We start from the raw sequence: 42,634 nt of genomic DNA, 5'->3' as shown, positions 1-42,634 counted from the left end.
CGTCTGCTCAATAAAAATTATATTTTAGGGGGTTGCCATATCTGATCGTACACCAAATATGCAAAGTCATTCTTTTTGAAAAGAATTTTTTTAGAATAGTATTCTTTTATCTGTTTACGATATTCTAAAACAGGTTTTATTTTAATGGAAGTAACGCTGATTCTGCAGCAGTTACAATAACAGAAAGGAGAACAAGAATCTGTTTTTGAATGAGCATCGTTTTGCTCAGATTTTAGATAGGAATATGATACATTTTCAGTTTTTGATTGTGCTTTTGCAACATCCATGCATGGCATTAATGATAATGCCATGAAATAGACTGTAAAAAGCAATCTCAGAAAATTCATGCGACAAAGGTAAATCTTTTACTTTAACAAATATATTAATAAAGAATAATATTAACACTCTTTTAATTAAAGAATTGTTAAAAACAAGAAAATAATATTGAATTCTCATCTCTAATAAACCAAGATATACAATAAATAGTGCCTTAGATATTAAGGTAATCTAAGTGCAACACTATTTCAAACTATGTTTTTAAAGGCTGTAGAAACTCACTTTATAATTCAAATGATGCGACACATTTTTATCTGTTATAATACTGAGATTTGAAAAATCCTCTTTAAATCTTCAATCAAATGTTTCGACATTTCTTCAGTAATGAGTATAAGCCAGAAAGAGTTGATAAATGATTTTCTTCTGGCAACAAAAATGACTGGAAATACAAAGGGATCATCTGGAAGATGCAAGAGTAACTTTTAGAGAGCTTTATTCGCAGGAACACGAAATTGGTTTGACTAGAAATAAGTTTTTGTTAAAAAGTCACTTTACATAATTCCATATTCTAAGTGATTTTCAAATTATTGCTAAATCAAGAATCCTTCAGACGACCTAAATAACCTAACAGCTTATTACAATTTTCTTTTTATCACTAAATTTCTGTTTCAATTCCATCATATCCTCACTAACTTTTTTATCAAGTATTTTAGCATAATGCTGTGTTGTCTTAATACTCTTGTGACCTAGCATTTTACTTACACTTTCAATGGATACCCCGTTAGATAAAGTGATAGTTGTTGCAAAAGTATGGCGTGCAATATGATAGGTCAATTCTTTGTTAATTCCGCAAAGGTCAGCAATCTCTTTAAGATATGCATTCATTTTTTGATTACTAAGAATAGGCAGTAATTTCCCACTGTTAAGACATACTGGATGATTTTTGTATTTTTCAATAATTTTCTCCGTTTGAGAAAGAATGGGAATATTAGATGTAGTTTTAGTTTTCTGACGTTTAGTGTAGATCCATTGAGAGCCATCAAGTCCTAAATTAATATTTTGATATGTTAGTTTTTGCGTATCAATGTATGCTAATCCAGTAAAACAACTGAACAGAAAAATATCTCTTACCAAAGACAATCTCTCATTTTTAAAATCTTTAGCAAAGAGCAATTCTATTTCCTTTTCGTTAAGGAACATTCTTGTCACTTCATTAAACTTCGAATGATAGTTCATAAAGGGATCTCTTTCCATCCATCCATTTGCAAGACAGATACGAATGATTTTACCAAAATTCTTGATGTATTTTACTGCTGAATTATTGTTACAGGATCTTTCGGTCCTTAAAAAAAATTCAAAATCGTTTAGAAAAGCGTAATCGATCTTTTTTATTTCAATGTCGGTAACACTGTATTTCCATTTCAAAAAATCTTTGGTATGTTTCAGACAGGTCTTATAACGAGTTAATGTTCCTTGTGCAAATTCTTTTTCTATCAGTTTCTCCATTCGATCATTGTGATCCTGAAAAACCGGAATTAGTGTTCGTGTCAATCTACCTTTTCCAACTAACTTATTTTTAAGAGCCTCACAAGTTACTGTTACCATATCTCTGATTAATTCGTGATAGGTATCGTAAACTTTCTGCTCAAATGTTTTCAAATAAAAATTAAGTGATCTGCATTCTTCTGAAGTGCCACTAACCTTCTGCATTGCAGAGTTCCATTTTGAAGGCTTAACTGTCCGCTTTGTACTGATCTCAGATATTTTGCCATCAATTGTAATTCGTAAATAAATAGGACACTCTCCTACAGAATTGATTTTAGCCTTTTTTACATAGAAAAGTAAATTGAATGTCTTGTTCATTTTGTTTAGCTTTTGAGATTTAAAATTAACCTTAGCAAAAACTTATCACAAGATATTCAGTTGCTGAACTAGCTACTGAACAGGGTTTCTCTGAATTTTCAGTGACCTCCTTAAACCTGTTTCAACAGGTCACTGAATAGGTCACTTTCAGATTGTGCTTTTTTAGTTCTCTTTGAACAGACATAAAACAAAAAATGCTTTAAAACATACGTTTTAAAGCATTTTGCACTATTTTAATTTAATAGTTGCGATCCGGACGGGACTCGAACCCGCGACCTCCGCCGTGACAGGGCGGCATTCTAACCAGCTGAACTACCGGATCTCTTGCCCAACAAACTTAGAAAAAACTATCGTCGTTTATTGTGGTTGCAAAAATACAACAATAATTAACATCCACAAATTAAATATAAAAAAAAACGCTTCTCACAAAGAAAAGCGTTCATTTTCAATTATATTAATTTTCTATAAGTATGCATTCAGCTTCTCAGCGATCACCTCTTTTGGAGAAACACCTACGATTTTATCTACAACTTCTCCATTTTTGAAAATCAAAACGGTCGGGATATTTCTGATGCCGTAATCTACAGAGATCTGCTGATTATTATCAACATCCACTTTTCCCACAACTGCTCTACCTTGAAAGTCTTCTGCGATCTCCTCGATGATTGGTCCAAGCATTCTACAAGGCCCGCACCAAGCTGCCCAAAAGTCAACTAAAACCGGTTTATCTGAATTTAATACTGCTTCCTGAAAGGATTGATCTGTAATTTCTACTGCCATGATTTCTTGTTCTTAATTAATTTTGTTATACAAATTTACAAAATTTATATTCTAATTATTCTGTTGATTATCTATGTAAACTATCGGCTTTTTCTATAACAAATTGCGTTCCTATCTCTTCCAAAGCCCGAACTAATGCATCGATATCCGATTTCTTTGTATAATGACTGAATGATACTCTTAAAGGCGTTTTGTTGTCCAGATCATCTTCAGACAAAACGGACATCAAAACCATTGATGGCTTTGAAGCGCCTGAACTGCAGGCACTGCCCTGTGAAATAGCAATGCCTTTCATATCAAGCTGCAATCCAATTAAAGGATTTTTATAAGGAAGCAAAACATTCAGAACCGTGTAAAGACTTTCATCGTCAGCACTTCGTCCATTGAATTTAATTCCTGATATTTTATCTTTCAATTGCTGGATTGCGTAATGTTTGATGTCCAAAATATGGTTTTTATATTCTTCCATTTTTTCCTGAGAGATTTCCCAAGCCTTTCCTAACCCTGCTATACCAGTCACGTTTTCTGTTCCAGCTCTCAGGCTTCGTTCTTGCGGTCCGCCTGTGATAATGCCTTTCAAACCGGAAGATTTTCTTACAAAAGCAAAACCTGAACCTTTTGGTCCGTGGAATTTGTGCGCGCTGCAAGAAGCAAAATCAACCGGGATTTTAGAAAAATCCAAATCCAGATGAGCCATTGTCTGAACGGTATCAGAATGGAAAAGTGTATTATTTTCTTTGCAAAGATGAGCCACTTTTTCGATGTCGAGAAGATTCCCGATTTCGTTATTGGCGTGCATTAATGTGACTAAAGTTTTTTTGTCCGATGATTGAAGCGCTTCTTCTAATTTGTTCAAATCGAAATCGCCCTTGGAATCTGGTCTTAAATAAACCAATTCCACGCCTTTCAATTTTTTCATTTCAAGGCAGGTTTCTGCGACACACTTGTGTTCGAGAGCTGAAGTGATGATTCTTTCTACGCCGAGATAATTGACGGCGGATTTGATGATCATATTATTGGATTCGGTTCCACAAGATGTGAAAACGATCTCTCCTGGAGTCACTCTCAATGATTCTGCAATCTTTCGCCTTACTTCTTCCAAAACGGTTTTGGCTTCCTGTCCAAGGCTGTGCGTGGACGACGGATTGCCGTAATTGAATCTTAAAACATTGACCATACAGTCTATCACCTCATCGTCGAGAGGCGTAGTTGCAGCATTATCCAGATAAATTCTTTCCATTTTAAATTTAGATTTTGAAGCCGAAAAAGTTCGAAAAATTAAGGTACTAAATTAGTGAAAAAATCGGTAATGCGATTCATTGGCAAACTTAAACATTGCTTTGTCTCCGGAAGTGTCTCCGAAAGCTATGATCTTATCGTATTTCTTATTGCCAAGTTCTGCTTCTATTCTGCAGACTTTTTCGTCTTTATTACAATTTTTACCGATGAACTTTCCTGTAAAAATATCATCTTTGAACTCTGCTTTTGTAGCAAGCAATGTCATATTGAATTTGTCAGCAAAAGGCTTCACCCAAATATCCAAAGACGCAGATACAATGTAAGAATCTGTATTTTCTGTATCGATATTATTGATGAAATCCAAAGCATTTTGTCTGAATAAATCTGGATAATTTTCTTCAAAAAATTGTTTTGCTTTTTTCTCGATTTGATATCTGGATTCACCTTTTAAGATGGATGAAATAAAACTTTTCTTTACCGCTTCTGCGTTGGCTAATTTTAGCTTTAGCAAAACAAAAAGCGGAACGTGCTTCAAAAATTGAAATGCATATTTGGTTGGATTATAAAACTTTAAAAACAAAAACATCGTGTCTTTGTAAGTGAGTGTTCCGTCGAAGTCGAATAAATATAGTTTTTTCATAATATTGTGGGAAGTCAGAAGATGGAAGCTGGAGGTCTAGCTTCTGACATCCAAACGTCCATCTTCCAACAATTTTACAATTTCAATTTCTTAAAAATAAACTCAGGAATATTTCTTATTATCATCATGATAATAGCCCAAATTGGTAAAACGTAGGCGACATTCTTTTTATTCTTGAAAGCCTTGTAAATTCCTTCGGCTGCTTTTTTCGGAGAAGCTGTAAGAGCTGGATTTAGTGGTAAGCCTTCTGTCATTTTGGTATCCATAAAACCAGGTTTCACGGTTAACACGTGGACTTTTTTATCAAAAAGATAATTTCTTAGTCCACTCAAATAAGCTGTTAAAGCCGCTTTTGCACTTCCGTAAATGAAATTACTTTGTCTTCCTCTTTCGCCAGCTACAGAAGAAAGAACGATCATTGTTCCGGTTCTTTTAGACTCCATTTTTTTGGCAAAGAAATTGAGGACAGGAACTAATTTCGCATAGTTGACATTAATAATTCTCTCTGTATTTTCATCATCATAAAGTCCCTCTTCCGTACTCAAACCAAGATAGCCTGATGCGCAGAATAGAACATCAGAATTGATATGCTCCAAAGTTTTATAATCGATATCATTCATCAAATCCAGTGGAATGATTTCGGAATGCTGAAAAAACTTCACCTGAATATGTCCTGCGAATTTTTCCGTGGTTTCCGGATTGGAGCTCAACAAATAAATGGTTTGGAATTTTTCACCATTCGCAAGACATTCTTCTACAAATGCCTGTGAAACTTCGGAATTGGAACCTAATATTATCATAGTTTTTAGTATTTTGTGTTTGGTGTTTGGTTTTTAGTTTTTGATGTCTTCTAATTTTATATAGTATAAACACTAAAAACTATTGACTATAAGCCAGATAATATTCTTTTATGTTGTAATGAAACGAATTTGTGTGAGTCTACGTTTTGAAGATAATTCGTAAGTGATGACCGGCTCATACTGTCTTTTGTCAAGTAAATTCTGCCTCCGAAATTTTCAACAATTGTATCCAACTGGTCAACCAATTTTCTCAAACCTTTGTTCACTTTAAAGTCTAAAGCCAACGTATAACCTTCGACTGGAAAAGAGTTATAAGCTTGTGGATTATTTTTTCCGAAAAGTTTAAGAACCGCCAGGAAAGAACCGTTTCCACTTTTTGCAATAGTGTCCAGGATTTGTCTCATTCCTTCTTTTCCGTTTTCTTTTGGGATGACCATTTGATATTGGATAAACCCGCTTTTTCCGTAGATTTTATTCCAATCGTTAATGACATCCAGCGGATAGAAAAACGTCTCATAATCAATAAAATTATTGAGCTGTTTCTTGGTTTGTTTGTTATAATAAAGGAAATTAAAAATTTTAATACTCAAAGAATTAAGAACAAATCCGGGGAAATAAAACGGAATTGTCGGTTTTGGTTTTTCCTTCAGCTTCAAAGTTTTCTTTTGCAGGTTGGTTGGTAATTCGGCCTTCAAAGCGTGCTCGCCTCTCATTAAAATAGAACGTCCAAGGTTTTTTCCTTTCTGGAAACAATCAATCCAGGCTACGTTGTAGGTCCAATCTTCGCTTTCATCAAATAATTGAAAAACTTCATCAAGATTTTCTGCTTTGATGCTTTCCTGTCTGATGTAAGAAGATTCTATATTTTTCAGTTTGAATTTTGCTGAGAGAATAATTCCCGTCAAACCCATTCCGCCAATCGTCGCCCAGAATTTGTCTGAATTTTGATCTCTGGAGCAAGTGATGACTTCAGCATTTTCATTCATTAAGTTGAACTCGATGACATACTCCGAGAAACAACCTTCTGCGTGGTGATTTTTACCATGAACGTCGGAAGCAATTGCGCCTCCAACAGAAATATATTTGGTTCCAGGTGTTACGTAAAGAAAATAACCTTGCGGAACAGAAACTTCAAGAACTTCTGACAGAAGAACACCTGATTCACATTCGATAACACCATCCAGCCTATCAAAAGAGATAAATTTGTTAAGTCTTTTTGTAGAAAAAATATGTTCGCCGAGAGAAGCATCGCCATAGCAGCGTCCGTTTCCTCTTGCAATCACTTCATTATTTTCCCTAACGTATTTTTTAATCTTCGAAACAGAATCATCTGACCTCATTTCTTTTTCTACCACAGGGAAATTTCCCCAATTGGTAACTTTCTTTACAAAATTCGGTTTCATTTGTTAGTGTTTTATTTTTTTAAGGTTTGATATAATTGTTATGTCAAACCATCATTATTTTCTAGAGATAATTTTACTTTTTAAAATAGATCTGCAAAAGAAAAACGATGACCCAAAGTACGATTGTAATCTGAATATATCGATCCTTATAAACTATTTTAGTTGGCGATTCAGTTTTGTTGTAAACCAATGTTTGCTGCAAATATCTTAAGAATGCGAAAACCACAAAAATCACGGTGTAAAAAACCCTAGGGTGAAATCTTGCCTGAACTTCCGGTGACAAAGTAAACATCAGATAACAAATAATGGCCAATGTACAACTGATGGAAAGTGCAATATCCGCAAACTGCACATTATAACCATCCAGTGCTTTTCTGGTTTTCCCGGAAACCTGAGCATTGATCAACTCTCCTCTTCTTTTTCCAATTGCTAAAACTAAAGCTAAAACGAATGTTAATAATATTGCCCAGTTGGTCACTATAACACCTGTCACATAACCTCCTGCCAGCACTCTAAGAACGAATCCTATGGCAATAATGCAAATATCAACAATTGCTACGTGTTTCAGTTTGAAAGTATAAAAAAGGTTCATCACAAAGTAAAAACCAATAATAAATCCGAATTTCCAAAAATTGGTCTGAAAAATATAATTTCCGATAAAAACTGATGATACTGACAGTAGAATCAGAAAAGCAAGTAATACTTTTGCGCTAGTCTTGGAAACAGCTCCACTGGCTAATGGACGACTTTTCTTTTCGGGATGTTTTTTATCTGACTCTATATCAAAATAATCATTGATGATATAAATAGAACTGGCCGTGAAAGAGAAAACTAAGAAAGCAAAAATACTCTCATAAAACAAATAAGTATTTGTAATCTTACCCGAAAAAAATAACGGAGCAAAAACAAATAAATTCTTAACCCATTGTTCTACTCTTATTAATTTTAAATAGTTTTTCATCAATTATTTTAATAATTCTACAAAAGTAGCATTAAAATAAAAAAACCGCAAATTGCGGTTTATTATTTATCTTAAAATGAGTGATTATTAATTTGACCCAGATTGTGAAGCTGCATCATTTATCATTTTTTCGTTTGCAGTAATTGCAAATTCTACTCTTCTGTTTTGCGCTCTACCAGCATCTGTATCGTTAGAAGCAATTGGGCTTGATTTCCCAAGACCTTCCGTGAATAATCTAGAAGATAAAATACCTTGAGCCGTAAAATAGTTTTTCACAGCAGCCGCTCTCTGTCCGGATATTCTCAAATTCACCGCATCTGTACCAACACTGTCGGTATGTCCATAAATGTTGATGTTTGTATCAGGATTATTTCGAAGAACAGTTACCAATTTATCCAAGTTGGTTTTTGCAATTGAAGTCAGGTTTGAAGAGTTGAAGTCGAAGTTAACTGTATTCTCATGTAGAGTTACTTTGATTCCTTCTCCTACTCTTTCTACTTCAGCTCCAGGCAAAACATCTTTTATTTCTTTTGCCTGTTTGTCCATTTTGTTACCGATGACACCACCGGCAACGCCACCGACAACGCCGCCTAAAACAGCACCTAGCGGCGCATTACCACCTTTACCCAGATTATTCCCTAAGATTCCTCCAAGAACTGCACCTGCTGCTGTTCCAATGGCAGCACCTTTCTGAGTATTGTTAGCATTCTGCACAGCTTCACAACTTGTGAATAACAATGATCCTGAGATCACAAATGCAGCAATATTTAATTTATTTAGTTTCATTTTAATTTATTTGAGGTTATTTAGTTCTGATAAAATTATATCTTATATCCATTGGCTTTCCATCCGCATTCACAGACTGAACTAAAGTAAAAGTGGTCGCTGTAGGATTCTCCAACATTAATTTATAACCTGACCCTACTTTTTTAGCTTTTTCGCCTTCACCTACTTTTTTGATAGAAACAACACCGGTTTTATCTACACTAAAAGTAATATTTTGTGTTCTCTCAGGACAAGTTGCACCTGCGTGTATAGTATAAGTTCCTGTATAATTATTCGGAATGAAAGTCCAAGAACTTCCTACAAAACAGCTAATGCTAACACCCTCGTCAAAAGGCTTAACACTGAACTCTTTGTTATAATCTACGTTTGAGATATCCCATTGACCTTTAAGTTTCATAACTTCGGAACGTAATGTTTGAGCTTCACCAGCACTTACGCCGGTTTTACTTGCACAAGAAGTTACCAGCAAACCTGCTGATATCATTCCTAAAAAAAATAATTGTTTCATAGTTTTAAAATTAATACTAAGTTATCATAAAAAATTATGCCAAAGGGTAAAAAACAAAAAATCTGAGAAGTTCTCAGATTTTTTGTTTTTATGGAAAAGACTACTAATTAAAGCTTAGACTTATCTATTGCTTTATGTGTTTTTTCTTTTTTAACAGATTTTTTCACTGCCTTCGCAGATGAATTGGCTTTGTAAAAATTGTTATAGGCATACTCTGCAGCTTTTGCAACATCTATCACTCCGGCAGATCTTGACAATTTATCAAAGCCGTTGGTTGTGTTGGCATTTGATGTTTTCACCAATGATTCTATGATTTGTTCTGGTTTTAAGTTTGGCATATAAGCCAACAAAACTGCAGCGGAACCAGCAACTACAGGCGAAGCCATAGAAGTTCCTTGCAGATATTCGTATTTACCCTCCGGAACTGTAGAATAGATTTTGTCTCCAGGTGCAAAAACGTCCACCATTTTTGTATCATAATTAGAGAAACTTGCTTTCAGCGCATCTGCGTCATTTGTATTGGCACCTACAACGATCATATTATTGATGAAAGGTTTTTCGTCTGACTGGGATTTGAAATTGGTTGGGAAATATTGATGTTCTGCAATATCTTCATTTTCATTTCCTGCTGCTTTTACAAGAAGAACGCCTTTGCTTTCTGCATATTTGAATGCATCCCAAACGACATTTTTCCCTGGAGAAACCGGTTTCCCAAAACTCATATTAAGGATTTTTGCTCCGTTGTCTACAGCATAACGAACAGCATTTGCTACATCTTTGTCCCTTTCGTCTCCGTCCGGAACAGCTCTTACAGTCATAATTTTTGCAACTCTGGAAGCCACACCATATTGATTTTCAGATCCGTTAACCAATCCAGCGATGATTCCCGCAACGTGTGTTCCATGTTTTGCATCCGGACCTTCGTAATGGTTATTTCCATATTTTTTCTCGGAATAATCATCGTAATTATCTCCAACGATAGCTGCTCTCGTATCAAAATCCAGATTAAAACCTTTCTCAGCCTGTGGTGTGAAATAATCCAAAGCTTCCTTCATTTGATCTTTAAGATATTTTTCAACTTCTGCAGAAGATTTTCCGGCTACCTGAGGATCATTGGAAACCTGAGAAAGAACCTGCATCGCCATTGCTTCCTGCTGATTTGCCGGTTTGATACCTGCAAGAGTTTCCTTCGTAAGGTTTTTTCCATTCAATAATTTTACCATATCAGGAATAGAATTATTGATCATTGTATAAAGCTGAAGGCTCTGTTTTGCTTCTTCACTTTTTTTGGTGAAGATATCTTTAGACTTCATATACATTGCAAATTCTTCCGGCATTTTTGTTTGATTCTCTTTGTTTTTTGCAGAATCATCACCTTCGAAAAGAGGTTTGTATTTTTTCACCACGCGGGTTACTTCCATATTATCGACATCTACATCGCCATTTTTGCCACCTAAGAAATTCCAACCGTAAACATCATCTATGTAGCCGTTTCCGTCATCATCTTTACCATTGTTTGGAACTTCATTTGGATTTTTCCACATATTCTTTACCAATCCCGGATGATCTACTTCTACGCCGCTATCCAAAACTGCAACGACAACAGACTTTGGCTTAAGACCTTTTGACTCCAGGAATTTATAAGCATTATCCGTATTCACACCGTAAACTTTTGTAGTTGCGTAATCTTTATGATACCAGGTTTTCAGGTCTTTATCATTTTCCGGAGCAACTACTGCCTGTGCAGCTATCATTGCAAAACCACTGTAAAAAGCGGCTGCTATCAATATTTTTTTCATAAATACTAAAATATTATTATTAATTGATTTTGATATTTTTAATATATGTCAGACTTTCCGGTCCGATGTTACAAATCAGATCCAAAATTGAAAGATCTTTCAAAAAACCATTCTTGGCGGAAAAGCTTTGGTAATATTCCGGAAACACTGTTTCGGATTCTGATTTGGCGGAGAATGTTTCTCTGAAATCTTTTGATTCCGGATTTTTGAAATATTCTTCTGTCAAAATGTATTCCTTTTCCGTTTTAAGAATATTAAGGACAACCTTCAGCGCTTTCAAATTGAATTCTATCAGTGAATCCACTTTCTCATCGAAAATAGTTTTGAGCTTATCTTCATAATATTCAAAGTAAGGTGTGCTTTGATAAGCTGTCTTGATGGATTTCCAGTGGAGTTTTTGCCAATCTTCTGCAAACGAAATCTCAATGTCTTTGAGTTCTCTTTTTCCGGTGTGTTTGATTGGAATGATGAGTGGTAATTTCCCATTGGCGCCGTAAATTACTGCGCGGTTTCTGTAAGTCTGTTTTGGGAAATTTTCGAATTGTTCAAATGTAATTTCGTTTTCTGGATCTAGAAAAACCGAGAACCACGAAATGGGTGGTAAATAAAATATGGGTAAAAGAATCTTGTTGTTCATATTTGTTTAAACTAAAAACTTTGTTGAAGCTATGACCCCTCAACAAAGTGTTGTATTTTTATTTGGATGATAAACCCTGTAGCCCCGATAGGAACGGCATCCTCATTTGCTTTTTTCTTACAATTTCTTTTTATGACAAATTTTTCTGAAAGCAAAAAAGATATAGTGGATAGCGGGATTTAGCTCCTGATTATGTTAATCTTCTTCTTTTTTCTTTTTGAAAAGATTTGCAAAGTAATCCCATCCGAAGAATAAAACCAAAATCAACACAGCAACCCACCAGTAAGATGTTTTGTTGGCTTCGCCAGTGTTGGTTACTTTAAACATTCTGTCCCAACGGATTTTTTTGCCTGGCGCTTGGTAAGTAGAGTTTGCATCTGAGAACAGTCCCTCAACACTCAACCAAGTGAACATTGGTCGACCAACGATATTCTCCTCTGGCACAACTCCGAAGAATCTCGCATCCAGAGACGCATCACGGTTGTCACCAATCATCATATAATAATTCTGTTTAATTGTATATTGGTTGGTTTCCTGACCGTTGACGTAGATTTTCCCTCCTTTGTTCTCAAGCTTGTTATGCTCGTATTCCGAAATGATCCAGAGGTAAGTAGGTAATGTTTCCTGATCCAACTTTACAACATCGCCTTTTTTTGGAATTGTGAGTGGACCGTACCAATCCTGATTCCAAGGCTTATTGATTGGATAAATTGAATTGACTGTATCAATGTTTTTTGTGAGAGCAGTTCTTTCAGCATTTACTTTGAATCGCACAGCGCCAACTCCTTTTTCTTCGAGCACCTCGTTCATTTCACTTACACTTGGAAGTGCTTTGATTTCTTTTGCCGTCTGGGCTGTCAAACCTTGAAAAGTGTATTCGAAACCTGCGTTAGTTTGTTCTTCCTGAACTGGCAGAAAACCGTAAGCCTTGTATAATTGAGGAATATCCAACTGAGAATTTGATTTTACCAAATAGGCGTGCTGCTGGTATTCATCGCCAAGAATTTTCTCAGGGGCATTGTTTACATATAATCTTCCAGCACGAAATTCTACCACATCACCCGGAGTTCCTATACATCTTTTCACATAAGGATCTTTCCTGTCAATGGCTGTATGGACAGAATCTTGAGGATAATTGAAAACCACGATGTCATATCTCTTAATCTCATCATAACCTGGAATTCTTAAGTATGGTAATTTAACCGCATCTACATAAGATTTTGGGTCGTCTTTCGGATTCCCTTTTTGTCCTGTATCGAAAATTGTTCCTTGTAAAAATGGCAGTGCGACTGGCCTCATCGGCATTCTGTATCCGTAAGCCCATTTGTTCACAAAAAGAAAATCGCCTACAAGAAGCGTTCTTTCCATAGATCCAGTTGGAATACCAAAAGGCTGCGTGATAAATGCGTGGATAATAGTTGCAAAAACCACCGCAAAAGTTACTGATCCTAAGAAAGTCTCTTTCTTTTTACCCTCTTCTTCCTCTTCCTCAGTCTCAATTTGTGGATCTTTGCTGTAATTCACAGTTGCCATAAAAATAAATGGCAAAATAACGGTCAGCAATCCATTTACAAATCCTCTTTTCCCGAATTTATTCATCAGGAAAATATGGAATGCAGACATCATAATTGGACCTACAATGGGCAGATAAGATAAAATTGCCCACCACTTAGAATGGTTGGTTTCTTTTAAAATAATAAAATAATTGTAGAAAGGCACGAAAGAAAGCAATGGATTGTAACCCATTTTCTTGAATAACTTCCACGTTGTAAGTCCCATCAATACGCTGATGATGAGAACATAAATGGTATAAGTAATGATGTAATTCATATATTGGCTTTTGGCAATTGGCTGATCGCTTTTTGCTGGTTTTTATAATTAGTTTTTGATGTGCAGTTTTTGTTACAGAATTTACAAGCCTAAAACATCTTTCATTGCGAAAACGCCTTTTTTATCGACGATCCATTCTGCAGCTATAACAGCACCTAATGCAAATCCATTTCTATTGTAGGCAGTGTGTTTTATCTCGATTTCATCTACTTCCGATCTGTAAAAAACGCTGTGTGTTCCAGGAACTTCATTTTCACGAATGGCGAAAATTCCCAATTCTTTTTCTTTGGTTTCGTCCAGTTTCCAGGCTTCGAAGTCTGAATTATTGATAATTCCTTCTGCTAACGAAATAGCTGTTCCACTCGGTGCATCCAATTTATGAATGTGATGAATCTCTTCTAACTGGCAATTGTATTCAGAAAATCTATTCATCATTTTAGCAAGATTTTCATTCAGAGCGAAAAATAGATTAACGCCAAGACTAAAATTGGAACCATACAAAAATGCGGTATTATTTTCCAGAGCAATTCTTTCGATTTCAGGTTTTTTATCAAGCCAGCCTGTTGTTCCGCAGATGACAGGAATCTTATTTTCCAGACAGATTTTGATATTTTCGAAAGCGACTTCCGGATTTGAAAATTCTATGACAACATCAGGATTGTTAAGATTTTCTGGAGTTGGTGTTTCACTTAGTCTTGCAACGATTTCGTGGCTACGACTTTGAGACATTTCATCAATGATTTTCCCCATTTTTCCGTAACCTACCAATGCTATTTTCATTTTTCTATTTTATTTTAAAGGGAAAATTTTATTATTTAAAATCTGAAATTGAGACTGATTCCCGTTTTTGCGTAAGAGTTTCCGGATTGATCATTGATGATAGTTGGCATAATGGCCAAATCAGGATCGTGACGACCTTCGTATAAATGCGCATCTACAACTGCATCTACAATGTTCAGAATGTAAATCAAAGCAGAAATCCCGATAGCATAATCGCGCTGTCTTTTAGACCTGTCCTGTGCATTTCCCAAAACCGTTTTTGTTACATATGGGCTATCAGAAAATTCGTGAGGAAGACCATTAAGTTCTGCTACAAAGGCATTCCTGTATCTTTCATATTGTTTTTGATTCCAAAGCGCAATACCAACACCAGTCCCAACCGCACCCCAGACGATAGGAATTTTCCAATATTTTTTATTATAAAACTGACCAAGTCCTGGAAAAACAGCGGAATATAAACCTGCTTTTGCCGGACTTAGTTTTGTTATTTTTAAAGGTGCATTTTTCTGATCTATTTCTCCCAAAATCTGAGCTTCAGATTTTTTAACAGCGGGAATGCTGTCTTTTGGAAGGTTTTCCACACGGATCGTATCATTTGGATTGACCTGTGAAAAAGCAAAACCAAAAGAGAGAATCAAAAAAACTGAAAGTAATTTCTTCATTTATCTGATGTGTGCAAGAATGCTTTCCAGCTCTTCTTCATTTTTAAAATCGAGAACAATTTTTCCTTTTTTCCCATTTGCCGACGTTTTGATTTCAACATTCACATTCAAAATATCAGACAAACTTTTCTGGGCTTTCTTGAAATGATTCGGGATGATGGACTGCTTGGCAACTTTTTCGGAATCCTGAGCATTTTTCATCAATCCAGCTAATTGTTCGGCTTGTCTTACGTTTAATTGTTCTTTGATGATTCTGTCAAACAAAAGTTGGCGTTTATCTTCAGAATCCAAACCCATAATGGCACGACCGTGACCAGCAGAAATCTGACCACTTCTGACGCCTTTCTGAATATCCGGAGATAATTTCAACAAACGAACGCTGTTTGTGATTGTACTTCTTTCTTTACCTACACGTTGACTTAGATTTTCCTGAGTCATTCCAACCTCATCTAAAAGTCTTTGATAAGTCAAAGCCACTTCAATGGGATCCAGATCTTCCCTTTGGATATTCTCAACCAGGGCCATTTCCAGCAATTCCTGATCGTTTACCAAACGGATGTAAGCCGGAATAGTTTCCAAACCAGCAATCTTGGAAGCACGGTAACGTCTCTCTCCCGAAATGATTTCGAATTTTGGCCCGTCTTTTCTAAGCGTGATTGGCTGAATGATGCCCAAACTTTTGATAGATTCCGCAAGGTCATTCAGTGCCTTTTCATCAAAATAAGTCCTTGGCTGATTGGGATTTGGATAAATATCATCAATGGAAATTTCTACGATATTTCCTACCAAAGATTTTGCACCTTCATCCGAAGCTGAGTTGATATTGGACTTGCTTTCGGCATTCAGAATTGCGCCCAGACCGCGACCCATTGCTCTTGTTTTGTCTTTCATCTTGCAAATGGCAATTAGCTATTAGCTTTTTGCTTTTTTAAATATGTTATAATTTTATCCCCAATTAGCAAAAAGCCAACTGCAATACGCTATTTAATTTTTTACTAATTTTTCGTTTCTCAGCAAAACTTCTTCTGCTAATTGGATGTATTGGATGGCGCCTTTACTTTCCGCGTCGTAACTTAAAATGCTTTCTCCAAAACTAGGTGCTTCGCTCAATCTTACATTTCTGCTGATTATTGTTTCGAAAACCATTTCCGGGAAGTGAGAATTAACTTCTTCAACAACCTGATTGGACAATCTCAAACGGCTGTCGTACATTGTCAAAAGCAAACCTTCTATATCCAAATCCGGATTGTGGATTTTCTGAACATTCTTAATGGTATTTAGCAATTTACCCAAACCTTCCAATGCGAAATATTCACATTGAATCGGTATAATTACAGAATCTGCGGCTGTTAAAGCATTAATTGTAATCAAACCTAAACTCGGTGCACAATCGATAATGATATAATCGTATTGATCTTTGATTGATTTCAAAGCTTCTCGCATCATATACTCGCGGTTATCACGATCCACCAATTCGATTTCTGCAGCAACCAAATCTATATGAGATGGGATAATGTCTACGTTTGGCGAAGTTGTCGGCAAAATACATTTAGCAGCTTCCGCACTGTGCTCCAATAAATGATAGGTAGAAAAATTGATTTCTTCAACACCCAAACCAGAACTTGCATTGGCCTGTGGATCTGCGTCTATCAAAAGAATTCTCTTTTCCAAAACACCCAAAGCCGATGCCAGATTAACCGCAGTCGTTGTTTTTCCAACGCCGCCCTTCTGATTTGCAACACCTATAATTTTTGCCATAAACATTAATTTAATCCCCAAAAATACGATTTTTTACTACTTGGAAAGTTTTGAAAAACCGGCAAAGCCGTTAAAGTATTGTTAATTAAACGATTGACATAAAAAAAAATTATCCACATTTCCTTTCAAAATGTGGATAATTATAAAAAACTACAAGTTTAATATTTACATAGTCTTGATTTTCAGACTATTCAATTTTCATGGAAATAGGCATTCTGAAAGATGATCTTACAGCCTTGCCTTTTAATTGTGCTGGTGTCCATTTTGTTTTGATCGACTTCACCGTTCTCTCTGCTTCGGAATTAAAATCAGAGCTGGAACCAGTAACTTTTAGATTGGAAATGCTGCCGTCTCTTTCAACTACAAAAGTGATAACACCGGAAACCATTCCTGTTTTATCAATAGATTCTGTATCAAAATTCTGAGCCACTTTTTCGCGGAAAGAGTTGATTCCTCCTTTGAAATCTGCTGCAACATCTGCTTCATTTTGATTGATGAGTTTATCCGGATCGTCAACTTTTACAGGTGGTGTATAAACCACTGCTGGTGGACCTGTAGTTACAACTGGCGGAACATAAATGATATCTGTTTTTGGGCCAGCTTTGGTTTCGTCGCCAATTGCCGCTCCTTCAAAATCGTCTTTGGTGGGCAATGGTTTATCTTTTTTCACAACTCTTACTGGAGTATAAATTGGATTTGTAACAGTTTTTACATCTGGAGGAACGGTAGAGGCTGGCGTTGGTTTAACATCATTCGGGGTATCAACATCATCAAGAATAACTGGACCTGGTGTGTTAATAACTTCAATAATTTTATCAGACGAGAATGCTGAAATAACCAATGGAATGACTGATAATGATGCAAAAAATGCAATACCTACAAATAGAGCTTTGGTAAGTTGGGTAGAATATTCGTTTCTAAGAGCATAAGCGCCGTAAGCTTTATTTCTATTGGAGAAAACAATTTCGTCCAAGTTATCTTTTCCGAATAGCGTTGATAGATTTTTCATAGTAAATAAAAGTATTAAATTAAATAATTAACAAAGTATCGAAATATTGTTTGAAACTATATCAAATTATATTCCACTTTTTAACCTAATTGTCAAATAAATTATGAATAACATAAGTATTACATAAATTTTACTCTCGAAAAATTGCTGGTTTGTAAAATTCATGTAATTTAATCTTATGAAATTCATATTCATTTTTACATTAATATTAAGCATCTGGACAAAGGCTCAGGATGGTTTTGTTCTGGATAATGCTGATAAAACGGTGATCAAATTCAAGCTGATCAACAACCTCATCTTCATTCCGATGAATGTAAATGGCGTGGAACTTAATTTTATGCTGGATTCCGGAATTGCGGAGACATTGCTTTTCAGTCTGGAAAATAAGAATGTTGATTTTAAAAATATTGAGAAAATTACCTTCAAAGGCTTGGGAGAAACGGTAAGTATCGAAGCTCTAAAGTCTATTAAAAATGACATCACGATCGGTAAACATTTTATCGATAAATCTCATACGATATATCTTGTATTAGACGAGAGCTTCAACATTTCACAAGACATTGGAATTCCTGTAAATGGTATTATCGGCTATTATTTTTTCAAGAATCATCCGATAGAAATCAATTACATCAAGAAAACGATAACTGTTTATAAAGACAAATCTAAGTTTCCGAAGAAAGTCAATAAATTTTCTGATTTCCCAATGAACGTAGAATTCAACAAGCCTTATATGAATGCCGATGTGGAAATGAAACATGAGAAGCAAAGTTCAAAATTGCTTCTGGATCTGGGAAATACGGATTCTGTCTGGCTTTTTCCTGCATTAATAAAAGATTTCATTTACAACAGACCCAATATTGATGATTTTTTGGGACGCGGATTCAGCGGAGATATTTTTGGGAAAAGAAGCAGAATCAACTCACTTTATATTGGAAAATTTAAGCTAAATAAGCCGATTGCATCTATGCCGGATGAATATTCTATCCAACATTTAAAATTGGTAAAAGACAGAAAAGGCTCGATAGGTTCTGAGATTCTCAGAAGATTTACTATTATTTTTGATTATCAGGATCAGAAGATTTATTTGAAATCCAACAAATATCTGAATGATCCATTTCTGATTGACGGAAGCGGACTGGAAGTGAAACAAGATGGGCTGGTTTGGGAAAAAGAACAGGTAGAAATACAAACAGCAAAGAAAAGTCAAGCCACTAATGAAATCAATGTTATCAATAACAGTCCGGACAGTTTTCAATACAAATTTACCTTGAAGCCTGTTTTCCTTGTATCTGGAACACGGAAAGATTCGCCGGCACAGAAAGCAGGAATTATCAAGAATGATAAGCTTATGAAAATAGACAATAAGCAAGCGAAAGACATGACATTAAATAAAATCCATCTCATTCTGAAAACCAATGTCAGCAGAAAAGTAAATCTTGAAATCGAAAGAAATGGCTTTCCGATGAAGTTCGAATTTACTCTGGAAGATCCAATCCCTTATATTGAGGAATGATTTTAGTAATGAATCATTGAAAACTATTATGTAATTATGAGCGAAACACTGAACAGCATCCGAAACAGACCGAGATTCAAACTTTACACAGATCTTTCTCTGGAGGAATATGAAGCCAATCTGAGAGATTATCTTGATAAACATCGCGGCCAATTCTATGGGAATATCAATAAAGAAGTAGCGACCATTTTTGTAAAAAAAGAAGAAGACAATTACTGGAAACCCAATCTGGCACTGAGAATTGAGAAAGAAGATGAAAAGACGGTAATCCGGGGAATTTTTGGTCCAAGTTCTGCAGTCTGGACGTTTTTTATGTTTCTGTATTTCCTTTTCACAATTGCCTGGATGGTTTTCATCACATTGTACTACGTTGAAAAGCAAATCAATACCAACAATTATCCATGGGCATTACCAAGTTCGCTCGTGGTCTTAGGATTTATCACGCTTACCTACGCTGCGGCGAGATTTGGACAAAATAAAGCTAAAGAAGAAATGCAGGAATTAAGAAAATTTGCGGAAGAATCCACTTATCATACAGAAAGAAAAGATTAATTTTTAATCTTTCTCGCTTCAATGAAATGTTTCAACTTCAAGCCTATTTTCATTAGGATAAATTGAAGAGGCTTTTGTTTCTTGTAATATTTGTTGATAAAAATATCCATAGCGCCGAAAAAACGATTCAGATAAACGTTGTCTTTTACCGTGCTTTCGCCTTTGTAATGGAGAATAGAATATTTCCCATAGTAGAAGTTTTTGTAGCCGGCTCTCAGAATTGTAAAACAAAGATCAATGTCTTCGCCGTACATAAAATAATGCTCGTCAAAACCACCAACTTCCTCATAAACTGATTTTTTTATCAGGAGATTCGCACCTGTCATGACTTCAACTTCTGCAATCCCAAACTCATCCACATCGTTTCTGTAGTAGGTTTTGGAATTGTTACTCAATTTTGTAAATAATTTTTCGAAAGAATTAACCAATGCAGGAACAGAACGTTTGCTTTCTGGCAAGAAAACGCCTTGTTTGTTGTGCATTCTCAAACCTAACGCTCCGAATTTTGGCTGATGATCTGCAAAATCCAGGATTTCCTGGAAGTAGTTGCCTTCGATTTCTGTGTCAGGATTCAGGATATAAACGTACTCCCCTTTTGCAGCTTGTACGCCAATATTATTAGCTTTTGAAAAACCAAAATTTTTCTCTAAGGCTATGAAATTAACATCAGGAAATTTATTAGTAAGGTTTTTCCATTCGGAATCGGGGGAATTATTATCTACTACAATAATTTCATAATCAATCCCTTGAAAATACTTCTGGATAGAAAGAATACAGTTTTTCAACAGATCCTTTACTTGATAATGAACAATTATGACACTTACTTTCATTATTCGGCTTCGTTATAAGCAGTTCTGTTTGTTATAGACCTTCCCAAAGAGATTTCATCTGCATATTCCAGCTCATCACCTACAGCAATTCCCCTTGCAATACTTGAAAACTTCACTTGCTGGCTTTTGAATTTTTTGTAAATATAATAGGCTGTTGTGTCACCTTCCATAGTTGCACTTAACGCAAAAATCAACTCTTTTATTGTGTTAGACATAAGTTTTTTTTCAATACTTCCTATTCTTAACTGGCTGGGACCAATGCCTTCCATTGGCGAAATTTTACCGCCCAGCACCAAATATTTTCCTTTAAACTTTCCCGTATTCTCTATTGCCATTACATCTCTTACATCTTCTACAACACAAAGCAGTTCATCATTCCGCTTATGATCATTGCAAATATCACAAATTTCTGAATCGGAAAAATTATGACATTCTTTACAGTATTTGATTTCCGTCACCAGATTCTGGATAGAGGTTCCCAAAGAAATCCCTTGCGAGGTTGGCTGCCGAAGTAGATGTAACGCCAATCGAAGTGCCGATTTTTTTCCGATGCCGGGCAAACCAGATATTTCTTCTACAGCTTTCGATAAAACTTTGCTTGGGTAATCCATAATTTAAGATACAAGAATCAAGGTAAAAGATTCAGTGTACGTTTAGTCTTTGACGATTCTCTCGTAAGTTTGGAAATAGAAATCATGATCGTTCTTTTCGTCTTTTCCGTGGAACTCTTCGTTTGTTTTTTGCCAGATTTTCAGATCTATTTTAGGGAAAAAAGTGTCTGCATCAAAATCTTCTTCCACAAGTGTGATTTCTAATCTGTCTGCCAACTCGATTGTTTGTGTATAGATCTCGCCGCCGCCAATGATAAAAACGTCTTCATCTATTTTTTTAGCGAACTTGATGGCTTCTTTCAGTTTGGACACAATCAGGATATCTTCCTGGAACCAATTTTCTTTTCTGCTTACAACGATATTCGTCCTGTTTGGCAATGGCTTACCAATACTTTCGTAGGTTTTTCTTCCCATAACCACGGGATGATTCTCTGTAAGCGATTTGAAATGTTTCAGATCTTTCGGGAGACGCCAAAGCAATTGATTGTCTTTCCCCAGGGCATTATTTTTTCCTATAGCGGCAATTATCGTAATCATAATATCTACAAAACTACATTTTTATGTTTAATTTAGAAAAATTTATGACCTGTTAGTTTGCATATTTTGTATTTTTGGCGAAGTTTCGATGAATTTACTATTGGAGAGTTTTGAATTTGAAAGAATTATTAAAGTCAATTGAAACGTAAAAAATTATTTTTAATCAAATCCGGGAAGATCCGGCGCATAATATTTTCTAATGAAAAAGATTTTTTTAGCATCTGCTTTTGCACTTTTGTTTTTGGCAAGTTGTACCAATGATAAGGATATCCTTAATTCTTTGAATGATTATAATATCAGCCAACAAAGCAAAGGCTATCATTTTGGTGATAAACTTCAAATTCCGCAGGATGTTTTGGATTACTCAGAGGCCATCACAATCAGCTATGGTGACAAAGAAAGCAGTAATTTGACCATTGATCCAAAATTTTTCACTTTAGGAGAAAATGATGTGACTTTCAATATCAAAACCAAAAGCGGCGAAGTTTTGCAGCAGGACGCAACTATTAATGTTTTTGCAAAAGCGAAAACTGTTGCATTGTCACACGAAGTTGTAAATCAATATCCGCATAGTGCGGACAATTTCACTGAAGGTTTTGAACTTCACGATAATACAGTCTACGAAAGCATTGGTTTGAAAGGAAAATCAAAACTGATGAAATATACTTTAGGTACAACAAAGCCAATCCAGGAAGTTGCACAAAAAGATACTATTTTTTCAGAAGGAATTACACTTTTAGCAAACAAAATATATCAGTTAACTTATCAGTCAAAAGTTGGATTTATTTATGATTCCAGTATGAAACTTGAGAAAGAATTTAAATATCCAAATGAAATTGCCGAAGGCTGGGGAATGACAAATGATGGCAAAAACCTGATTGTGTCTGATGGAACTAAAAACATTTATTTCCTAAATCCAGAAAATCCTTCGCAAATCCTAAGAACTATTGCTGTGGCAAGTGATACAGAAGGCTATGACAAAATAAATGAATTAGAGTACCACAACGGATCCATCTACGCTAATGTTTGGCAAAAACCAATCATTTTGAAAATAAATCCTGCCAATGGCGAAGTTACGGGAATTCTTGATCTTACAAATATTGCCAAGCAAAACACTGCAGGAGATGATGATGTCCTCAATGGAATTGCTTTCAAAGGAGAGAATATTCTGATAACTGGGAAAAACTGGAGCAGAATCTATGAACTCTCTGTAAAATAGTTTCGAAAACTTTAAAGACAAAAAAAACGAGCTTCATTTCTGGAGCTCGTTTTTATTTTATTGATTGGTTGCTAATTTTTCCTCTGCAGGAACTTTTACAACGGAATACTTTATACTTACTTGTGTATTTTCCGAGAGCGTTTTTTTCGCTAAATATGAACTTTTACAAACCTCTGACCGCATTATATATTCGCCTCGTTCTACGACGACACTTTCTGTTTTCTTAGCAGCTACTGGTAACGAATAGGATTTCTCTCCGACTATATTCATTGTAAAATCGCAATCTGACTCATTGTTGATAATTAATACCATATTTTTATTCGCCTTATCGCTATTGAATAATTGATTTAGTAATGCTACTGCCTTATCATGAATTTTCAATCTCACTTTGACAGGCTCCACTTCCAGATTACTATCTATTTCTATTTTTGCCACTGAATTGTTTGTCACAACCAATGGAGAAACAGATTTGCTGGCTGAACAGCTCATTAAACAAATGCCGATAAGGGGTAAAAATATTTTATTCATTTTTCAATTTGAATTTAATATAAGTGATTGTCTTTCCTTTGGAAGAGAACAATTCCTCATAGTACGTTCTAATATCTTTCAGTAATGGCGTGTCGGGCTGATATTCCGCAGCTCCGTAAATGTCGTGGTGCGCAGTCAGGATCTCGTGACCCAAACCTTGCAAAAGCCCCAAAGTATATCCGTGAAGGTATTCGGAATCGGTTTTCAAATGGATGATTCCATCCTTTTTCAGGATACGTCTGTATTTTGCCAGAAACTCAGGGTTTGTGAGCCTGTGTTTTGTTCTTCTGTACTTGATCTGAGGATCCGGGAATGTGATCCAGATCTCAGAAACTTCATTTTCTGCAAAGAGATTATCAATCAATTCTATCTGAGTTCTGAGAAAAGCTACATTTTTCAAGTTATGTTCAACTGCTTCTTTTGCTCCGAACCAAAATCTTGCACCTTTGATATCAACTCCTATAAAATTTTTCTCTGGAAAAGCCTTCGCCAATCCTACTGAATACTCACCTTTTCCGCAGCCAAGTTCCAGAACGATGGGATTATCATTTCCAAAAAATTCCTGCCATTTTCCTTTGTGTTCAAAATTATTTATCGCCTGATCGCGTGTTGGCTGGATGACATTTGGAAGTATGATATTCTCTCTGAATCTTGCAGCTTTGTTTTTGCCCATTTTTTAAGGTTGTTTTTAGTCTTAAAAACATAACAAATTTAAACAATTTATTTCAAATTGTTTATAATATTTGCTTATTGTTTAAAATTTGATAACTAGTTAATATTATTTTGAAATTTCTGAAGTAGCCTGCATCAGGTGGGAATTCTGTAATCTTCGAAGATAAATCGGAAGATACTTTTCGATATATGTTTTTGCAGCTTCGTAATTATTGTTCTCTAGATACTCCGTAATATTATCAGAACTGTAGATAAACTGAAGGAAATTTGGAATCAATTCTTTCGGAATCTTCATTCTTATAAAATATTCGTCTCCGAAATAATCCTGAAGATTTTTGATATTCCTGCTCATTCTTTCATATTGATAATAGCGTTCCTTCTTCTTTTTCTCGCCGGAAATCAAATCGAAAATACTATCTATGCTAAAACTAAGACCTTGATTGAATCCCAAAATGGGAATCTCCGGAGAATTACCATCACCTTTCGGTTCCGGAAGGCCGATCATTTTTCTCAGTTCAAAGGCTTTTTCTGAACCTTTCAGCATTGCGACATCTCGACGAAGATTACCTGTTGGTTTGAAAGAACTTAATATAACTTCCTGAATCTCATAATAGGCAATCTGCAACTCGATGAAATTCTTTCTCATTCCAAGCATCTGGCTTGTGACTTCTACGTCTTTCCTTTCTGTCGCAATAGATGTGAATCTTAGGACATCGCCTTCTTTTACTGCTATTTTAAATTCGCCATTGTAGTTTGCCATTACACTTTTGTGCGCATTGAGATTGGTCACATAAACCTGATTAAGATAAAGACTGGATTTATCTCTAATAAAGATTTCCCCTTCAAAATCCTGTCCATAAACAGAGGCTAAACAAAGCAATAAAAAAATGGTAAATATCTTCTTCATAATAATCCGGCAAATTTAGATAGAATTATAAGGAGAATCATTACAAAAAAGAAGCCGATAAGGTTAAAATTTTATTAAACTTTATCGGCTTTCTGTTAAGTAATTAGAATTAAAATCTTTTTTAGAAAATAATTGTTAATCTATTTTTAGTCAGAGTTTCTGTTTTTCAGTAAGATCCAACCGGTGTATTTTACCAGCGGCGAATTTTCGAAATCCTGCCACTGCATAATGTACCAATAGGTAGAAGTCGGCAATACTTTTCCGTTCTGCATACCGTTCCAGATGTAATTATTTTTGTTATCTCCATCAAAAAGTTTTCTACCGTCTCTGTCCATCACCTGGAATTTGACATTCACTTTATGCTTCAGGAGAGACATGTCCAAAACATCGTTCACGCCGTCGCCATTAGGTGTAAGGAGATTGTAAATTTCTATTACAGAAAACTCTTTTTCTACAGGATCACAATTATCTGCAGAGATCACATAAGCTTTATGCAATCCAGGGGAAACATTGGTAAATGTATCAGAGTTCTGATAATTACCTCCATCAATAGCATATCTGTAAGGCTGCACTCCGTTTTTCGCAATGATCTTCACTGTACTTCCTGTTATTTCTATACCATCTATAATCGGCAATTCTGCTGCTTTTATCTCCACATTTTGTCTGTAAGGACATGCATTTGGAGCGGTAAGAATGACATAATATTTCCCAACCGGCAGTCCGGAAATATAATTACCTGTACCTATTTTTGCAGGTTCTCCTTCTTTGTACCATTCGTAAGTAACGCCTGGACCAGCTTCAGCATTCAGATCGGTCACCTCATCCGGACAGATGGTTTTATCTTTCAAGTTGTCAGATTGTACAGGAACTTTTATTTTGATGGTCAATTCTGCCAAGACCGGACAATCTGTACTATTCGAAACGCGAACATGCAAAAGCTGTTGTCCATTTACATCTATTTCATTTACATTATTTGTTGCATTAGGATTTTGTGCATCTGTCTTTTTTACAAAAAACTTAACTGTAGCAGAGGCATCATTGGTAAATAACGATCTGTACTGATCCAGATTTTTAACAAGGAATTTACCATCCAGATCATCATCACATTCTTCCTTCTCTTGTATGGAATTGATGAGCGTGATTTTATTTCCGATTTTGAAATCAATGAATCCTGTCACATCTGTACAATATTTTGACACAACTTTTACAGAAATTCTTGTATTGGTTTGATAAGAAAAATTATCCCCCAATAATTGAGCACCATTGTAATATTCTACCTTTAAGTCGGAATGCGGATTGAGGAGAATCGCAGGTGTTACCTGTGTGGAGAATTTCACCTCTACTTTCCCATCCATATTATCATCGCAAAGTACAGCGTTGAATTTTGTAACATCCAATTGTGCTTTTGGCGAACCGATGATTTCGAAATTCTGTTTGTACTCGCAACCATTGGCAGAAGTCAGAATTACGTGGTATTTCCCTACACCAAGCGTTACTTTCTGAGTGGACGGAATAACCCTTGAAGGATCACTTTCATCTACCCATATATATGGAGCAACGTGAGCTGTTCCTGCATCAACCTGAATTGTAGAACCTTCGCAGATAGCAACAGCTGGAAGTATGGTACTACTTGCAAAACCGCCGTCAATTAATGTAAGATTAACAGTTGCTACATCCGAGCAAAAGTTTGCATTTTTGATGACATAATAAAACGTTGCAATCGTTCCTCTATTAACTGTTTGTGAAGCCGAAATTGCATTTTGTCCACCAAGTGCATCCGGCATTGTTGCGTAATAAAGTACAGTAAGACCGGTTTGAGCGGTAAGTTTAGGAAGATATTTGGATAGATCTACTACTTCTGTATCATCAAAACTTTTGTCACAAACATCTTCGTTAAGATTATCTGTGAGTAACGGAATTTTGTTTCCGATTTTCAGGGTAATTTCTTTTACTGTTGCACAAGCATCCGCAGACTCTACACGAATCCATATTTTTGCAGTAGTTGGTGTAAACACGTAATTTCCTGTAACGAAATCTGCACCTCCTGCATCTGCCTTCGCAAATGAATCATAATATTTCACGGTGAAAGTTGGTCCGCCTGCAAATACACTTGGTGTAATATCATTAGGATTTAAGACGTAATTACCATCTAGAATTGTATCTTCCTCATCGCAATGCACCTTTGTATAAAGGTTTTCCTGTACTACAGGATATGGTTTTGATTTCAATTCAATTTTCTGGATTGCTACACAGGTTTTACCATTTACCATTCTAACATATACCGAGGTATCGGCAGATGGAAATGCATCAAAATTGTTAATAACATCAGAAACAGTCTGATTCTGAGCCCCTGGCAGAGATTTATAAAAAACTTTGGACACTGCTGTATCTGCGGTTACGTCGGCTTCACGAAGATCGTAAGTTGCTATATTACTGGTAGTACATTCTCTCAAGACAGCATCTTTCCCAACAATCTGATTGATACGGATGGTTGCCTGTGCCGTTTCGCAATCCGGAATCGCGTCTGTTCCGCAATAAGTAAACTTAAAAGTATCAACGCCTGATTCCCCGGGATTTGCCGTATATTTTATAACACCATTTGTCCCGACAGTAGCTGTACCCTTGGTTGGTGGTGTGTCGATTTTTATAGTTGTCGTATTAATATTTTGCGTACTCAAACTAAATGCCGCAGTAACATCTACAGTAGAGCAGGTTTCATAATCCACATTAGTGTAGGTGGTACAGTTATAGAACTTAAATTCCTGTGTTGTAATCTCTGCACAAGAGCCTTGCTTAAGTCTTGCACGATAAATCCCTGCTTGTGGTGGATGATATTGATACTCATCATTTTTATAAGGCAATCCGGTGACCGGATTTACTCCTGCAATAAGTGGTGCGTCTACAAATATTCCTGCACTATTTTTAATTTCCCATTTATACATACTGAAACCTTCTGTGATCTCCAGTTTCACACCAGGAAGACAGTCTCCTTCAGTTTTTACAATGGCGGGAATAAAAGAAAATCCTGCAAAATAACCACCGTAACCTACTGCATCATCTCCTGCAGAAATCCCAGCCGTTACAGCGCTTGATGAGAAAACAGCCACATTTCCCGTAATACCAGGATAAGAATAGGTAACCCAATTGCTAGATCCTGTGACATTGAATGGACCATTTGCAGAGCTCAATGGTAGAGTAACGCCATTTCTTTTTATTTCTACTGTCGCTCCTTTTTCTGTAATGATATTCAGTTTTGTTGGAATATCTAAAAGGCCACTTGGATGACCGTTACTTTTAACAAAATTTTCCTGTATTAATCCTATTTCATCAATTTTTTTAGGCAAGTAGCAGCTCAATGGCGGGATATAATTAAAGCCTCCGGTTGCAAGTTCAGAAGCAAAAGGATCTCCGGCTAAAAGCTGATAAACATATACATTTTTATTGGTCTTTATGTGCATATTGTAATGATCAGAACCTTGCAGAATATACGGATTGCTAGCTGCAGTTGCGTAATCTGTAAGATAATATTTGCCCGCATTAATTGTTGTTGCAGGCATAGATGCACCGTTTAAATAAATCTGAGTATTGTCTTCTGTGGCTACAATGATGGCTCTCTCCATTCCTTTCAATCTATCCCCATTACCCTTCATCAAAATAAATTCCTGCCCCAATTTATTTGTTGGAACACCCTGATCCATCAGGATATCAGAACTCATATTAGAAGTAGTAGCATATTGGCCGTTGAAGTTTCCATTCGTTACAGATATCGGTTTATCGGAAACTATTTTAGCACCGATGAAAGCACCGTGAAGATTTTGAGGATAGTCACCTGTTCCATCAATGATGTAGGACTGTCCTTTTTGCAGCGTAAAAGTGAATTGGGTTCTTGATACATTATCAGAAAAAATTACACCAGGGCTGAAATCAGAAATCGTAACCTGTGTATTATCCTCCGTTGCCATTACGCTGGTCATAAAGTTGAGAATGCCATTATCTGATATTATAGGAGCCATCACTGCCCGGAACTCTGTCCCAATTCCTGCGGTACCTTTGGATGTTAAAATCTCGCCATGATTCAGAATCGCAAAACGTAAACTCGCATAGAAAGGTCTCTCGCCTTTTAAATACAATCCCAAAGTCACAGGTCTGAATAAATCCATCCGATCTCTGGTTATTATTTTATCCCTTTGACTAAACGGAATACTATACTTTGCAGGACTGTTTTTGCTGATGGTCACAGAACCAATAATTACATTATTATTATAGATATCAACTTTGAAAGGTGTAGTTTCATTGGTTGACAGATACAAAGACTGATATTTATTTGTATTCGCGTCATTCTCATTAAAAAGTAAATTACTGGCTCCATCCATCATCGGTGCAAACCAATGCTCTCTGTCAAGTTGTGCAAATATTTTTGTGGAAAAAGTAAGAAATAAGAGTAATAGTAAAATTTTCTTCATTGTAATAGCCTAATCAATATTATTACAAATGTAGAAAAAAGGATTTTATTGCCTGATATTTAAACTTTTAATTTCTGTTTTTAAGTAAAATCCAGCCAGATAGTTGTGTCCGATTGGTATTTCCCGCTTCATTCCATTCCAAAATATACCAATATGAAGATGTTGGCAAATATCTGCCGTTGGAAGTTCCGTCCCAAATAAACTGATTATTGGTATCGCCTTTGAAAATTAAAATTCCGTTTCTATCGTAGACTTCAAATCGGGGTTCTGACTTAGTCATCAGATCAGAATAATCTATAAAATCATTCACGCCATCATTATTCGGAGTGATAACATTTTGAGAATTGATTAATGCAAAATCTTTAGCAATTTCAGCACATCCATAGGTATCTTTTACAGAAACTGTATGACTGCCTAAATCCACATTTGTGAAAATATTGGATGATTGATAAGTGCCATTATCCAAAGCATATTGATAAGGCTGACTTCCGCCGGAAGCCAAAACCGTAACAGTTGTTCCTTCTATCAAAACATTATCTATTATCGGATCTGCAGCCTCCAAAATCGTCACAAACTGCTGATAATCACAACCATTGAATCTCAATATCACCCAATAATCGCCAGGTGGAACATCATTGATTTCATTAGCAAACTGCCCCTGCAAGCCATTACTCCATTGATAATATTCAAATCCTGTTCCTGCATCCAAATCTATAGTTGCCCCTTTACAGATTGCTTTTGGTATATTTTTAAGCATCAAAGATTCTTTAGGTTGCTTAAATTTGAATGTAATCTCTTTGTAATTAGGGCAAGATCGTGCTTTTTCTATTCTGATGAAAAATTTTGTATCTGCGCTGATGGTTTGCGAATCTGGTACTGCCTGAGAAGTGTCGCCAGCTTTTGCCTTAGATTCTGTATCATAATAAGTTGCCGTAACACCAGTTTCAGTTGTAAATGATTGAATATAACTTGATAAATTAAATGCTTCACTTCCACTTATATCACTATCACAAATATTTTCTTCTTGAACTGTATTAAAACTCAATTTTGTTCCAAAAATAAATTGAATAGGATAAGTGTCAGGCGTACAGGTTTTGGATCCAACAGATAAATATAAAGTTTGCGGATTGCTGGTAAATGCAAATTCTGTATCCGGATTAATTGCTATTCCACCAGGTGTTAATGAATAAAAACGATCAAACACTGTATTGTCATAATCCCGGATAATCTGGCTGTCAAACTCGGAAAGTCTGGCGGCAAAACTACCGTTGAAGTCATCATCGCAGACCACAATTGGCGAAGTAGAAACCTGAGCTTCCGGTGCCTTTTCTATAAGAACGTTACCTTCTAATGTACAGCCACTTCCTAAAACCACGCGCAGACCAAAATTACCTTCTTCATTTTCCACATCATAAGTATTTTGATTTGTAGGAATTCCCGCAATAGGTAATCCATCCTTGAACCAAAAATATTGCGCCGCAGGGTCACCAATTGGCGGATCGGGCGTAATTGGATATTTTACATTTTTGCAAAGTGGATCTGCATTTGCAAGCGTAAGATCATTTCCAATATCAATATTTCCTGTGAAACTCCCCGCTTTTAGGAAAACTGCAGAATCATAAAGTCCATCTTTATCGCCGTGATCTGCAATTACAAGTTTTATATGGTATTTAACACCTTTTTCAACATTTGCTATTGCTTTAAGAACCTTCGTTTGTCCATTAAAATTTGTAGGTGAAGTAGAACCACTGAACTGTGGGTTGAAGTTTCCAAAATATTCTTTGTGCCCATCTTGATTCTCGCAATCAGCACCACTTATTGTTGTAGAACTTACAGGAATATTAGTCCCGGGAACTAGGGCGATATTTTTATAATATTCCGAATTATCTGCTTTTTTTATTAGAAATGCAAACACATCCGAAAAGTAACAATTAGTACTTCTATACTCCTCTGATAAAAACATATAATCAAAACTGATCACATCGCTCTGATTGGATATAAAATCAAACTCCAGATAAGTAGCATTCCTTACATTATTTGTATTCAGCCCAGCTGTAATAAGCATTTCTGCCAAATCTATATCACCATCCCAACCGCTGTAAAACTCGCTCTGCAAATTATCATTAGGTCCAGGAGCTAATGACACTTTACCTGTCGAAAGAATTATTCCTTCATCAAAATTAAAAGTGCTGCCATTTTTATAGAAATAGCCATAGCTTAGATCTGTATTTCCAAAACTTTGTCCAGAAACAGTCACATTGTCTGCGGAAATACAACTGGAATTCTGCGAACCTACAAATTTATTCACCAAATCTTGTGCAGATAAGCTCTTATCTACCGTGATAAATTGAGCCTTAGCATAATTAATAAAAATTAAACTAAAAAAACAAAGCAGAAATTGGTAAAGTTTAAGAAATCTCATTTAACATAATATGGACTGCAAATTTACTTCTAAATATGATAACAAAAAATCCTGCTATATAAATACAGCAGGATTTAACTTTATTTTATAAAAATCTTGATTAAGCTAAAGCAACCCTTACGAATCCCGTCACTTTAAGATCTCCGTTTACAGACTTCACATAGTCAGCTACACTTATGCCGGCATCCTTGATGAAGGACTGGTGTACCAAAGTATTGTCTTTGTAGAATCTCTGCATTTTACCTTTCAAGATATTATCGATGATGTTTGCAGGTTTCCCTTCTTTTGTCAACAATTCTCTTTCGATTTCCAATTCTTTGTCGATAGTGTCCTGAGAAACCTGAGTTTCGTCAAGAGCAATCGGGTTCATCGCAGCTACTTGCATAGAAACAGATTTTGCAGCTTCTTCTGCACCGTCTACTTTTGCAGAAAGTGAAGTGATTGCAGCAATTTTGTTTCCAGCGTGGATGTAAGCGCCTAGGAATGCTCCCTGAATACTTTCAAAAGCACCGATTTCGATTTTCTCTCCGATGATACCAGTCTGCTCGATTAATTTATCTGCAACAGATTGTCCGTGGAAGTCAGATGCCAAAAACTCTTCTTTATTGGAATATGCAACTGCTTGCTCAGCCAATTCGTAAGCCAATTCTACGAAAGCATCATTCTTAGCAACAAAGTCAGTCTCACAGTTAAGAGAGATAATAGCTCCTAATGTGTTGTCCTGATTTACTCTTGCGATAACTGCACCTTCAGAAGAATCTCTGTCTGCTCTGTTTGCAGCAACTTTTTGACCTTTTTTTCTAAGGATGTCGATTGCTTTTTCGAAATCTCCTTCAGCTTCTGTAAGAGCTTTCTTGCAATCCATCATTCCTGCACCTGTGGTGTTTCTTAGTTTTGCTACATCTGCAGCTACTGGTGTATACATAATGAAATTATTTTTATTTAATTTATTCTTGATTTTACGCTTTCACGTTTTTCAGCGTGCAAATATAGTGATTTTTGACAAAAGATAATACACATAAAATTCTTAAATAAAATAGCATAGTGACTCTATTTTAGAAGTTAAAAGATCAAACGTCTTATTTATTTATCATAAAATTATAATTAATTCACAAGATTTAATTTATTTTTACGTTTCAATCATACAGATCTTATATAATAATGAAGAAGATATTTTTACTTTCGTTTTTTGTCGTATCCATTTTTACTTTTTCCCAAGTTAGTGTTTTTGAAGCTAAAAAGACCAAAGACAGAGCTGTGGTAGAAAAATTCATCCGAGACAATCCCAAACATCCTGCAGTACCGGAATTACAAAAAAGATTACCATCACTTTCATACATGGCATCGTCTTCTGCTGCAAAACCTGCTATTACGCAAATGACGGAAAATAAAATTGAGAAAACTTCCAAAGTAGGAACAGTTGCGGCAAAAGGACAACCTTCTGAACAAGCAAAAAATACCGCAGCCGTATTGACAAGTCTTTTCAGTAATGATCCTAATAAAAAAGAAGCTATCGTCCAAATCGTGAATAAGTCGAGTTGTGTACTGGTAGTTAAAATAAGTGGTAAAAAATTCTACAACCTTACAGTTCCTTCCAATGGGCAAAATTATATCCTGGTTGACAAAGGAACTTATAACCTGACAACATCGATTTGTGACGCAAAATACAACCAGAACAAAGCCATCACAAAAGATATCATCATCACTCTGAATGGCGGAAAAAGATAATACGTTCACAACTCATTCCGGAAATATATCCTTATTGAAGATATTATCACTCATATTAATATTAAGTTCGACAATCTTTTTTTCACAGAAAAGAATTGGTTTGGATTCTTTGCAGACAAAAGATGTTCAGGAACTTTTTGGGGACGACTATGGCAGTATTTATTTATATAAAAATAAAGATCTCAGTTTTACAAAATATGATTCTTTAGGAATACAACTTGGGAAACTGATGCTGACTTTTCCTTATAAAATACAGAGTGTGAATAATCCGCTCAACATTGTCATGTTTTCCGAAAACGCTCAGGAAATCAAATTCGTAGATCAAAATCTGAATGAAATTCAAAAGATTAATCTGGGTTTGAATTTCGGTTTTATCAAAGCAGTTTACGCTGAGGATCTCCAGTTTGCGTGGATGATAGATGAGAGCAATAAAACGCTAATTCAGTATAATTTCCGAAGTAATTCCACAATCACTTCTTTTCCTTTTAATATTAATCTCACATCTCTCAAAGATTTTCTGGTGTATAATAATAGAATATACATTCTCCGGGAAAACACTTTTGAAGTTTACAGCACAAAAGCCACACTACTCTATTCCTCCCCTGTTTCCAACACAAGAAAACTCCGAAGGGTCAATAATGATATTCTTATTTTCGGAAGCCAGAGCGTACACAAATTTGATGGCAAAGATCTATCTCAACTCTTCCAAAATGAAAGCGCAAAAATTGTGGATAAAAATAACGCCGGATTTTTGGCTCTCATAAAAGACAAACTTTATCTTTACACCAAATAAATGATAATTGATAAGTCATAACTGATTTTGCAATTTCGTTTTATCAAAATTACCATTCATCAGTTATCACCTATCAATTATAATTAAAAATGCACATCGCTGTTACAGGAAATATCGGAGCCGGAAAAACAACCCTAACGACTATGTTATCAAAACATTACAATTGGGAAGCACAGTTTGAAGACGTGGATCACAATCCTTATCTGGACGATTTTTATGGCGATATGTCCAAATGGAGTTTTGCACTTCAGATCTACTTTCTGGGAAGCAGATTCCGACAGGTGAAGGAAATCCGCGAGAGTGGAAAAAACGTCATCCAGGACAGAACCATCTACGAAGATGCACACATTTTTGCTGAAAATCTGGCAGAAATGAATCTGCTTTCTGAGCGTGATTTTAATAATTATTTATCAGTTTTCAATCTGATGAAAGACTTCGTTTCGGCACCGGATTTGCTAATCTACCTAAGAGCAGACGTTCCTACTTTGGTAAGACAAATCTCCAAAAGAGGACGAGAATATGAAGCCGGAATCAGTATAGATTACCTTTCTAAACTGAATAACAAATACAAAAGCTGGATAGAAAACTACAAAGAAGGAAAACTTCTCATCATAGATGTGGATAATCTTGATTTTGTAGAAAGACCAGAAGATTTCGGGTACATATTAGAAAGAATTGATGCAGAGTTGAACGGTTTGTTTTAAATTATTTTTGGCGAAATAGTTTAGCAAATCTTAAAAATTACAATCGCCAAAGTTTTAATAACAAGCATCATTATGATAAAAGTAATTCATAACAACAGCTGTCCGAAGTCCAAAGCCATTTTGGAATACTTGGATGAAAATGATATCAAATTTCAAATTATTGATATCAAAAAAGATCCTCTGAGTTTATTTGAATTGAGAACTTTATTCAAAAAACTCAATAAAAATCCGAGCAGAATTCTGAGACACTCTACAGAACTTTACAAAAAATATTTCTCAGAAACAGAGACCGTAAATGATGATCAGGCTTTGCAAGTCATAGCTTTAAATCCCGAACTGATACAATGTCCTATCCTCATCAAAGGAAAGATAGCGATGCCGGGAAACCCATTGGAAAATGTAAAATTCTTCATCGAGAATTAAGACAGATCAAAGAAATATAGAGACAGACGTGAAATATGAATTATCAAATATTCCACGTCTGTTTTTTTATGAATTATTTTTAAAATAATTTGCCTATCCGGAAAATATTCCTTTATTTTGCACTCTCAAATATTCATTAGTCAAAAGAACATCGAGATATGTCAAGAATTTGCCAAATAACAGGTAAGCGTGCAATGGTAGGAAACAACGTTTCCCACGCTAATAACAAAACGAAAAGACGTTTTGAAATTAATTTACTAGAGAAGAAATTTTTTCTTCCTGAGCAAGATAAACACGTTACTCTAAAGGTAACTGCTCACGGATTGAGAATTATCAACAAGATTGGTATAGAGGAAGCGCTTGAAAGAGCTACTAGAAACGGATTTATTAAAAACACTACTAAGTAATGGCTAAAAAAGGTAACAGAGTTCAGGTAATTCTAGAATGTACTGAGCACAGAGAAAGCGGCGTAGCAGGAATGTCAAGATACATTACTACAAAAAATAAAAAGAACACTACAGAAAGATTGGAGCTTAAAAAATTCAATCCGGTTCTTAAGAAATATACTGTTCACAAAGAGATTAAGTAATCTATAAAAATATTTTACAATGGCAAAAAAAGTAGTAGCAACGCTTCAAGGTGGTGCTGGATCAAAAAAAATGACCAAAGTTATCAAAATGGTGAAGTCTTCTAAATCTGAAGCTTACGTTTTTGAAGAAAAAGTAATGAACGCAGACGAAGTTGAAGCTTATCTTAAAAAATAATCTGTCAACCGGATACAATATAGAAAACTACTCTTTTTAAGGGTAGTTTTTTTGTTATATTTGTTTGCGGTAAAATCATTTATCGATTATCATTAATCATTTATATATCAAATGAGTTGGTTTAAAAAAATATTCAAAAAAGAAGATAAAGAAACACTTGACAAGGGATTGGAAAAATCTAGCCAAGGTTTCTTTGATAAAATATCCAGAGCTGTTGTTGGCAAAAACACAGTCGATGACGAAGTCCTTGACAATCTGGAGGAAGTTCTCATCGCTTCCGACGTTGGCGCAGAAACCACCATCAAAATCATCAAAAGAATCGAAGAGCGCGTTGCAAGAGACAAATACGTGAATGTAAGCGAACTGGACGACATCCTTAAAGAAGAAATCTCCGGACTACTCTTAGAAAATCCACATCTTGATACAGACAACATCGATACCAGCAAAAAACCTTATGTGATAATGGTTGTCGGCGTAAACGGTGTCGGCAAAACAACGACGATTGGGAAACTGGCTCATCAATTCAAATCACAGGGTTTAAAAGTGGTTCTTGGTGCAGCCGATACTTTCCGCGCGGCAGCTGTTGATCAATTGGTGATTTGGAGTGAGCGCGTTGGAGTTCCAATTGTAAAACAGGAAATGGGATCTGATCCTGCTTCTGTCGCATTTGATACCGTTCAATCTGCGGTTGCTCAGGATGCCGATGTTGTGATCATTGACACCGCAGGAAGACTTCACAACAAAGTGAATTTGATGAATGAACTTTCCAAAATAAAACGTGTGATGCAAAAAGTTTTACCGGATGCACCTCATGAAGTTTTATTGGTACTAGATGGTTCGACTGGTCAAAATGCTTTTGAACAGGCAAAACAATTTACTGCAGCAACAGAAGTTACTGCGCTGGCCGTGACAAAGTTAGACGGAACAGCAAAAGGAGGTGTTGTAATTGGCATATCTGACCAATTCCAAATTCCTGTAAAATATATTGGCGTTGGCGAAAAAATGCAAGACCTTCAAATTTTTAATGGCATGGAATTTGTAAACTCTTTCTTCAGAAAAAGATAGCATCAAATTACATATTAACATTAAAAAATTTAAACTATGGGTATTTTAACTTGGATTATTTTCGGTCTTATTGCCGGAGCCATCGCAAAAGCAATCCACCCAGGAAATGATCCTGGAGGTTGGGTAGTAACAATTATTATCGGAATTTTGGGAGCTATGCTTGGAGGCTGGCTTGGGTCTATGCTATTAGGCGTAGATGTAAGTGGGTTCAACTTCTCCAGCTTTTTAGTTGCTATTGGAGGTTCTGTCCTACTTCTATTCTTGTACAGGATGGTCACAAATAAATAAGGATTATTATAGCAAATTACCGTAATAACCTATATCATTAAAAAAGCGTCAGTTTTTCTGGCGCTTTTTTGCTTTATTCTGACAAAAAACTTCTATATTTGATTTAAAATTAAATTAAAGGTATGAAGAAAATCTTTACTACTCTACTTTCTTTCGGAATAGCAACTGTGTCGTTTGCACAGTGGAATCCTACTTCTATGAAAGGGGAGAAATTACGTGACAGCAAAGTCACGAATTATTATTCATTAGATCTAAACGCAATTAGATCTCAACTTTCTCAGGCTCAGCCAACTGGAAAGAACAGCAAAGCTGTTATCGTAAATCTTCCAACTTTGAATGGTAAAATTGAAAAGTTTGCAGTCTACAGCTTACCAGTTGTAGCAAAAGAAATGGCAGACAGATATCAATTGGGATCATACACCGGAGTGAAAGTAGATGACCCGACTGTTTACGTAAGATTCAGTGTTTCGCCTTATGATTTGCAGGCGATGATGTTCAGAGATGGACAATATGAATTTATTGAACCTCAAAACAAAGAGAAAACAGTTTATGGCGTTTTCCCTAAAACTAATAAGCCAACTTCCGGTAAAGCCTTCGAATGTAATACTTCCGAAAGTTTGCTGAGCAAGAAGCAGATGGAAGCTTTATCCAACTCAACAGACTTTAGCCATAGCGTTACGGACTTCAGTAAGGCTAGTGATAAAAAATACAGAACTTACAGGTTGGCAATCTCTGTAACTGGAGAATACACTACTTACTTTGGAGGTGTGCCACAGGCTGTTGCTGCAATCAATGCAACAATGACAAGAGTAAATGGTGTGTTTGAGAAAGACTTCGCCATTCACATGAATGTTCAGGATTTCCCACAATTGATCTATACAAATGCTTCTACAGATCCTTATTCTCCTGCGTCAACGGGTGCAGGCGGTGCTTGGAATCTTGAAGTTCAGCAAACACTTACTTCTGTAATTGGAAATGCAGCTTATGACATTGGCCATTTGTTTGGAAGATCAGGTGGTGGTGGTAGCGCCGGTGATATCGGTAACGTATGTAGAAATCCTAGCAGCAACTCCGATAACGAATCTAAAGGATCTGGATTTACCTCTCCAGGAACAGGAGGGCCAGAAGGCGATAATTTTGACATTGATTATGTAGCGCACGAAATGGGTCACCAGTTTGGTGCAGATCATACCTTTTCTCACGGAATTCAAACTGCTCCATACAATACGGCTCACATGGAACCAGGTTCCGGATCTACAATTATGGGATATGCCGGAATTACAAGTGCAGATGTTCAGCCACATTCCGATGCTTATTTCCACGTAAGAAGTATTGAGCAAGTTCAGACTTATGTGAATACACAAAGCTGCGACGTTAGTACAACTATAGCAAACAATCCGCCTGTAATTGCAACTTTGCCTAACAGAACTATTCCTAAAGGAACTGCTTTTGTTTTGACAGCTTCTGCAACAGATGCAGAAAATGATGCATTAACTTATAACTGGGAAGAATATGACAGATCTACTTCTGCTATAACTACCGTTACAGGAAATAATACAGCTGGTCCTAAATTCAGATCACTTACAAGTTCAACTGTACCTTACAGATATTTTCCAAAATTGAGCAATGTTCTAAACGGAACTTTATCCAGTGCTACAGATTGGGAAGCTGTATCGAACGTTGCCAGAGCAATGAATTTCCGCGTAACAGTGAGAGATAACAATGCTGATGTTACAAAACAGCAGACTCAGATTGGTTCTCAATTAATTACAGTCGGAACTGATGGTCCTTTCAAAGTGACTTCTACAAAAGTTTATAATAATGCTCCAGGTGCATTCACTTGGGATGTTGCAAATACTGCAGCAGCTCCTTACAGTGTTGCCAATGTAAAAATAGATTACACGACAGACAACGGGACAACCTGGACTGTTTTGGCAGCATCTACAGCAAATGATGGGACTGAGAACTTAAGTTTCTCCAGCATTCCTACAAATACTGTTGTTACAATAAGAGTATCAGCAATTGATAATATTTTCTACGCTGTTGGCAAAGTAACAGTTTCTGCAATGGTAAGTTGTGACGGAACTGCTCCGGCAGGTTTAGCAACTTCTGCAATTACACAAACAGGAGCAAAAGTTGACTGGGATGCTATTGCAAATGCAACTTATACTGTAAGATATAAAAAAGTAACTGAGACCAACTGGACTGTTGTGAATAATCTGACAGCAAACACTTACACTATTACTCAACTAGAAGAAGATACAGACTACAATGTAGAAGTAGCTGCTGTTTGTAGTGGAACTACAGGATCATATGCTAGTCAAAACTTCAAAACTTTAGGACTTGTTTATTGTCCGGTAACTTCTACTGACTCTACAGACGAATACATCTCAAAAGTAGTAGTAACACCAGCTAACAACGGAACAGTAATGACAAGTACTTCAGGAGCTAGTAATTATACTAATTACGCAGCAGACAATACAAGATTGGTTCAACTGGTTAAAAATTCTACTGGAAATACAGTAGCTATTACAAAAGCCTGGACAGGATCTACTTACAGCGAAGCAGTTGCAGTATGGATTGATTTCAACAGAAACGGAACTTATGAAGATTCTGAAAAAGTGATGACAAGCGCAGCTAGTACTACACCTACCGTTACAGCTACTTTTGCAGTACCAGCTACGGCTTATGCAGGTGACAAAACGGTTGGAATGAGAGTTATTATGAGATTCTCTTCTGCTCCTACAGGACCTTGTGCAGGTTTCACTTACGGAGAAGTAGAAGATTACGCAGTGAAGATTTCTGAAACGCTTGCTGTGACAGATGTTAAGAAAAACAACATTAGTGTTTATCCAAACCCAGCAGTTGATGTGATTAATATCTCTAATGTTTCTTCTAAAACCAAATTCGAAATATTCAACGTTGGCGGTCAATTGGTAAACCAAGGAACAACTGACGGAAAAGTAAATGTTTCTAAACTGACAAAAGGTGTTTACATCTTGACAGTAGAATCTAACGGAGAAAAATCTCAAACTAAATTCATCAAGAATTAAGATTAAGATTAAGATTTTAATTAAATAAAAAATCCCCGAAAGTTAATTTCGGGGATTTTTTTAATATAAGTGTGAGATTAACTAAGTTCTGTGATAAAAATATCAGTTTCAGTTTCCAGATTTTCTCTGTCAGAATTATTATAAATCACAAAATCTGCCAGTTTAATTTTATCTTTTTCCGGCATTTGATTCTGCATTATTGTTTCAATTTCTCTGTATGTTTTGTTGTCCCGGTCCATCGTTCTTTTGATCCTCAGATTGTCATCGGCAGTCACCAGGAGAGATTTGTAACATTGTTCATTTAACTTCAATTCGAACAGTAATGCTGTTTCTTTGAAGATAAATTCTGATGTTTGAGCAGCAACCCATTTTTCAAAATCGAGTTTTACAGCCGGGTGGATTAGATGATTCAGTTTGTCCAAGAGTTCGGAATCATTAAAAACCTTTTCCGCAACAAACTTTCTATTATACTTCCCTTCTACGTAAGCTTCTTCGCCCAGAAGAGAAATGATTGCGCTTTTTAATTCAGAATCAATATTGACAATGTTTTTTGCCTGATCATCCGAATAGTAAACAGGAAAACCTTTTTGCTCCAATAACTTAGCAACGGAAGTTTTTCCCGATCCAATTCCGCCTGTCAACCCAATGATCCTGGGAGGAGGAATATCTTCCTGATTTTGATTTATATCTTGTATTTCCATAATTTAATATCCAAAAATTTCATTAAAACTAAAGGTCTGATCCAGCTTCACGCCTCTTTCTGTCATCTTTAGACTTGCCAGTTCGTTGTGTGCATCGTGTTCAAAAAACAAAAGGTAGTCATTATCTACACATTGTTTCAAGAATTTCCCTTTTTCTTCCATTGTCAGCATCGGCCTCGTGTCATAACCCATTACATAAACCTGCGGAATATGACCAGCAGTAGGGATGAGATCTGCTGCGAAAACAATAGTCTTTTCCTGATATTGCAGAACTGGCAGCATCTGCTTTTCCGTATGGCCATCTACAAAAATGACATCCATTTTTAAGTCTGGCGCAAATCCATAATTCCCGGTTGTTGGCAAGGGTAAAAAGTTAAGTTGTCCGCTTTCCTGCATTGGCAAAATGTTTTCTTTCAAAAAACTTGCTTTCTCTCTCGGGTTTGGTTCTGTTGCCCATTTCCAATGATTTTCATTCGTCCAGAAATTTGCATTTTTGAACGCTGGCCTGTAACCAGATTTATCATCATTCCATTCTATTGCACCACCACAATGATCAAAGTGAAGATGCGTCAAAAAAACATCCGTAATATCATCTCTTACAAAACCGAATTTTTTCAAATTCTTATCCATAGAATCGTCTCCCCAAAGCGAATAATGTCCGAAGAACTTCTCGTCTTGTTTGTTTCCAAGTCCGCAATCAATAAGGATTAACTTTTTGCCATCTTCTACAAGGAGAGAACGCGTTCCCAATTCGATAAGGTTTTTTTCGTCAGCTGGATTTGCTTTTTCCCAAAGCGTTTTCGGAACAACGCCAAACATTGCGCCACCGTCTAATTTAAATTTCCCGCACTGGATTGGATATAGTTTCATAAATATTGTTATTTTGAGAGAACTGTTAAGTCAAACTTCGGTTTTCCTTCATCAGCTCTGCAATTTTTTTACTGTTATCAAAATCTGATTGCTCTAAATTAAGAATAATATTTTCAAAATCCTCGTCATTTCTGTTTTGACTTAGCTTATTTGCGATATGGATTTCTGTAGGAATGATATTAATCCCAAAAGCACCTTTCATTTCTTTTCTAACCAGATCATCACCCATATTTTCCACAAACATTGGACATTTCTGAACT

43 protein-coding genes and 1 tRNA gene (1 of these 44 running past the window's edge) are annotated in these 42,634 nt (G+C 36.0%); 13 read left to right on the top strand and 31 right to left on the bottom strand.

Going from position 1 to position 42,634, the window contains the following annotated elements; all coding sequences use genetic code 11:
• Positions 1-17: 17 nt before the first annotated feature.
• The 19 genes from OPU68_RS16415 to OPU68_RS16325 all read right to left on the bottom strand — a co-directional run bounded on the left by OPU68_RS16415 (position 18) and on the right by OPU68_RS16325 (position 17,731).
• Entirely contained in the window at positions 18-347 is a 330-nt protein-coding gene (locus tag OPU68_RS16415) for a DUF6660 family protein (RefSeq protein ID WP_498475038.1), read from the bottom strand.
• A 553-nt stretch (positions 348-900) separates the two neighbouring features.
• On the bottom strand, positions 901-2,139 hold the full coding sequence (locus OPU68_RS16410) for a site-specific integrase (RefSeq protein ID WP_168638761.1): 1,239 nt from the start codon (positions 2,137-2,139) through the stop codon (positions 901-903).
• Positions 2,140-2,387: 248 nt separating this feature from the next.
• Positions 2,388-2,461 (bottom strand) — tRNA-Asp (locus tag OPU68_RS16405).
• A 140-nt stretch (positions 2,462-2,601) separates the two neighbouring features.
• Entirely contained in the window at positions 2,602-2,919 is a 318-nt protein-coding gene (trxA, locus tag OPU68_RS16400) for a thioredoxin (RefSeq protein WP_498475036.1), read from the bottom strand.
• Positions 2,920-2,986: 67 nt separating this feature from the next.
• Positions 2,987-4,159, bottom strand: a complete 1,173-nt coding sequence (locus OPU68_RS16395) for a cysteine desulfurase family protein (protein ID WP_498475035.1) — start codon at positions 4,157-4,159, stop codon at positions 2,987-2,989.
• Between the two features lie 51 nt (positions 4,160-4,210).
• Complete coding sequence (locus OPU68_RS16390) at positions 4,211-4,798, bottom strand: HAD family hydrolase (protein WP_498475034.1); 588 nt, start codon at positions 4,796-4,798, stop codon at positions 4,211-4,213.
• Positions 4,799-4,872: 74 nt separating this feature from the next.
• Positions 4,873-5,598, bottom strand: coding sequence for an SDR family NAD(P)-dependent oxidoreductase (locus tag OPU68_RS16385; protein ID WP_498475033.1), 726 nt, complete (start codon positions 5,596-5,598; stop codon positions 4,873-4,875).
• An 86-nt stretch (positions 5,599-5,684) separates the two neighbouring features.
• Positions 5,685-7,001 carry an FAD-binding oxidoreductase gene (locus OPU68_RS16380; protein WP_498475032.1) on the bottom strand — a complete coding sequence of 439 codons (1,317 nt, stop codon included), beginning with the start codon at positions 6,999-7,001 and terminating at the stop codon, positions 5,685-5,687.
• A gap of 73 nt (positions 7,002-7,074) precedes the next feature.
• Positions 7,075-7,962, bottom strand: coding sequence for a decaprenyl-phosphate phosphoribosyltransferase (locus tag OPU68_RS16375; protein ID WP_498475031.1), 888 nt, complete (start codon positions 7,960-7,962; stop codon positions 7,075-7,077).
• 87 nt (positions 7,963-8,049) lie between these two features.
• Complete coding sequence (locus tag OPU68_RS16370) at positions 8,050-8,748, bottom strand: YiaD family glycine zipper/OmpA-like lipoprotein (RefSeq protein WP_498475030.1); 699 nt, start codon at positions 8,746-8,748, stop codon at positions 8,050-8,052.
• A gap of 16 nt (positions 8,749-8,764) precedes the next feature.
• Positions 8,765-9,256 (bottom strand): lipocalin family protein, encoded by a 492-nt coding sequence (locus tag OPU68_RS16365; RefSeq protein WP_498475029.1) that lies wholly within the window; start codon positions 9,254-9,256, stop codon positions 8,765-8,767.
• Positions 9,257-9,363: 107 nt separating this feature from the next.
• Positions 9,364-11,055 (bottom strand): S8 family serine peptidase, encoded by a 1,692-nt coding sequence (locus OPU68_RS16360; RefSeq protein ID WP_498475028.1) that lies wholly within the window; start codon positions 11,053-11,055, stop codon positions 9,364-9,366.
• Positions 11,056-11,074: 19 nt separating this feature from the next.
• On the bottom strand, positions 11,075-11,692 hold the full coding sequence (locus OPU68_RS16355) for a WbqC family protein (RefSeq protein ID WP_498475027.1): 618 nt from the start codon (positions 11,690-11,692) through the stop codon (positions 11,075-11,077).
• Positions 11,693-11,887: 195 nt separating this feature from the next.
• Complete coding sequence (gene lepB, locus OPU68_RS16350; RefSeq protein WP_498475026.1) at positions 11,888-13,522, bottom strand: signal peptidase I; 1,635 nt, start codon at positions 13,520-13,522, stop codon at positions 11,888-11,890.
• An 81-nt stretch (positions 13,523-13,603) separates the two neighbouring features.
• Positions 13,604-14,302, bottom strand: a complete 699-nt coding sequence (gene dapB / locus OPU68_RS16345) for a 4-hydroxy-tetrahydrodipicolinate reductase (RefSeq protein WP_498475025.1) — start codon at positions 14,300-14,302, stop codon at positions 13,604-13,606.
• Between the two features lie 35 nt (positions 14,303-14,337).
• A complete protein-coding gene (locus OPU68_RS16340; protein WP_498475024.1) occupies positions 14,338-14,964 on the bottom strand; it encodes a DUF5683 domain-containing protein in 627 nt (208 codons plus the stop codon).
• Positions 14,965-15,855 (bottom strand): ParB/RepB/Spo0J family partition protein, encoded by an 891-nt coding sequence (locus OPU68_RS16335; RefSeq protein WP_498475023.1) that lies wholly within the window; start codon positions 15,853-15,855, stop codon positions 14,965-14,967.
• 93 nt (positions 15,856-15,948) lie between these two features.
• Positions 15,949-16,722 (bottom strand): ParA family protein, encoded by a 774-nt coding sequence (locus tag OPU68_RS16330; RefSeq protein WP_498475022.1) that lies wholly within the window; start codon positions 16,720-16,722, stop codon positions 15,949-15,951.
• 187 nt (positions 16,723-16,909) lie between these two features.
• Entirely contained in the window at positions 16,910-17,731 is an 822-nt protein-coding gene (locus tag OPU68_RS16325) for an energy transducer TonB (protein ID WP_498475021.1), read from the bottom strand.
• A 178-nt stretch (positions 17,732-17,909) separates the two neighbouring features.
• On the opposite strand from OPU68_RS16325, the gene OPU68_RS16320 reads away from it, so the two are divergent.
• Both OPU68_RS16320 and OPU68_RS16315 read left to right on the top strand, forming a co-directional pair.
• Positions 17,910-19,244, top strand: a complete 1,335-nt coding sequence (locus OPU68_RS16320) for a PDZ domain-containing protein (RefSeq protein WP_498475020.1) — start codon at positions 17,910-17,912, stop codon at positions 19,242-19,244.
• Between the two features lie 36 nt (positions 19,245-19,280).
• On the top strand, positions 19,281-19,796 hold the full coding sequence (locus tag OPU68_RS16315) for a hypothetical protein (RefSeq protein WP_498475019.1): 516 nt from the start codon (positions 19,281-19,283) through the stop codon (positions 19,794-19,796).
• Here the strand turns inward: OPU68_RS16315 and OPU68_RS16310 are convergent.
• From OPU68_RS16310 to OPU68_RS16300, 3 genes are read right to left on the bottom strand one after another with little or no spacing between them, the layout of a single operon-like run.
• The gene (locus tag OPU68_RS16310; RefSeq protein WP_498475018.1) at positions 19,793-20,626 is read right to left on the bottom strand and encodes a glycosyltransferase family 2 protein; all 834 of its coding nucleotides are present in this window, start codon (positions 20,624-20,626) and stop codon (positions 19,793-19,795) included. The genes OPU68_RS16315 and OPU68_RS16310 overlap by 4 nt on opposite strands.
• A complete protein-coding gene (recR, locus tag OPU68_RS16305; protein WP_498475017.1) occupies positions 20,626-21,237 on the bottom strand; it encodes a recombination mediator RecR in 612 nt (203 codons plus the stop codon). Before recR ends, OPU68_RS16310 begins: the two co-directional genes overlap by 1 nt.
• A 42-nt stretch (positions 21,238-21,279) precedes the next feature.
• Positions 21,280-21,774 (bottom strand): dihydrofolate reductase, encoded by a 495-nt coding sequence (locus OPU68_RS16300; RefSeq protein ID WP_498475016.1) that lies wholly within the window; start codon positions 21,772-21,774, stop codon positions 21,280-21,282.
• A 199-nt stretch (positions 21,775-21,973) separates the two neighbouring features.
• On the opposite strand from OPU68_RS16300, the gene OPU68_RS16295 reads away from it, so the two are divergent.
• Positions 21,974-22,993 (top strand): glutaminyl-peptide cyclotransferase, encoded by a 1,020-nt coding sequence (locus OPU68_RS16295; RefSeq protein ID WP_498475015.1) that lies wholly within the window; start codon positions 21,974-21,976, stop codon positions 22,991-22,993.
• Positions 22,994-23,050: 57 nt separating this feature from the next.
• Here OPU68_RS16295 and OPU68_RS16290 read toward each other — a convergent pair whose 3' ends face one another.
• The 6 genes from OPU68_RS16290 to tsf all read right to left on the bottom strand — a co-directional run bounded on the left by OPU68_RS16290 (position 23,051) and on the right by tsf (position 32,910).
• The gene (locus OPU68_RS16290; RefSeq protein WP_498475014.1) at positions 23,051-23,482 is read right to left on the bottom strand and encodes a DUF6759 domain-containing protein; all 432 of its coding nucleotides are present in this window, start codon (positions 23,480-23,482) and stop codon (positions 23,051-23,053) included.
• 31 nt (positions 23,483-23,513) lie between these two features.
• Positions 23,514-24,194, bottom strand: coding sequence for a tRNA (guanosine(46)-N7)-methyltransferase TrmB (gene trmB, locus OPU68_RS16285; protein ID WP_498475013.1), 681 nt, complete (start codon positions 24,192-24,194; stop codon positions 23,514-23,516).
• 105 nt (positions 24,195-24,299) lie between these two features.
• Positions 24,300-25,100, bottom strand: a complete 801-nt coding sequence (locus OPU68_RS16280; RefSeq protein ID WP_498475012.1) for a hypothetical protein — start codon at positions 25,098-25,100, stop codon at positions 24,300-24,302.
• Positions 25,101-25,246: 146 nt separating this feature from the next.
• Positions 25,247-29,563 carry an FIDD domain-containing protein gene (locus OPU68_RS16275; protein WP_498475010.1) on the bottom strand — a complete coding sequence of 1,439 codons (4,317 nt, stop codon included), beginning with the start codon at positions 29,561-29,563 and terminating at the stop codon, positions 25,247-25,249.
• Between the two features lie 67 nt (positions 29,564-29,630).
• Positions 29,631-31,985, bottom strand: a complete 2,355-nt coding sequence (locus OPU68_RS16270; RefSeq protein ID WP_498475009.1) for a choice-of-anchor L domain-containing protein — start codon at positions 31,983-31,985, stop codon at positions 29,631-29,633.
• Between the two features lie 100 nt (positions 31,986-32,085).
• A complete protein-coding gene (gene tsf, locus OPU68_RS16265; RefSeq protein WP_498475008.1) occupies positions 32,086-32,910 on the bottom strand; it encodes a translation elongation factor Ts in 825 nt (274 codons plus the stop codon).
• A 236-nt stretch (positions 32,911-33,146) separates the two neighbouring features.
• On the opposite strand from tsf, the gene OPU68_RS16260 reads away from it, so the two are divergent.
• From OPU68_RS16260 to OPU68_RS16215, 10 genes are all read left to right on the top strand, one after another.
• Positions 33,147-33,713, top strand: a complete 567-nt coding sequence (locus OPU68_RS16260; protein WP_498475007.1) for a DUF6759 domain-containing protein — start codon at positions 33,147-33,149, stop codon at positions 33,711-33,713.
• Positions 33,697-34,506: a hypothetical protein gene (locus OPU68_RS16255; protein ID WP_498475006.1), complete on the top strand. Its 810-nt coding sequence runs from the start codon at positions 33,697-33,699 to the stop codon at positions 34,504-34,506. The genes OPU68_RS16260 and OPU68_RS16255 overlap by 17 nt, the downstream gene beginning before the upstream one ends.
• A gap of 89 nt (positions 34,507-34,595) precedes the next feature.
• Positions 34,596-35,210 (top strand): deoxynucleoside kinase, encoded by a 615-nt coding sequence (locus OPU68_RS16250; RefSeq protein ID WP_498475005.1) that lies wholly within the window; start codon positions 34,596-34,598, stop codon positions 35,208-35,210.
• A gap of 72 nt (positions 35,211-35,282) precedes the next feature.
• Positions 35,283-35,633, top strand: coding sequence for an arsenate reductase family protein (locus OPU68_RS16245; protein WP_498475004.1), 351 nt, complete (start codon positions 35,283-35,285; stop codon positions 35,631-35,633).
• 158 nt (positions 35,634-35,791) lie between these two features.
• Positions 35,792-36,040: a 50S ribosomal protein L28 gene (rpmB, locus tag OPU68_RS16240; protein ID WP_379968801.1), complete on the top strand. Its 249-nt coding sequence runs from the start codon at positions 35,792-35,794 to the stop codon at positions 36,038-36,040.
• Positions 36,040-36,222 carry a 50S ribosomal protein L33 gene (rpmG, locus tag OPU68_RS16235; RefSeq protein ID WP_028123137.1) on the top strand — a complete coding sequence of 61 codons (183 nt, stop codon included), beginning with the start codon at positions 36,040-36,042 and terminating at the stop codon, positions 36,220-36,222. Before rpmB ends, rpmG begins: the two co-directional genes overlap by 1 nt.
• 19 nt (positions 36,223-36,241) lie before the next feature.
• Positions 36,242-36,397 (top strand): DUF4295 family protein, encoded by a 156-nt coding sequence (locus tag OPU68_RS16230; protein WP_064506456.1) that lies wholly within the window; start codon positions 36,242-36,244, stop codon positions 36,395-36,397.
• 111 nt (positions 36,398-36,508) lie between these two features.
• The gene (gene ftsY, locus OPU68_RS16225; RefSeq protein WP_498475003.1) at positions 36,509-37,462 is read left to right on the top strand and encodes a signal recognition particle-docking protein FtsY; all 954 of its coding nucleotides are present in this window, start codon (positions 36,509-36,511) and stop codon (positions 37,460-37,462) included.
• A 36-nt stretch (positions 37,463-37,498) separates the two neighbouring features.
• The gene (locus tag OPU68_RS16220; protein ID WP_034966230.1) at positions 37,499-37,750 is read left to right on the top strand and encodes a GlsB/YeaQ/YmgE family stress response membrane protein; all 252 of its coding nucleotides are present in this window, start codon (positions 37,499-37,501) and stop codon (positions 37,748-37,750) included.
• 122 nt (positions 37,751-37,872) lie between these two features.
• Complete coding sequence (locus OPU68_RS16215; protein ID WP_498475002.1) at positions 37,873-40,803, top strand: zinc-dependent metalloprotease; 2,931 nt, start codon at positions 37,873-37,875, stop codon at positions 40,801-40,803.
• A 77-nt stretch (positions 40,804-40,880) separates the two neighbouring features.
• On the opposite strand, the gene coaE is transcribed toward OPU68_RS16215, so the two are convergent.
• The 3 genes in view from coaE to OPU68_RS16200 are tightly spaced (at most 25 nt apart) and all read right to left on the bottom strand, a layout consistent with a single transcriptional unit that may run on beyond the window.
• Positions 40,881-41,504: a dephospho-CoA kinase gene (gene coaE / locus OPU68_RS16210; RefSeq protein ID WP_498475001.1), complete on the bottom strand. Its 624-nt coding sequence runs from the start codon at positions 41,502-41,504 to the stop codon at positions 40,881-40,883.
• A 3-nt stretch (positions 41,505-41,507) separates the two neighbouring features.
• On the bottom strand, positions 41,508-42,374 hold the full coding sequence (locus tag OPU68_RS16205; protein ID WP_498475000.1) for an MBL fold metallo-hydrolase: 867 nt from the start codon (positions 42,372-42,374) through the stop codon (positions 41,508-41,510).
• Positions 42,375-42,399: 25 nt separating this feature from the next.
• On the bottom strand, positions 42,400-42,634 hold the final stretch of the coding sequence (locus OPU68_RS16200) for an FMN-binding negative transcriptional regulator (RefSeq protein ID WP_498474999.1). The gene runs 383 nt beyond the window's last position; 235 of the gene's 618 nt are visible here — the last part of the coding sequence; its start codon lies off the right edge, out of view; the stop codon is at positions 42,400-42,402.

The organism is Chryseobacterium sp. TB1-D10 (assembly GCF_059803555.1).
This window is presented reverse-complemented; position numbering and strand designations above follow the sequence as displayed.

Coding starts and splice junctions, on each gene's coding strand:
- OPU68_RS16220 (WP_034966230.1), top strand. CDS start 37,499: ATGGGTATTTTAACTTGGATTATTTTCGGTCTTATTGCCGGAGCCATC.
- tsf (WP_498475008.1), bottom strand. CDS start 32,910: ATGTATACACCAGTAGCTGCAGATGTAGCAAAACTAAGAAACACCACA.
- trmB (WP_498475013.1), bottom strand. CDS start 24,194: ATGGGCAAAAACAAAGCTGCAAGATTCAGAGAGAATATCATACTTCCA.
- OPU68_RS16335 (WP_498475023.1), bottom strand. CDS start 15,855: ATGAAAGACAAAACAAGAGCAATGGGTCGCGGTCTGGGCGCAATTCTG.
- OPU68_RS16270 (WP_498475009.1), bottom strand. CDS start 31,985: ATGAGATTTCTTAAACTTTACCAATTTCTGCTTTGTTTTTTTAGTTTA.
- OPU68_RS16360 (WP_498475028.1), bottom strand. CDS start 11,055: ATGAAAAAAATATTGATAGCAGCCGCTTTTTACAGTGGTTTTGCAATG.
- OPU68_RS16320 (WP_498475020.1), top strand. CDS start 17,910: ATGAAATTCATATTCATTTTTACATTAATATTAAGCATCTGGACAAAG.
- OPU68_RS16250 (WP_498475005.1), top strand. CDS start 34,596: ATGCACATCGCTGTTACAGGAAATATCGGAGCCGGAAAAACAACCCTA.
- dapB (WP_498475025.1), bottom strand. CDS start 14,302: ATGAAAATAGCATTGGTAGGTTACGGAAAAATGGGGAAAATCATTGAT.
- OPU68_RS16245 (WP_498475004.1), top strand. CDS start 35,283: ATGATAAAAGTAATTCATAACAACAGCTGTCCGAAGTCCAAAGCCATT.
- OPU68_RS16355 (WP_498475027.1), bottom strand. CDS start 11,692: ATGAACAACAAGATTCTTTTACCCATATTTTATTTACCACCCATTTCG.
- OPU68_RS16230 (WP_064506456.1), top strand. CDS start 36,242: ATGGCAAAAAAAGTAGTAGCAACGCTTCAAGGTGGTGCTGGATCAAAA.
- OPU68_RS16215 (WP_498475002.1), top strand. CDS start 37,873: ATGAAGAAAATCTTTACTACTCTACTTTCTTTCGGAATAGCAACTGTG.
- OPU68_RS16410 (WP_168638761.1), bottom strand. CDS start 2,139: ATGAACAAGACATTCAATTTACTTTTCTATGTAAAAAAGGCTAAAATC.
- OPU68_RS16205 (WP_498475000.1), bottom strand. CDS start 42,374: ATGAAACTATATCCAATCCAGTGCGGGAAATTTAAATTAGACGGTGGC.
- lepB (WP_498475026.1), bottom strand. CDS start 13,522: ATGAATTACATCATTACTTATACCATTTATGTTCTCATCATCAGCGTA.
- rpmG (WP_028123137.1), top strand. CDS start 36,040: ATGGCTAAAAAAGGTAACAGAGTTCAGGTAATTCTAGAATGTACTGAG.
- OPU68_RS16300 (WP_498475016.1), bottom strand. CDS start 21,774: ATGATTACGATAATTGCCGCTATAGGAAAAAATAATGCCCTGGGGAAA.
- recR (WP_498475017.1), bottom strand. CDS start 21,237: ATGGATTACCCAAGCAAAGTTTTATCGAAAGCTGTAGAAGAAATATCT.
- OPU68_RS16365 (WP_498475029.1), bottom strand. CDS start 9,256: ATGAAACAATTATTTTTTTTAGGAATGATATCAGCAGGTTTGCTGGTA.
- OPU68_RS16325 (WP_498475021.1), bottom strand. CDS start 17,731: ATGAAAAATCTATCAACGCTATTCGGAAAAGATAACTTGGACGAAATT.
- OPU68_RS16390 (WP_498475034.1), bottom strand. CDS start 4,798: ATGAAAAAACTATATTTATTCGACTTCGACGGAACACTCACTTACAAA.
- rpmB (WP_379968801.1), top strand. CDS start 35,792: ATGTCAAGAATTTGCCAAATAACAGGTAAGCGTGCAATGGTAGGAAAC.
- OPU68_RS16315 (WP_498475019.1), top strand. CDS start 19,281: ATGAGCGAAACACTGAACAGCATCCGAAACAGACCGAGATTCAAACTT.
- OPU68_RS16275 (WP_498475010.1), bottom strand. CDS start 29,563: ATGAAGAAAATTTTACTATTACTCTTATTTCTTACTTTTTCCACAAAA.
- coaE (WP_498475001.1), bottom strand. CDS start 41,504: ATGGAAATACAAGATATAAATCAAAATCAGGAAGATATTCCTCCTCCC.
- trxA (WP_498475036.1), bottom strand. CDS start 2,919: ATGGCAGTAGAAATTACAGATCAATCCTTTCAGGAAGCAGTATTAAAT.
- OPU68_RS16340 (WP_498475024.1), bottom strand. CDS start 14,964: ATGAAGAAATTACTTTCAGTTTTTTTGATTCTCTCTTTTGGTTTTGCT.
- OPU68_RS16375 (WP_498475031.1), bottom strand. CDS start 7,962: ATGAAAAACTATTTAAAATTAATAAGAGTAGAACAATGGGTTAAGAAT.
- OPU68_RS16330 (WP_498475022.1), bottom strand. CDS start 16,722: ATGGCAAAAATTATAGGTGTTGCAAATCAGAAGGGCGGCGTTGGAAAA.
- OPU68_RS16385 (WP_498475033.1), bottom strand. CDS start 5,598: ATGATAATATTAGGTTCCAATTCCGAAGTTTCACAGGCATTTGTAGAA.
- OPU68_RS16415 (WP_498475038.1), bottom strand. CDS start 347: ATGAATTTTCTGAGATTGCTTTTTACAGTCTATTTCATGGCATTATCA.
- OPU68_RS16255 (WP_498475006.1), top strand. CDS start 33,697: ATGGCGGAAAAAGATAATACGTTCACAACTCATTCCGGAAATATATCC.
- OPU68_RS16260 (WP_498475007.1), top strand. CDS start 33,147: ATGAAGAAGATATTTTTACTTTCGTTTTTTGTCGTATCCATTTTTACT.
- OPU68_RS16295 (WP_498475015.1), top strand. CDS start 21,974: ATGAAAAAGATTTTTTTAGCATCTGCTTTTGCACTTTTGTTTTTGGCA.
- OPU68_RS16395 (WP_498475035.1), bottom strand. CDS start 4,159: ATGGAAAGAATTTATCTGGATAATGCTGCAACTACGCCTCTCGACGAT.
- OPU68_RS16370 (WP_498475030.1), bottom strand. CDS start 8,748: ATGAAACTAAATAAATTAAATATTGCTGCATTTGTGATCTCAGGATCA.
- OPU68_RS16280 (WP_498475012.1), bottom strand. CDS start 25,100: ATGAAGAAGATATTTACCATTTTTTTATTGCTTTGTTTAGCCTCTGTT.
- OPU68_RS16290 (WP_498475014.1), bottom strand. CDS start 23,482: ATGAGCTGTTCAGCCAGCAAATCTGTTTCTCCATTGGTTGTGACAAAC.
- ftsY (WP_498475003.1), top strand. CDS start 36,509: ATGAGTTGGTTTAAAAAAATATTCAAAAAAGAAGATAAAGAAACACTT.
- OPU68_RS16380 (WP_498475032.1), bottom strand. CDS start 7,001: ATGAAACCGAATTTTGTAAAGAAAGTTACCAATTGGGGAAATTTCCCT.
- OPU68_RS16310 (WP_498475018.1), bottom strand. CDS start 20,626: ATGAAAGTAAGTGTCATAATTGTTCATTATCAAGTAAAGGATCTGTTG.